46 protein-coding genes and 7 pseudogenes (2 of these 53 cut by a window edge) are annotated in these 57,671 nt (G+C 56.1%); 23 read left to right on the plus strand and 30 right to left on the minus strand.

Features of this window, described 5'->3' with window-relative positions; translation table 11 throughout:
• The 6 genes from FHX05_RS26255 to FHX05_RS26280 all read right to left on the minus strand — a co-directional run.
• Positions 1 to 852, minus strand: partial view of a site-specific integrase gene (locus FHX05_RS26255; protein ID WP_183875532.1) — the 5' portion only. It extends 324 nt beyond the left edge of the window; only the first 852 of its 1,176 coding nucleotides appear in the window; its start codon is at positions 850 to 852; its stop codon lies beyond the left edge, outside the window.
• Entirely contained in the window at positions 849 to 1,253 is a 405-nt protein-coding gene (locus FHX05_RS26260; protein WP_183875534.1) for a type II toxin-antitoxin system VapC family toxin, read from the minus strand. The genes FHX05_RS26255 and FHX05_RS26260 overlap by 4 nt, the downstream gene beginning before the upstream one ends.
• A complete protein-coding gene (locus FHX05_RS26265) occupies positions 1,250 to 1,507 on the minus strand; it encodes a type II toxin-antitoxin system VapB family antitoxin (protein ID WP_112611358.1) in 258 nt (85 codons plus the stop codon). Before FHX05_RS26265 ends, FHX05_RS26260 begins: the two co-directional genes overlap by 4 nt.
• Positions 1,508 to 1,607: 100 nt before the next feature.
• Positions 1,608 to 2,807 carry an MFS transporter gene (locus tag FHX05_RS26270; protein ID WP_183875536.1) on the minus strand — a complete coding sequence of 400 codons (1,200 nt, stop codon included), beginning with the start codon at positions 2,805 to 2,807 and terminating at the stop codon, positions 1,608 to 1,610.
• Positions 2,808 to 2,932: 125 nt separating this feature from the next.
• Positions 2,933 to 4,063, minus strand: a complete 1,131-nt coding sequence (locus FHX05_RS26275; RefSeq protein ID WP_183875538.1) for a glycosyltransferase family 4 protein — start codon at positions 4,061 to 4,063, stop codon at positions 2,933 to 2,935.
• Positions 4,064 to 4,189: 126 nt separating this feature from the next.
• Complete coding sequence (locus FHX05_RS26280) at positions 4,190 to 5,287, minus strand: class II D-tagatose-bisphosphate aldolase, non-catalytic subunit (protein ID WP_183875540.1); 1,098 nt, start codon at positions 5,285 to 5,287, stop codon at positions 4,190 to 4,192.
• Between the two features lie 434 nt (positions 5,288 to 5,721).
• Between FHX05_RS26280 and FHX05_RS26285 the strand changes: the two genes are divergently transcribed.
• The 3 genes from FHX05_RS26285 to FHX05_RS26295 all read left to right on the plus strand — a co-directional run bounded on the left by FHX05_RS26285 (position 5,722) and on the right by FHX05_RS26295 (position 8,343).
• Positions 5,722 to 6,324, plus strand: coding sequence for an NUDIX hydrolase (locus tag FHX05_RS26285; RefSeq protein WP_183875542.1), 603 nt, complete (start codon positions 5,722 to 5,724; stop codon positions 6,322 to 6,324).
• Between the two features lie 162 nt (positions 6,325 to 6,486).
• Entirely contained in the window at positions 6,487 to 7,686 is a 1,200-nt protein-coding gene (locus FHX05_RS26290) for a hypothetical protein (RefSeq protein ID WP_183875544.1), read from the plus strand.
• Positions 7,687 to 8,343, plus strand: coding sequence for an HAD family phosphatase (locus FHX05_RS26295; protein WP_183875546.1), 657 nt, complete (start codon positions 7,687 to 7,689; stop codon positions 8,341 to 8,343).
• Between the two features lie 137 nt (positions 8,344 to 8,480).
• Here the strand turns inward: FHX05_RS26295 and FHX05_RS26300 are convergent.
• Positions 8,481 to 8,597, minus strand: a pseudogene (locus FHX05_RS26300) (IS110 family transposase); the annotation flags it as partial.
• A 426-nt stretch (positions 8,598 to 9,023) separates the two neighbouring features.
• Here FHX05_RS26300 and FHX05_RS26305 point away from each other — a divergent pair.
• Positions 9,024 to 9,492 (plus strand): annotated as a pseudogene (locus FHX05_RS26305) (integrase core domain-containing protein); the annotation flags it as partial.
• Between the two features lie 94 nt (positions 9,493 to 9,586).
• On the opposite strand, the gene FHX05_RS26310 reads toward FHX05_RS26305, so the two are convergent.
• The 7 genes and pseudogenes from FHX05_RS26310 to FHX05_RS26335 form a co-directional block, all read right to left on the minus strand.
• The gene (locus tag FHX05_RS26310; protein ID WP_183875548.1) at positions 9,587 to 11,383 is read right to left on the minus strand and encodes a peptidase G2 autoproteolytic cleavage domain-containing protein; all 1,797 of its coding nucleotides are present in this window, start codon (positions 11,381 to 11,383) and stop codon (positions 9,587 to 9,589) included.
• A gap of 467 nt (positions 11,384 to 11,850) precedes the next feature.
• Positions 11,851 to 13,386: a right-handed parallel beta-helix repeat-containing protein gene (locus FHX05_RS26315; RefSeq protein WP_112420535.1), complete on the minus strand. Its 1,536-nt coding sequence runs from the start codon at positions 13,384 to 13,386 to the stop codon at positions 11,851 to 11,853.
• A gap of 555 nt (positions 13,387 to 13,941) precedes the next feature.
• Positions 13,942 to 15,390, minus strand: a complete 1,449-nt coding sequence (locus tag FHX05_RS26320; RefSeq protein ID WP_112420534.1) for a hypothetical protein — start codon at positions 15,388 to 15,390, stop codon at positions 13,942 to 13,944.
• Between the two features lie 585 nt (positions 15,391 to 15,975).
• Positions 15,976 to 16,284 (minus strand): annotated as a pseudogene (locus FHX05_RS30880) (DDE-type integrase/transposase/recombinase).
• Positions 16,197 to 16,394, minus strand: coding sequence for a hypothetical protein (locus FHX05_RS30530; RefSeq protein ID WP_246699121.1), 198 nt, complete (start codon positions 16,392 to 16,394; stop codon positions 16,197 to 16,199). Before FHX05_RS30530 ends, FHX05_RS30880 begins: the two are co-directional and overlap by 88 nt.
• Before the next feature lie 52 nt (positions 16,395 to 16,446).
• Entirely contained in the window at positions 16,447 to 16,971 is a 525-nt protein-coding gene (locus tag FHX05_RS30535) for a hypothetical protein (protein WP_246699111.1), read from the minus strand.
• Between the two features lie 514 nt (positions 16,972 to 17,485).
• Positions 17,486 to 18,142, minus strand: coding sequence for a hypothetical protein (locus tag FHX05_RS26335; protein WP_246699112.1), 657 nt, complete (start codon positions 18,140 to 18,142; stop codon positions 17,486 to 17,488).
• 253 nt (positions 18,143 to 18,395) lie between these two features.
• On the opposite strand from FHX05_RS26335, the gene FHX05_RS26340 reads away from it, so the two are divergent.
• Both FHX05_RS26340 and FHX05_RS26345 read left to right on the plus strand, forming a co-directional pair.
• Positions 18,396 to 18,665: a hypothetical protein gene (locus FHX05_RS26340; protein WP_183875550.1), complete on the plus strand. Its 270-nt coding sequence runs from the start codon at positions 18,396 to 18,398 to the stop codon at positions 18,663 to 18,665.
• Positions 18,666 to 18,722: 57 nt separating this feature from the next.
• Positions 18,723 to 19,492, plus strand: a pseudogene (locus tag FHX05_RS26345) (IS5 family transposase).
• 477 nt (positions 19,493 to 19,969) lie between these two features.
• On the opposite strand, the gene FHX05_RS26350 reads toward FHX05_RS26345, so the two are convergent.
• Complete coding sequence (locus tag FHX05_RS26350; RefSeq protein WP_183875554.1) at positions 19,970 to 21,100, minus strand: hypothetical protein; 1,131 nt, start codon at positions 21,098 to 21,100, stop codon at positions 19,970 to 19,972.
• 758 nt (positions 21,101 to 21,858) lie between these two features.
• Positions 21,859 to 21,988 (minus strand): annotated as a pseudogene (locus tag FHX05_RS30885) (IS3 family transposase); the annotation flags it as partial.
• 541 nt (positions 21,989 to 22,529) lie between these two features.
• On the opposite strand from FHX05_RS30885, the gene FHX05_RS26360 reads away from it, so the two are divergent.
• From FHX05_RS26360 to FHX05_RS26405, 10 genes are all read left to right on the plus strand, one after another.
• Entirely contained in the window at positions 22,530 to 28,901 is a 6,372-nt protein-coding gene (locus tag FHX05_RS26360; RefSeq protein WP_183875556.1) for an RHS repeat-associated core domain-containing protein, read from the plus strand.
• A gap of 910 nt (positions 28,902 to 29,811) precedes the next feature.
• Entirely contained in the window at positions 29,812 to 30,840 is a 1,029-nt protein-coding gene (locus tag FHX05_RS26365; RefSeq protein ID WP_183875558.1) for a PilN domain-containing protein, read from the plus strand.
• Positions 30,837 to 31,451 (plus strand): type II secretion system protein GspM, encoded by a 615-nt coding sequence (gene gspM / locus FHX05_RS26370; RefSeq protein WP_183875560.1) that lies wholly within the window; start codon positions 30,837 to 30,839, stop codon positions 31,449 to 31,451. The genes FHX05_RS26365 and gspM overlap by 4 nt, the downstream gene beginning before the upstream one ends.
• Positions 31,448 to 31,978, plus strand: coding sequence for a hypothetical protein (locus FHX05_RS26375; protein WP_183875562.1), 531 nt, complete (start codon positions 31,448 to 31,450; stop codon positions 31,976 to 31,978). Before gspM ends, FHX05_RS26375 begins: the two co-directional genes overlap by 4 nt.
• The gene (locus FHX05_RS26380) at positions 31,920 to 32,897 is read left to right on the plus strand and encodes a hypothetical protein (RefSeq protein ID WP_183875564.1); all 978 of its coding nucleotides are present in this window, start codon (positions 31,920 to 31,922) and stop codon (positions 32,895 to 32,897) included. Before FHX05_RS26375 ends, FHX05_RS26380 begins: the two co-directional genes overlap by 59 nt.
• 74 nt (positions 32,898 to 32,971) lie before the next feature.
• The gene (locus tag FHX05_RS26385; RefSeq protein ID WP_246699113.1) at positions 32,972 to 34,525 is read left to right on the plus strand and encodes a GspE/PulE family protein; all 1,554 of its coding nucleotides are present in this window, start codon (positions 32,972 to 32,974) and stop codon (positions 34,523 to 34,525) included.
• Position 34,526: 1 nt separating this feature from the next.
• Positions 34,527 to 35,741, plus strand: coding sequence for a type II secretion system F family protein (locus FHX05_RS26390; RefSeq protein WP_112420522.1), 1,215 nt, complete (start codon positions 34,527 to 34,529; stop codon positions 35,739 to 35,741).
• A complete protein-coding gene (locus tag FHX05_RS26395) occupies positions 35,738 to 36,205 on the plus strand; it encodes a prepilin-type N-terminal cleavage/methylation domain-containing protein (RefSeq protein ID WP_183875566.1) in 468 nt (155 codons plus the stop codon). The genes FHX05_RS26390 and FHX05_RS26395 overlap by 4 nt, the downstream gene beginning before the upstream one ends.
• Positions 36,195 to 36,593 carry a type II secretion system protein gene (locus FHX05_RS26400; RefSeq protein WP_112420520.1) on the plus strand — a complete coding sequence of 133 codons (399 nt, stop codon included), beginning with the start codon at positions 36,195 to 36,197 and terminating at the stop codon, positions 36,591 to 36,593. Before FHX05_RS26395 ends, FHX05_RS26400 begins: the two co-directional genes overlap by 11 nt.
• Positions 36,590 to 37,234 (plus strand): type II secretion system protein GspJ, encoded by a 645-nt coding sequence (locus tag FHX05_RS26405; RefSeq protein WP_281411895.1) that lies wholly within the window; start codon positions 36,590 to 36,592, stop codon positions 37,232 to 37,234. Before FHX05_RS26400 ends, FHX05_RS26405 begins: the two co-directional genes overlap by 4 nt.
• 15 nt (positions 37,235 to 37,249) lie before the next feature.
• Here the strand turns inward: FHX05_RS26405 and gspG are convergent, their stop codons facing one another.
• The 6 genes and pseudogenes from gspG to FHX05_RS26435 all read right to left on the minus strand — a co-directional run bounded on the left by gspG (position 37,250) and on the right by FHX05_RS26435 (position 42,617).
• Positions 37,250 to 37,708, minus strand: coding sequence for a type II secretion system major pseudopilin GspG (gene gspG / locus FHX05_RS26410; RefSeq protein ID WP_183875569.1), 459 nt, complete (start codon positions 37,706 to 37,708; stop codon positions 37,250 to 37,252).
• A 14-nt stretch (positions 37,709 to 37,722) separates the two neighbouring features.
• The gene (locus FHX05_RS26415; RefSeq protein ID WP_183875571.1) at positions 37,723 to 38,202 is read right to left on the minus strand and encodes an A24 family peptidase; all 480 of its coding nucleotides are present in this window, start codon (positions 38,200 to 38,202) and stop codon (positions 37,723 to 37,725) included.
• Positions 38,202 to 40,364, minus strand: coding sequence for a type II secretion system secretin GspD (gene gspD / locus FHX05_RS26420; RefSeq protein ID WP_183875573.1), 2,163 nt, complete (start codon positions 40,362 to 40,364; stop codon positions 38,202 to 38,204). Before gspD ends, FHX05_RS26415 begins: the two co-directional genes overlap by 1 nt.
• A gap of 365 nt (positions 40,365 to 40,729) precedes the next feature.
• Positions 40,730 to 41,057: pseudogene (locus FHX05_RS26425) on the minus strand (transposase); the annotation flags it as partial.
• Positions 41,058 to 41,217: 160 nt separating this feature from the next.
• Positions 41,218 to 41,853, minus strand: a complete 636-nt coding sequence (locus FHX05_RS26430) for a hypothetical protein (RefSeq protein WP_183875575.1) — start codon at positions 41,851 to 41,853, stop codon at positions 41,218 to 41,220.
• A 3-nt stretch (positions 41,854 to 41,856) separates the two neighbouring features.
• Positions 41,857 to 42,617, minus strand: a protein-coding gene (locus tag FHX05_RS26435) for an IS5 family transposase (RefSeq protein WP_183875577.1) whose coding sequence is annotated in 2 segments (ribosomal slippage) — positions 41,857 to 42,293 and positions 42,293 to 42,617 — 762 coding nt in all. Because the reading frame shifts where the segments join, the coding sequence is not laid out codon by codon here.
• Positions 42,618 to 42,667: 50 nt separating this feature from the next.
• Here FHX05_RS26435 and FHX05_RS26440 point away from each other — a divergent pair.
• The gene (locus tag FHX05_RS26440; RefSeq protein WP_246699114.1) at positions 42,668 to 46,291 is read left to right on the plus strand and encodes an MBG domain-containing protein; all 3,624 of its coding nucleotides are present in this window, start codon (positions 42,668 to 42,670) and stop codon (positions 46,289 to 46,291) included.
• A gap of 93 nt (positions 46,292 to 46,384) precedes the next feature.
• Complete coding sequence (locus FHX05_RS26445; protein WP_183875579.1) at positions 46,385 to 46,918, plus strand: invasion associated locus B family protein; 534 nt, start codon at positions 46,385 to 46,387, stop codon at positions 46,916 to 46,918.
• Positions 46,919 to 47,253: 335 nt separating this feature from the next.
• Here FHX05_RS26445 and FHX05_RS26450 read toward each other — a convergent pair whose 3' ends face one another.
• The gene (locus tag FHX05_RS26450) at positions 47,254 to 48,222 is read right to left on the minus strand and encodes an AraC family transcriptional regulator (protein ID WP_183875581.1); all 969 of its coding nucleotides are present in this window, start codon (positions 48,220 to 48,222) and stop codon (positions 47,254 to 47,256) included.
• 138 nt (positions 48,223 to 48,360) lie between these two features.
• On the opposite strand from FHX05_RS26450, the gene FHX05_RS26455 reads away from it, so the two are divergent.
• Both FHX05_RS26455 and FHX05_RS26460 read left to right on the plus strand, forming a co-directional pair.
• Positions 48,361 to 49,323: an NAD(P)-dependent alcohol dehydrogenase gene (locus tag FHX05_RS26455; protein ID WP_246699115.1), complete on the plus strand. Its 963-nt coding sequence runs from the start codon at positions 48,361 to 48,363 to the stop codon at positions 49,321 to 49,323.
• A 30-nt stretch (positions 49,324 to 49,353) separates the two neighbouring features.
• Positions 49,354 to 49,644 carry a DUF1330 domain-containing protein gene (locus FHX05_RS26460; RefSeq protein ID WP_183875585.1) on the plus strand — a complete coding sequence of 97 codons (291 nt, stop codon included), beginning with the start codon at positions 49,354 to 49,356 and terminating at the stop codon, positions 49,642 to 49,644.
• Between the two features lie 108 nt (positions 49,645 to 49,752).
• Here FHX05_RS26460 and FHX05_RS26465 read toward each other — a convergent pair whose 3' ends face one another.
• The 4 genes and pseudogenes from FHX05_RS26465 to FHX05_RS26480 all read right to left on the minus strand — a co-directional run bounded on the left by FHX05_RS26465 (position 49,753) and on the right by FHX05_RS26480 (position 52,663).
• On the minus strand, positions 49,753 to 50,190 hold the full coding sequence (locus FHX05_RS26465; RefSeq protein WP_183875587.1) for a lipocalin-like domain-containing protein: 438 nt from the start codon (positions 50,188 to 50,190) through the stop codon (positions 49,753 to 49,755).
• 39 nt (positions 50,191 to 50,229) lie between these two features.
• Positions 50,230 to 50,692 (minus strand): annotated as a pseudogene (locus FHX05_RS26470) (cyclophilin-like fold protein).
• Positions 50,693 to 50,702: 10 nt separating this feature from the next.
• Complete coding sequence (locus tag FHX05_RS26475) at positions 50,703 to 51,449, minus strand: SDR family oxidoreductase (protein ID WP_183875589.1); 747 nt, start codon at positions 51,447 to 51,449, stop codon at positions 50,703 to 50,705.
• A 29-nt stretch (positions 51,450 to 51,478) separates the two neighbouring features.
• Positions 51,479 to 52,663, minus strand: a complete 1,185-nt coding sequence (locus FHX05_RS26480; RefSeq protein ID WP_183875591.1) for an MFS transporter — start codon at positions 52,661 to 52,663, stop codon at positions 51,479 to 51,481.
• 94 nt (positions 52,664 to 52,757) lie between these two features.
• Between FHX05_RS26480 and FHX05_RS26485 the strand changes: the two genes are divergently transcribed.
• Positions 52,758 to 53,663 carry a LysR family transcriptional regulator gene (locus FHX05_RS26485; protein ID WP_183875593.1) on the plus strand — a complete coding sequence of 302 codons (906 nt, stop codon included), beginning with the start codon at positions 52,758 to 52,760 and terminating at the stop codon, positions 53,661 to 53,663.
• A gap of 125 nt (positions 53,664 to 53,788) precedes the next feature.
• On the opposite strand, the gene FHX05_RS26490 is transcribed toward FHX05_RS26485, so the two are convergent.
• Positions 53,789 to 54,682, minus strand: a complete 894-nt coding sequence (locus FHX05_RS26490) for a LysR family transcriptional regulator (RefSeq protein ID WP_183875595.1) — start codon at positions 54,680 to 54,682, stop codon at positions 53,789 to 53,791.
• Between the two features lie 113 nt (positions 54,683 to 54,795).
• Between FHX05_RS26490 and FHX05_RS26495 the strand changes: the two genes are divergently transcribed.
• Entirely contained in the window at positions 54,796 to 55,398 is a 603-nt protein-coding gene (locus FHX05_RS26495) for a flavodoxin family protein (RefSeq protein WP_183875596.1), read from the plus strand.
• A 34-nt stretch (positions 55,399 to 55,432) separates the two neighbouring features.
• A complete protein-coding gene (locus FHX05_RS26500) occupies positions 55,433 to 56,152 on the plus strand; it encodes a carboxymuconolactone decarboxylase family protein (protein WP_183875598.1) in 720 nt (239 codons plus the stop codon).
• A 222-nt stretch (positions 56,153 to 56,374) separates the two neighbouring features.
• Here the strand turns inward: FHX05_RS26500 and FHX05_RS26505 are convergent, their stop codons facing one another.
• Together FHX05_RS26505 and FHX05_RS26510 are read right to left on the minus strand one after the other, a co-directional pair.
• Entirely contained in the window at positions 56,375 to 57,358 is a 984-nt protein-coding gene (locus tag FHX05_RS26505) for an aldo/keto reductase (protein WP_183875600.1), read from the minus strand.
• Between the two features lie 21 nt (positions 57,359 to 57,379).
• Positions 57,380 to 57,671, minus strand: the 3' portion of a protein-coding gene (locus FHX05_RS26510; protein WP_183875602.1) for a DUF2255 family protein. It continues 80 nt past the right edge of the window; only the last 292 of its 372 coding nucleotides appear in the window; its start codon lies off the right edge, out of view — the gene reads right to left on this strand; the stop codon is at positions 57,380 to 57,382.

A 57,671-nucleotide genomic window follows, 5' to 3' on the forward strand; every position in this document is an offset into this window, starting at 1 on the left:
CGCGACAACCGGCCGGCCGATCAGAACGGCATGCGCCTGGTCTTCAGTCGTCGTCGTCTTCGTGCGGCCGAGATGGACGGTGAGACACGGCAGGAGGGGGGAGGCGGGGTTTCGTGGATCGGCATGGACCTGGTCTTCATCGACCAGATCCTCGACCCGCAGGTCGGCAACTTCGGAGCGCCGGCGGCCGCCGGAGGCAAAGGCGGTCAGCAGCAAGGCGCGATCGCGAAGATCGACCAGGCGCTCGCCGTTACAGGTGGCCAGCAGCTTTGTCAGAACGTCGGCGGTGATCGCTCGTCTGCTTTTACGTCGACGCTGCCGGGGTGCGGCGCGGACTGCCAGTCGCAATGCGGCCTTCAGCGAGGGAGCGGTAAAGGATCCCGCTAGGCCACGCCAGCGGGAGAGGATCGACCAGGAGGTCAGTCGCCGGCGGACGGTATCGGGCGCATGCGGTCCATCGACACGCAGCAGGCCTTTGGCGCGCAACCCGATCTCGACGTCATCAGGCATGCCGTGGGAAGAATCCTCGGCCCGTTCGACCGGGTCCCAGAGATGATGGGCGACGAATTTCAGGAGCAGGCTCTCCGGCGCCGGCCAGGGGAGGGGAGCGCCGGTCGCCAACTCGCACCAGGCTTCGAGATAGCCCAGATCGGAGGCAAGTGCGCGCAGCGTGTTGGCCCCCATGCCCTCCTTGGCCAGATGCTTGAGGGTGGCGACATCCCCGTCGGTCAGCAGCGTTGCCAGCTGATCGCGGCGGGCGAAGGGCAGGATGGCGTCGAGCGCATCGAGCTCTTCGGCGCGCGCCAGCAACGGATCGGCGGGGGAGGTGCGGACGATCGTTTTCCTTGTCATTGGGTAGCCGATGCGGGATGACATCTCACGTCCGTCCGCCCGAAATCATTCCCCTTGAATAGCAAGGGCGCCTTGGCGATCACGGCAACGGCGTACGAATAGCAGTCGCCCATGTTAAGGCTGGCCGGATGGCGACCTTTGCCAAACAGGTCGAAGGCCTTCTCGGCAGCATAGTAATGCCGCTCGCCGAAGGCCACAGCGGTCACATTTGGCAAAGCGACGAGCTGAGAAATGATGGCTGCGGCGTTAGGAAAGCTCTTGCCGGTGAGCACCATTCGTGCCTCAAGCAAGGTCGGCCAGCCAATGACGACCTCCTCACGGGTGACGAGCGCATGAAACCGTTCAGCTTCGGGCTCTCCCAGCGACGTGGCCACAATCACCGACGTATCGACGGCAATCATTTCGGCAAACCGTTTTCGTCGTAAAGATCGTCATGGGCGGAGGTGGTGCCGGGTGGCACGGACCGGCGGCCCTCGGCCATCAGCTCCCAAAGCGTGTCGGCTGGCGTCTGTGCCGACTTTTGCCGCAGTTCTTGGTCGTAGTGCTCGAGCGCAATTTCGACGAGCTTGTTGATTGGTTGGCCGGTGCGTCTGGCCAGCGCATGTGCCAGATCGCGTGCCTTGCTGCTGCGGATGGAAAGCTGCGGTTCGGACATTTGGGCACTCCTGACGCGGATATTATGCCGCAAAGATAGTGCTTTGGGCCGAAGATAGCAAGGAAGGGCCGTCAGATGGCTCACTATCGATACTTGAATACTAAGTCGAGCTTCGGACGGCCCCGAGCACAAGGAGCCCACCGATGCCAGCAGCTGCCATCGTGACTCCCAACCAGGCCGTGCCCGAGTAGCCGAAAAAGGGTGCACCAAAGGCAAACATAATTGCCATCAGACCGTTTGCCAAGCAGGAGTTTATTGGATTAAAGGCCGTGCCCAACCCAGGTCGATCGGGAAAAAGCTGTTGGAAATAGGTCAACGGCATTGAAAGCAGTGCCGCCGCGCCTGCCGCAGCTGGAAGCGCCAGCAGATAAAACTGCCACGGTGCCGTCGTAAAGGACAGCAAAGCCATATAACCTCCATAGATAACGCCCCCCATTACTAGGATAGCAAGAAGGCTAATACGTGTGAGAAGCGCAGCCCAGATTAACATGAACGGAATTTCGAGCAACGCAATTAAGCCCGCGACCATTCCGACGTCTGCGCTCTTGCCTCCTAGTTTGATCATAAGGATAAGCGGCCAAAGAGTGCTCGCCAAACGAGTTGTGCCTGTTAAAGATGCCATAGAGATCATACGTGCCAGCATCAAGGGAGCCGCAATTTCCTTAAGCGCGGAAAAAAATGCACCGCCTGACATTCCCGCCCGTTGATCTCGCGATTTTCGTAAGAGGAAAGCAGAACAGAACAGGATGGCAAGCGCGCATAACCCAGCCACCCCCCATGCCCCCCGCATGCTTCCGGAACCGGCGAAAGCAAAGCCTACGGTACCTGGCATAACGACCCACGAAGCGGACATAAAGGCACGCATCGTCGTGTTAACGGCCGCAGAATCCTGACTGGTCAGATCTGCAGTTTCTGCGCGTACACTAATAAAAATGAACGAACTCACGGACTGGAAGAACGGTATCGCAAGCGCTGTGGCGCAGACGAATACATAACGGGAAGGAAAAATGAAAATGGCGCCGTAAGCAATGACGCCGATCGACGCCAACGCTACCATGATCTTCCGCCGATCTCCTGTGAAATCCGAAATGACACCCAGCGAAACGCTGATCAAAACGGTTGATAACGATGTTACGAACATCAGAACCGAATACGCCTGATCACTTATGCCGAGTTCATTAATCGCCGTTATAGAGAGATATGGAAGCGTTGAGCCGTATGCTGAGCCATGTATGAAAGTCATAACTGCCAACAACAGAAGCGAAGGACGGCGAAGTATCAGGCGAATAGGATGAAACATCGAGCTCTTTCGTTTCGGACAATATCTCGTCGGGAGCGGATGAGGAGTCATCCAGACGAAGGGTCAACAGCCTGGCCGTGATTGATTGCCGCAATTTGTGTAAGACGGACGCCGATGCCAGGAAGTTAGCCGGCCAACGGTCTCGGTTGACCAAGCCGCATTCGACCGACCTTTCGTCTGCTGGCCAAGGATCGTTCGACGATCTTGACAATTTCCTTGTAGACGACCGTAGGTTCATGTATGCGGCAGGCTCTCAGCCTTGCTTCGCGCCCCATATCTCTAAGTTTATTGCGATCTTTGAAAAGGTTTTCCACTGAGCTGATAAAGCGTTGCCGATCACCGATTTGGCAGAGGTAACCGGTGACACCGTCCTCAATAAGTTCGGATATTCCCCCGACCCGCGAAGCGACTGACGGGACGCCTGCCATGGCCGCCTCGGCAACGACTATCGCGCTGCAGTCGCGATGGGTCGGGTGGATCAAGACGTGCGTATTCGGTAGAAGCTCACGTATCACCTTTTCATTGGGCACTGGTCCGTGCCAGGTCGTGTTTGGAACCTCGCTCCTCTGCGCTGAGCGCTCCGTTACCAAATGCAAATTCATAAACCGATGCAGGTGAGATGTCTGCCATTCCAGGAGATCCGTGCCGCCCTTGCGTTCAAAGTCGCCTCCAACAAACAGCACGTTTAATCTCCCTTCTGGTTGAAAAGCTGTGACCGGATAGCTCGACGGCTGCGATGCGACCGGAACTACACTTACCCTGTCGGGCGATATGCCATAGTGATTCACAACATCGTTAGCGGCCCATTTCGATATCGATATTATGTGCTCGGAATCTTGAAAGAGCGTCCCCTCCCGCGCAATCGCGGCGTCGCGGATGTGACTACCCCCGAACTCCGTCTTATAAAGACGGCGTGTGGAGTCGATCACCGTGAATATCGGAACACCGTGGGGATTCCGGACAAAGGGCGCTGCTTGCGCTTGCGTTGCCGCCACGATCGCATCGAACTCTCGGATTCGCGATCGGAACTTGTTCGCCTGCCATGAGACAACGGTATAGGGATCGAATATTGGAATGTGCAGACCGTCGTCCGTGTGATAGCCGGTGTGCCAAATCAAACGGCGCCCAAGCCTGGACGCAGAGAAAGAAACAAACTCGTGCTGATTGTCCCCCTGAAGCTGAATTGCATCACGGATTCTCTGACCGACGGTTCTCCAACCGAGCCCCGTAGAAATGAAAAATAATATCTTAGGCATTGACGTTCTTTTCGTTGACCATTGCCGGCGGCTAGTCCGAACACCCTGAAGCTGAGGAGGGTGACTGACCACACTTAGAGAAACGGCAGAACCACTTAATAAATCCTGACGATCTACTGCGCGACTTCACGCGAAATTGTCGAAATAGCGAGTGATATGTCTCGATATCATCCCTTGAATGTGAGCGTCTAAATCAAAGGACTTCGCTGTGCACAAGGCTCTTAGTTTATCTCTAATTCTGCGAAAAGGTTCAGTTCCAAAAGTGTAGTGGCCCGCTATCTCGGCTCGGTCATCATCTGTTGCCTTAGTGTCCTCCCGCATCCATTTGACCCAAAGTCCGGAACTTATTGAAAGACTCTTAAACTCGATCAGCTCACGATGTAGCCCGAAATCGCGGAGGACGTTGCAGATTGTACGGGTTTCTACAACACCAAACTCCGGTGCAACGTTGAGGGCAGCGATGCCTGAACGCTGGAGGTGCCGTATCCTGTCAGCCGGAAGATAGTCAGCGTTATGTGCTTTTAGTCCAACGCCTTTTTCACGACAAACCGCCGACATGCCTTCATTAGCACACTGAACGGCAACGGACGCGAACATGATCGCGCCGACATTTTGGGTTTCTTCAACCTTCGTCCCCGTTTGCGCTACGACGAACAGGGGGCGGGGCAGGCCCAACCGTGAAAGGCGCTCCAAAACGACTTCAAGCTTTTCAGCAAATTTCCGCGGATGATCTGTATCTATGCCTTGAGCCTCGAAGCCGATTTCGAATTCGACCGTTCGCTCCTGTGATTGGGCTATCGTATGGCATTGTCGGTAAAGTTCGACCAGACGGTCGATGGCAATAGCCTCATCAGCCAACCCCTTACCTTCGGCGCTTGTGTCGATATGAAGCAGGTCAAACCCACAAAGAATGTCGTCCCGAAATGATCTCAGACATGAAGCCATTGCTTCGTCTGGAGAGAAATCTCGCTCTGCAGGATGCTGCCAAGGCCCCCCATGATCGCGGCAAAGCGCAAGTCTATCAGCAGAAACGCGGGCCCTGACGTATCTTGCAAATTCCTGGGTTGTCCAGCTCTCAACGTAACCGCCGCCAGTCTCCTTTGAATCAACTTGCCGGCGGCTTGCGATTACCATGCACGACTTGCCGCCGTTAGCAAGTCCAATGCAAGCATCAATAGTATTTTTTGACATCGGACCGACGCCGACTCGAGCATCAAAAAGCATAGAGCACTTATCTCCCTTTATCGTTGAAGTATAGAACTCTGTTGGCACGCCGTCTTACTATAATCAAAGGCATCCCAATGTGATATCGCTGGTGGAGACGATGCTCCTGTAAATTGCATTAATCAAGCGCCTTTCCATAACCGAGTAATATTTTTTTCGCGTTCGCCCTTCCTGCGGGTCACTAAATTTATCAGCCATGCGGCGTAACATACTGATTTAAGCGCAATAAAATTTTTTTGAAGTCGACACTTTCGCATTTATGACATTTTTATGACAGTCGCATTGACAACCACCTGTTTTATGTGTGATATGAATTGCAATCTAAAAGCAGCGGAAAATACCCGCATAACGCGACCGCGTTTATACTATACATTTCCTTTTCTTAACCACGTCAGACATGTGCCACGTAGGTTTGAGCGCTTCTGAGGAATAAGATGATCGAAAAAAACTGGCGCGTAGTTTCGTCAAAAATAACGTATCAGGATCGATGGATAAAGCTGCGCAGTGACGACTGCATAACTTCTGCGGGCGGCAGGGTCGCGCCTTACCATGTGCTCGAATATCCAAATTGGGTCAACATCGTTCCGGTCACATCAGACGGGATGATTACAATGGTCGAAGAGTACAGGCACGGCCATCAAAGTGTCATGCTCGGCCTTGTCGGTGGTGCGGTGGATACCAATGACTCCGTTGAAGGGTCCGCGGATCTCGCTGCTGCGCGACGCGAGATGGAAGAGGAAATTGGGACGAGTCCCACTTGTCTCGTTGAGATGCTGAGGTCCTCTCCGAACTCCGCGAGCCACACAAATATTGTGACGAGCTTCCTGGCATACGGTCTCAAACCATATTCTGGGAGGAAACCAGACGATAGTGAGAGTATTACTCCATGCGAGAGAAATATAACTGATATACTGGACGATCTTCAGTCTGGACAGTTGTTGATGCAGGCATTGCATATAGTTTCTATATACGCGGCAGCGCAGTTTATATTGGCGAACGACTTCACAGATTCTGGCGTCAGTAAAGTAAAGTTATAACTTATTTCTTATTTTACAGAAAAGATGAATATCAAACTGCCGTAAAGTAAGAAGAGGTGGGGTTATACAACCCTATCACACGATTTCTAAATTCGCATCCGAGCGTGTGGGTGCAAGCCCGATCTTAATGACACGCTCGAAATTATCTGCGGAGCTTTCATTATGGCGATTGAACAGGGCGGTGCCGAAGAGGTAGCGTTGGTATCAGACCGCGTCCTCGGTAGGCTGATTAGTCAAACGGACCACGCTAAGGTTGAATTGTTCGATGCGGATGGAACCGCATATGTCAGGAAAACTGCGTTAGGCGATGTTGATGCCTTCCGTTCTGAAGTCTCGTCGCATTCCCGCGCTCACATTGGTGGTCAGCCTCTAGCGCCTGTGACGCAAGTTGGAGTTTCTGGAAGATATCCGTTCTATCAGACGCCGTTCTATGGCGGTGGAACCCTCAGAGATCGGCTGGTCGGCGCAAATTACAATGAAGCCATCGCCCGCCCGTTGATTTCGGAACTGCTCGCGAAGCTCGCAGAAGGGTTCCTTTCCAAGTCTGCAACCGCGAGCGGGGTAGCTTTTGCCGACTATGCCTTGGTTTCTCGGCCGCGTTCTCGCTTAGAGAGGTTTTGCTGGCAACGAGAACAGACACATAGTGGTATTATTCCGACTGGCGTCAAGGCATCCGAGTGGACTGCTATGGGGATTGGCGATGCATTTTGTCAGGTCGCTCGTTCAGGAACCATCGAGATCAATGGTGCTACATACCCCGGCGCTCTGAGGATGTGCAATATCATTGCAGATAACATCGCGTTGTTTGTAGCAGACAAGGACGATATTTGCTTGATCCATGGTGACCCGCATTTCGGGAACATTTTATTCGACAGCCATCTGAATGCGGTGTTTGTCGACTCAGGAGGATTTGTCGATGGAGGCGATATCGCTTACGACCTGGGCAAAGTCATGTGTTCGTTGAGATGGCACGATCTTTATATTGCTGACCTCTGCGTACCCTTTGGATATCAAATCTCCTCTAAAGGAATTGTATCGTTTGAGGATCTTTTCACAGCTAAGTCACCGGTTCATGCAGCTAACCTACGATGGCTATTCGCTTGGTTCTTGGATCGGATAATAGAGGGAAATTTTCTTTCACAGCGGACGAACGCGGAAAGGTTGATGATGAGATCTCTTTTGTACTCCGGCGTCCATTGCGTAGCTATGGCATCCACCCTTGTGAGGAGATGTGGATGGAGGGCGATAGGACTGTTGATTGACGGGATAAGGACTTCCGCGATAGCTGTTAGGGCTATCACCGAAGGAAAATCTCTAGCCGAGACTACGGCGGACCTGACCTCCTCACAGTTTGGATTATAAATGCTTAAATGGATGATCTTTGATGCCGATGGCGTGCTAGTTGATTCCGAACTCGTTGCGGCTGTTGTCTTGACAGAGCAACTTACAAAGGCAGGCGTGGCGATCTCCGGACAATTCGTTCGTAGTTGTCTGATGGGTCGAACGAGAACAGGGGTCGAGCGTATCCTACGTCGCTATTTCCAATTCATTGTTCCTTCGACGTTTTGGGAATCATATTACATCGAGAGAGCATGTCGGTTTGAAAAAGAGCTGGCCATCGTACCGGAGGCAGCCAATTGCATCCAGGCATTTCGGGACAAAGGGATTAAAACGGTGGTTGCGACGGACGCATCACAAAGCAAAGTCTCCAGGAATTTCGAAATTGTCGGCTTAACAGCGATGTTCGACTTCCCCATAATTTCGGGGGCTGCACTTGCGACGTCCAAACGGTCGAAGACATATTTTGCTCGCGTTTTAGAATTACTGAATGTCGACGCAGAAGAGTGTGCATTTATTGACGATCGATGTTTCTCCGCACGCAATGCCATGCATATGGGTATTCGATCTTACGGGTACGTGGGTCCAGGGGCCCATGGCGATTCTCTAAGGTTTTCGAAGGCGAACATCCCTATGATCCTAAATCTTGGAGATCTGGTTCAGATCGCGTCATGCGACTAAAGGTGGCAATCCTGCAGCGGTGATTGCTGAGGAGTGGCCGCCGTATAGACTATTCTTTCGCTCAAGTACATCGGGTTATCGTGTTCGCTGGTCGAATGTTACTGTGGATATGTGGTTGGGCTGCAGCCCATGTCGTTCCGCGAAATGACGCGAGGATCTGATGCGCTTTTCCCGCGCCAAACACGCACGCCACTCCGACGGATTGCGACGGCAGTCTCTTTCATTGAAACGTCGAGGCCGATATATTCTTCCATGGCTGTTCTCCTTTGATGCTAGGCCCGGCGTCCAGTCGAGAGCCCGTACCTCATCTTATCGGGGAACAGCCACCTTCCAAATCATGTCCGAATCCGAAGGGGTATGGCTCCCGCGATTACCCCATGTGGATGCCCCCTCCGTCCGGCATCGGCGTATGATGCCTGCTCAGCGCCATGGTGGCGCTTGCGGAGGAGAGGCAGATGACAACAGTCCACATTCTGGCGATCGACCTTGCGAAGCGGAGCTTTCAGGTCTGCGCAACGGATCGCGGCGGTGCGTGTGTGGATGCCCCCGGTTTGGCAAGAAGATTTTTGACGGTCGTCCGCGAATAAGGAATTCTATCGGTCGTGTGTCAGGCCTCTTGGTGTGGCCTGGTTAGCCACGGGCCGGGATGCAGTTCGAAGAACAGGAACCACATCGGTTCAGATACCTCGATCTCCGGTCGTCGTGTTGCTCGCGAGCTGACGACGTTGATCGAACGGCGCGGCAAGCCGGGAATGATCGTCTCCGACAACGGCACGGAGTTCACCTCGAACGCCATCCTCGCGTGGTCGACGGAGCACAAGGTCGAATGGCACTACATCGCGCCGGGAAAGCCGATGCAGAACGGTTACGTCGAATCCTTCAACAGCCGCATGTGCGACGAGCTGCTGAACGAGCCTGTTCTTCGGTCTCGGCCGCGCCCGTAGCGCTATTTCCGAATGGGCGCAGGATTATGACCATTTCCGGCCGCACTCATCGCTTGGATATCAGACCCCGGCAAGCTATGCCGGGTCCGTCGCCGCAACCGGCTCCAACGCTACGCAAGATGAAAGCTTCGCGTTTCCGCCGGTTGCTCACACCGCGCCACTTGGCGTATTCAAAACCGCCGAGGCTCTAATTGCCGCTGGATGAAAGTTCAGTGGCAGGTCACTCCTCTTCTTTCCAACAGGGACTATAAGTGGAAATTCCAATTCCGGATGGTCTGATTTATTGCGGACAGGTCAGCTCACTTCACCATCCATTCTTCGACGGTGGCCGACACGTCACGCATCTTGATCCAGCGTGCGCCTGTCGGCTGGCCTTTAAGCAACCGCAGTTTCCCAAGCAGACCAATCGGCGACCATTCTCCGCGAACTTCTCTCGACTTGTACGAAGCAGTCGCATCGAAAGCAGGATTCAACTTTCGTCGTTGGATGTTCTTACACTCAACGTCCGACGGAGCCACGACGCCCTGAGGAATCTCGTTGATCGGATAGCTGTGTTCGACTGTACGAGCGGCTGAGAGTAATCTGCTGGCTTCTTCTTTCCACTTATGGGTGACTGGTTTGCCATCCTCGCCAGCGTCAACGTGCTCCCTTTCAATGGTTTCATCCACCCGCTCTTCCGGTACATTCTCGCTCCAGCACAGAACTTCAACACTTTCAGTGATGTACCTGCCGAGATCATCCCGAAGATATTTTCCTTTCCAGAAATCAGTATCGCTGTCACCCACTACAAAGGCAGTCGCGGAAACGACACCGAGGGGCTCTTCATTGGCGGCGGCGATCCTGATCTTTGAGCCTTCCAAAACCACACTTTGCCCTGTGCGGTCCTCGTTGTTCGGATTGCCATCAGCCCATTCGAAATACTCCGCATAGTCGGCGCCCCCACCATTCCACGTTCCGTCGGCAAACGCGGAGCCGTCACCACGCAAATTGAACGTCAGATCGCCTAGGGCTCGGGCCGTCATAAAGGAAAAAGCGGAATTTTTCGTGCGAGACACATTAATGCGTATGCACTCGCCAGAGTATCCGGCATTTGACAGCGTTGTCGCAAATGCGGTTTGTGTAACGTTTTCCGTGGCGGCTTCAAGTCGATGCGCCGTTGTACCCAGTCCAGCCGTGCCGATGACTACCCCGAAACCACCAAAACGCGCCTCGACTTGCTCTACGCCGCCGTCGTAAGAAATAATGCCGGTCGAACCGTTCGCGCGGGCCGCAAGACGGATCCCGTTGGTTTTTGGCGGGTTTTGAACATTAACGACTGTGTTACCTTTGCTGCTTCTTCCAAGTTTGTCGGAGTTCCAAAAATTAACGGTGCCGTTCTCTGCGAGTTTTAGTAACGTGCTAGCACCCATATTCAGGAAAAGCGGGTGCAACTGGCCGTTAAATGTGTTGATGACGGAAATATCGTAGTGTCGCAGATTCTCTCCGCCCGTCTTAAATTTGTTTACGAAAACAAGGCGCTCTTCGGAATTATCACCTTTAATCCCAGCCGAACCGAGGCCAATAGAGCAAAGGTCTTCCCCGTTGCCCTTGCTTACAAGCGTGGTTTCCGGCCTATCACCTGCCGTATAGTCGCCAAAATATGGTTCCACCGCGAGTTGAGTGGGTGAGATGGCCGAGTTCGGAAATAGGCGGAGAGTTGCCAACGGGCCGGGGTCGTCTTGATTGAAGGCAACCCAATCACCGATTATGAGGCCGGTACCTTGACCGCTAGCCATGCGCCAATCGAGATCGCGGCTGATCTCCATACCGAATGGGCGGAATTTGATGACATTGCCCTTTACGTTGCCGCCGCCAATAAGCGCAACCTCACCCAGGAAAACCCACATCCGATCGGCACTGCCGATCTGTTCGGACCCTATATTGTAGGTGCCAGCGGGTACCCAAATCTGACCGCTGGGACCTGCCTGTGTGTCTGCCTCAATGAAGGCAGAAGCGCTCGGCGTAGCACCTGTGCGATCAGCTCCGTGGCTGACCACGTTTATGGGGAGGTTCTCAGCGGTAGTGCCGAACTGACCTGTAGGAACTTCAGTGTACATTAGGTAAGCCTCCGTTAAGTTATATATCGTTGATTGTGGCTTTGGTGCTCCCTCAGTTCAGGGGTGCACGCAGCCGTCATGGTTTGACCCGAATAGAAAAAGCCCGGCGCGAAGCCGGATTGAAATGTTCGCTTATGGAGATGTAGGCTAGGTTTTTCAGAGATGATTATTGCGCAATATAGCGACTAGCGGTTCGATACCTTCGGAGCCGCACCAAATCTATATCCACGGCATTAACTGGAAGCATGGTCGGCAACTGAGCCTCGAAGAGCCGCAGCCAAGCGGCCATCATTTAACTTCCAGTCCCAACGAAACACTAGCGCTGGATGGATTTATCTGTCTGCGGCCAAAATTGACGTTCAGCTCTAAGATGCGCTCAGCTTCGATATCATCTTACGGCTTTATGCGCATCTTGCAGCTGCTCGAAACGCTCTTCAACGAGTCTCGGTCCACTCAGCGGCCGAGATTTAGATATTTGTTCCTGCCGGAATTGTAATGGACCCCGAAGATGTATTCAGCATGCCAACACCGGAGTTTCCAAGCGTATTGTTGCCTACGGCTACAAAGCCCCCAGCGTTTCCCTCGAAACGAATCCCATGAGTGCAGTTCGTTACGCGATTATTACTCACCACGCCCCTATTGCTGTTGCCTGAAACGACGATACCGGAGTCGGTATATCCTTCGCCATCGATTACATTGCCTGTAATCACTACATCAGAACCAGCAACGATGGCGATACCTTCGCCTCCGGCCTGATTATCGATATCTGCAAGGCGGATTTTGTTGTTCGCAATAACTATGGAACCCTGAGTCGTGTTAATTCTGATATTGTCTCCACTAACCCAAGAAAGTTCACAACCGACGATCTCAATGCCTCTAGGATTTCCCTCGGCGAAGAAGTTATAATTAGCAGAAGTCCCACCAACAAAATTGCAGCCGATCCATGCTCCGCCCGAGAAATTCGCGTTCGCTCCGCCAGAAACAAACACGCCGTTGCCCATCTGATGGTCAAACCAACAGTTCGAAAACTTAACACCGGCTACAAAGCCGCCGCTGTTAAGCAGAGCTACTGCAGCTGTCTCATAATATCCAAAATAGGAGTTTGAGACAAAAAGCCCATCAACTGCTCGGACTTGCATGCCATATTGTGCTCCTGGGGTTCCCGATTGTCCATAGGCCGTTTGGAAATCACAGTTGTTGATAAATATATTCCCCCCGTAAATCCCGCCCCATGAAGGGTTCGCTGTTCCAATCATGATGTTGGAACGTGTGCTCGGGCTTTTATATCCGTTCGCCGCCCGGCAATTATCTATTTGAACGCCGAAGCATCCTGCGAGGTAAATTTCGTAATAGCCTCCGCCCATATCAAGATCTTCGAGACGGATCCCGTTTCCTTTTTCCACGTAGATAAGCGCGCCGGCAGTACTGACGATGGACGAAGCCGTATTGATGTTGATCCCAGCGATGGTGATGCCATGGATGCTATTCGGAGCAGCCACGGCGCAGTAGAATGTTGTTACCGCAGGGTTGAACTGGCGGACGGTCGTTGTACCTGCACCGGCCCCCCGAAGCGTGAAGTACTCACGTCCAATCGTGATTTGGTCATTCACGCGAATAACCCCTGCTGGGAGAAGAAGAGCCACCGGCACAGGGGGTAATGCAGTAATGGCGGCTTGGAGCATAGCTGTGTTGTCCGTTGCATCATCGCCCCGGACTCCCCACCATGTTGCGTGATAGATGTCGTCTTCAACCACACGCTCCCAGTAACAGCCCGGAGTGTTCGAAACAATAATGCGGCCCTCTTGAGGATCGGGGAACGGTGTTCCACTCTTTCGCGCGAATATTCCTTCTCTTCCGGCTTCGCCGAGATAGGCGGTATTGTATCTCCCGGTTGCATTCAGCGCCTTCAGGGCGGCACGGCTCGCAACAACGGTCGGCATAGTTATCGTCAATGACGGGTTCAGGTTGTTCTCACTCACTGCGTTATCTGCGATATCAGGCATTTCTTACCTCTGGTTTAGTTACAGCTATCCCGGATGATCGGAATTTTTGCCGGAATCTAGCAGCAGATGGGTATATATTGCTGCTTGTGCTTTCATTCTTGTTGCAAAGCAAATAACAAGAGCCGTCCAACGCCTAGCCGAACTGCTAAAGCATTGCTCTTTGCAGCTGAACATCAAAAAACGTTGGTTGCTGCCGCTCCCGTGGTGAATTTGAAATCTACGCCCGCTCATTAGCCATTTTAACGTTACGCTTCTGCAGATCTCCGGGTTCAAGGGGTGTCACTTTCGGAGATGTGAGCTCGCCGCCATTGCGGAAAATCCAATGTCGCGGCATTCGACCATCTCTCCGGTCAGTGATCCCGAAAGATCAGCACCGCTTGCAATTTCGTGCTGCACCCCTGCGCCAGCGCACTTGGTGTGTTAGAAAGGACGTGATGGCCAGCGGGTTTCCAGGTTCACACCTAACATAACATTCTCGAATGAAAAGGCGCTCCGAGGGACGCCTCAGTGATCGGCGCGATTGCCTAAGTGAGCGGTACCGTAGCTACTTTGCCATCATGGAATACTGACCCACGTGCCATATGTTGCGGGAACAAGATCATTGGGATTGTAGTAAACAAACCCACCACTTTGCGGTCGAACAAAACCGGATGCACGTGCCTTGACGCCGTAAATCTCGCCCCAGAATGACGACAGCTGAGCAAAGCCGTGACTGGCCGCACCGCTTACGCGGATGGTTCCAGTAAAATACAGTAGCTGCGCATTATTTCTGTTGAAGATCGCTGCTGCGGTACCAGCATCACTTACGACAACTTCACAGCCATACCAGAAAACTCCTGCGGCAGGATTACCTGTCGTTATGAACATGTTGCCCGTAGCGAACAAATAGTACTCTTTGAAAACACAATGCCGGAAGAAAATGTTGCCGCCTGCTGTGCCGAGCAAACACCAGTATATCAGATTCGTAGCCTCGAAGTGGATGTCGAACACGCACTGGCTCCACGTTCCGGGTGAGAAATATATTCCGGAAGCGTGCTCGTTCTGGCCGTAGCAGTTGATGAAATGGTGGGAATTGCCGCTTCCGGACTCAACAAGAGCGAATGTATTTGTTGCTCCGCTTATCTGTTCAAAATTACAGCTGGTGTATATTTGGTCGTTGAAGCTTATGTATGTATTTTTCGGAAGAGTGACAGTAAAGAACTGTGACGTTATGCCTGCGCTATTATTGCCGTCCATAAACACGCAGCTACCAGTTGCTGAGCTATTCCAGAATTTGCATTTATCCGCTCTAAAAATCTCCGCGGCCCCATTATAGAACGCCGTGACGGTATAGGCGCCGATCAAATCAACGTTGAATATGCCATTATTCTCGGCTGAACCGGTGGTCAGGTCGCCTGTACCTCTTCCAATTTGCAGTCCGATATTCGGGGCGGAAGATGCATCGCCGTAGAGCGTGCCGTTCATGAACTGGATACCAGTAGACCAGAGAGCATCGATCATTGGCTTGCCAGCCGTTTTGCCGATCAGCAAAGCTCCTTCGAAGTCAACGATCAATTTGACCATTCTCAGCTGCGTCATGTTGATAGTGGCCGTCAGCAAAAAATTATTCATCTTGCCGCCACCGAAACTCAATCGTGGCTTTACGTTTGGGCTGCCAAATAGCTTGATATAATCGACTGCAAGCTGGATCGCTGCACTGTCTGACGTCGCGCCGTCGCCCTTGGCGCCGAACATGAAGACGTTGATATCGTGCTCTGCCAGCTCATACCAGACATTGGCACCGCCGGAGAGAGTGATAGACAACTTGCCGCCGTGCGTCGGTTGCGTCGCAACCTGCTTATAAGTGGCGGCGCCGCCATCTCCGGCGGCAGCATAGCCCGCCGTCATAATGAAGCCCGGCGCCGTTGTCGGATGATAGCTTGCAATAGCGTCTGCGCGCGAATTGATGAGAGCCCCATCAGCCTCGGATAGGATGGCGGTCGCGACGTTCTTATTAGTCGGCATTGTGTTCTCCTGAACTTTTGCGTTGAAAGATAATCGAGCAGCCTGCCCCAGGCAGTTGCGGATAGAAGCTGCAGCTAAGTGCGAAATCAGGATGAGCGGAGAAACCTCGCAAATCATCCCGCTCTACGGCAGCATGGTATTTCCGACTTTGCGAGAGCAAGCCCGGCTTACTGGCGCTTTCGGAGCACTAATTACCTCTTCGAAATCAAAAACCTAACCTTGCAAGACGGAGGCCAGTCATGTTGATTGAATTCGTCTCTATGAGGTTGTCGCGGCTAGGGCCAAAACTTTGATTTGGCGAGCAGGTACAAACTGCCGATGGCCTTGATGGGCTGCCGCCAACTAAGCGGGCTGCATCATCGGCAGTTACGCAGTTTCCATCGCTCCATTTGAAGACCCCACATGTTATATGTCGCAGGACAATGTCACCTTAACTTGAATTCGGATGAACTGAAGCGTCTGCCTTCGGGGATATTGATCTCAGGCCATGGGTCTGGCCGCAGCTTTCCACTCTGCGATCGCATAGATGCGGTGAATGCGGTTTTGGGATACGGTGTGTTGTGAGCGGGTGGGACGAAGAGGTTACTAACAGCGCAGAAGACAAAGACTAAGCGCTGAAGACCTCTCGGTGATCGGAAGCCTTGCATCATCCGCTCCCGCTTTCGCGGCGACACATGAGAGTTCTCAGCCCGGTTGTTCAGACCCTTGTGGGATCGATGTTCGACGTGCGGCATGACCTGTCGCCGGACGGGCCAGCAATCGCCTGGCAGCCTTGGTGTTGCTTCTGTTCTGGACGATTTCGTCAATCATATGCCCGTCCTGATCGACGGCACGCCATAGCCAGTGTTTCCTGCCGGCAATGGAGATGACGACCTCGTCCAGAACAGAAGCAATTCCTCGACAACGCGCAGGCTCAGCGGAAACCAAAAGTAGAGCCAGACCGCATGGGCAATGATCTGGGGCGGGAAGCGATGGTGCTTGTCGCTGACTGGCGAGGTGTACATACATGTGTGTCTATTTAGCCGCTCCTCACAAGGCGTTATCGTGACATCGCCATCACTGGGCCTTGTCGGCCGGCGGCTGTGGCTTGGTGAGGCCAGCAAGACCGTCGCGAGAGATGTTGATCAACATCTTCAGCACACCGAGAAGCGCGATCAGCGCGCCAGAATACTGAGGCGGGATCGTTGATGCCGAGCAGTCGATCGCGCCTGTCGGGAGTGATGTGCATCCCCAAGCGGAAAGGCCTGCGGTGATCGCTGACACCAGGATGATGACCACGTTGATCAGATTGTGGACCAAGTTCGAATTGAACATGGAGAATACTCCTTGAAGATTGGCGAGGCCGGTCGTCAGCCGACCGATGACAAAAGGGGGTGCGGTCGCCGGATCGGGATGACTGGCCAGGTAGGCCGTGATGGCATCATCGAAATCCGCGTCCATCTTCGCATCCAGCACCTTGAGCGCGGCGAGCTGGGTTGCCGTCGTGGCTGGATTAGCTGCGAATGCGGCGACGATATTCAAGAGGATCGGCTTCGGCTGTTCGAGAACGGCATCAGCGTCGGCTCGATCGAGAGCAGCCATCCAACGGTCTAACCGATGACCTTAAAATCAGTAATGTTGGGGATCAATGCAGGGAGGATATTGAGTATTTCCCAAGATGGATTGAAGCATGGTAATGGCTCATAAGGACGTCACGTTATCGTTGGAGAGAATAGTCTGAAGCGCGCCGACGGCCTTAGTGAGAGCATCGACCAGCGTGCTCGGACCGAACTTGGAATCGGGGTTGTCGAGAGCGAACCGTCGACCGCATTACGCCCCTTTTATCGTGGGACCGCCGGCACGATCTTGTACTTGATCACGCTGTCATTGCAGCCGGCCGGTGCCGGGTTCGGTGTGCAGAACCGTACATAGGGCAGTTGCAGCGGTCTCGGCAGCATCCACGCCGTTGCCGGCGACAACGATGGCTGTCATGGGCACTTCGGTTCTAGCAAGCTTCTGCAGGGCTGCACAAGAGCCGAGTGGGATCATCATGGCGGCGATTGCCACCAAGCTAGAATACGCATGGGAGATGTCCTTCGATGTTGATGGGAGGATTTTATGCAGCGAGAGCCGAGAAGAACTTCTTGGCATAGCCCGCTATCAAAGCAGCCTTGTCGGTGCCATTGATGATTTTCCGAGCATTCACGTAGTCGGTGATCTTGGCATTGAAATAATCGGAAAGCTTCTTTCCGGTGTACCAGCCTTCTTTCATGCCTTCGACTGCCGCACGAGCAGCGATCTCAATATCGGTGAGCAACAGGTCATAATCGGTGATCAGCCGGCCATCTAGTGCTAGCTCCCGATCTGTCCGTTCGTAGTTGGTGTCCCCTGTGGTCTGGACAAAACCGCGCCCGTAGGGGATCTGGCCGCCATTGTGCCCAGGCTTGCCGTAGGGGCGTCCCTTCCCCTTTCCGTACTCTGCGATCGGCTGCATCGTCTGCGCCGTTTCGTGGAACGCCGTGGCTAGAACATAGGCCGTCATAGAAGGTGTAAGCGTTTGCGCATCGCATTCCGAGAGCAACGCGTTCATGCCATTGACTTGGGCTTGCGAGAGCTTGCCATTGAACACGGTGGATCGCACCGCGTCGAAGAATTTCGATGGGTCCATTGATTGCTCCAAAAGAAAGGATGGGCGCTGAATAGCGGAGGCCTTTGAACAGGCTGCACTCCTCTCCAAATAGAGGTTTAAAATCCGCACTTGCAGATTGATCATTGGGATTGTTTCGCAGCGGCGCTAAACGGTCCCGAGTATTTCGGGCATCGAGATGATACGGAATTTGGTAGCGCGCTTAACCAAGCGTTCAGAACAGAGCCACGACAACGGTCGCGCTCATGAATTGGATGAGCGTTCTGCGGCGATCATGGCCGAGCGCCCCGGGAAAATGGCAAAACTAAAGCCGTTTCTTCGTAGGGACATGCCGTTCACTCTAAATGACGCTGGCGTTTACAACCACCTCTAGCAGGAGGTGAGAGAGCTTTCCGGTATCTCGGACACCGATGCAGTCTCCGCCCATGGCTATGATCGACACGGCCTGGACATCGTAGCGAAATATAAGGACGGACTCGTTTTAGACTGCGGTGCAGGCCGGCGTGACGTCTATTTCGACAACGTCGTGAATTTCGAGATCGTGCCTTACGATTCCACCGATATCGGTGGCGTTAGAGAAGAGTTGCCCTTTAAAGACAATACCTTCGACGCTATTCTTTCGATCGCCGTGCTAGTCACATACCCATAAAATAGTTTTAGATTTGAATGGTTTGTGATTCACTGTCTCTGATGGCTGGAGGTAGTAATGGCGCGCTTTGATTTGACGGATTTCGAATGGTCGGTAATTGAGCCTCTCCTGCCGACCAAGGTTCGTGGCAAGGCGCGCGTTGATGACCGGCGGGTACTGAATGGTATCTTCTGGCGACTGAGAACGGGTGCGCCTTGGGCGGACATTCCTGCTCGGTATGGACCCTATACGACCTGTGTAAACCGCTTCAACCGATGGCGCCATGCGGGGCATTGGGCACGTATTCTCAACGCAATATCAGAAGCTTACGATGGCGATATCCAGATGATCGACAGCTCTTCGATCCGCGTTCACCAGCATGCGGCCAACGGTCAAAAAAAGACGAGAGATCCGGTTGCATGGGTCGCTCGCGTGGTGGACTGACAACCAAAATCCATGCCCTCGTCGATGCCGATGGCCGCCCAATCCGACTGAAGCTTACAGCCGGGCAAGCTCATGACGGGCGTTCGGCCGCCGATATGTTTGAAACTGTCAGGCCTGGTCAGATACTGCTGGCAGATCGCGCGTACGACAGCGACGGTTTGCGTAAAAACCTCAAGGCACGAGGAGTATGGGGTTGCATCCGCCCCATGCCAAACAGGGTTCACATTCCCGTCTTCAGCCCTTGGCTCTACAAGCAACGCAACGCCGTCGAAAGATACTTCAACAAACTCAAACACTTCCGCGCCGTCGCAACCCGATATGACAAACGCGACGACAACTTCCTCGCGTCAATCCAACTCGCATCAATTCGAATTTGGCTCAGGAGTTATGAGTCGGTGACCTAGTGGGAGATGCCGAGCCCGGCTTCAGGAAATCCGCAACAGGCTCACGACCGACACGATTGCTTCCATCGTGTCCGATCACATGAGACGGTGGGCGGATCGGAAGTTGCTCGATCGCGCCTGTAGTCGATCGCGCTTGCGCTCCAGTAAAGAGGGCGCACGCCATGGAGACCGCAAGCAGTAGCTTGTTCAAATTCATCGGGATATCCTGTGATTAGGCCTAAGGTGTTGCCAAACGCATTGAGATGCCGGATTGGGCCATGCGACTTTTGCTGCGGCGTTTGCAGCATCGACTGTGGTCGCGCGTGTTTCAGCCTTTAATTGCGGGACTTGGTTAAGCCTGCTTTGTCCGTGCCAGAGTAATGGTCCTTTTCGAGGTCATGGCCTTTGAAGGAGCTCAACGGCGGAGCAGGGATCTTTGCCCCACCGTTGAGCTCAATGAAGTCTTTCAACGTAAGTCGGGTTCTAAATCGAAGGGGATCAGGTAATCTGGATTGTACCAATTTTGTATCGAACACCTTCATCAGCCGTGATCACGACTGCGCTGTTACCCAGGATAGTCTGATAGTTCTGATCCTGGGAATTTGGATCGAATACCCCTGTGAAATGATTGTTGTGATATTCGTTCATCGTGCCACCGCCAGCGAGGCTGACCATGCGGCGCCCGTTGACCTCGAATTGTGGATTAGCCAGGGTATCCGATACACAGTAGCAGAAACCGTTCGCCTCCAGACCGGTATAGCCAAATAGAACCCATTTCTGCGTGGGAACGTGATATCGGACGGTCTGCGCCATGCGCCCGTTCTGATCATACATGGTGTAGGGATTATAGCCTGCTACCTTGAAGAAGATCTTCGGCTGCTGGGGCGCAAGGTTTCCTTGATAATATTGGTGATTTACCATCTCCCACTGATTCGAATTGTTGTAAAATTGCCAACCTACCGAAGCGTCGAGATTTGACGTGCGGATCATTGCGAAGCCGTTGTCGAGCAATGTGGTATTGCCCGGCAAGTTGCGAACCTCCACAAAAGCGTAGTAATAATTTCCTTCCTGCACGATGTTCGAAGGATGCAGGAATCCATAGAGCGTGTTGAGAGATTGGTTAGACCACGGCTCTGGGATCAGCACGCAGCGGACATTGTGATGATTTTGGCCGTAATCTCCGGGCTGCGGGATTGTCCAGGCCTGCCCATCATTTATCGAGCGGACATAGCCGATTGTGTTGACCCAGCGTGTGTTGAACCCGTAGGCGTTAGAATTGAAGCCCGCGACCCCGCCGATCGTAACAGACGATTGATAGAATTCGTGATGCGTCAGGGCTACTACTAGAGAGCCGCGGGCAAAGGGAGACATAATCCAGTGACGATTGGCATAATGCCCTTCATAGGTGTCTCGGGGAGAATTCCACTGCCTACCTGCATTCCAGTTGGTCCAGGTCTGGCCGTTATGCCAGTCATAGACGACGTTATAACGATATCCTTCGGAGTGAGCGGTGATAAACGTCGGTGTCCCGTTTGCATCGCGCCACGGATGCAAGGGGCCATCCACCCATAAGCCATACGGCGTGCTCCCGCCAACATAACCGTGCCATTGATTCGTGCTGAAATCCATGCAAGTCACGTTTCCAGACGTCGTAACTACATTGCTAACCAATTGATTTGTCCTTCTGTTACTGCTGGGCTGCATAAGCTCCCGTCATTTCAAGGAGCCAATAGTTTGATTGGTGGCGATGCCAGGGCCCGAGACGCCATTGTGCATTTCGCGAAAGTGGCGATGAATATGTGATCGGTCGGATAATCGGCGTGAATTGATAGGGATGTAGAGCCTGACAGAGCTATGTCGGACTGAGAAATCGCCGTACCTGAATATTGCGCTCGAAGGCATGGCGCTGGTATTCCGACCAAGAATGGGTCACGAACGGAGCTCCTACGTCGAATGCGTCGACGGTCTCGGAAGAGATGTCGTCATTGCGGCCGTGAGAAGTTGATGATCTATGCACTTCGCGGCAAATCGACTGATGCGATCACGAATGCAACTGGCGCGGCGGCGCAGTCGTATCGATCAGAGATGCTCGGTGATTGTCGATGGAACTTTGGGAAGACACGCCAAACACGCGCGTCAACGACGCGTTGTCATATTCGTTCTCATCGTGCCTGAATTGATACCGGAAACTGCCGTCATTGGCGGCAGCCCCATCGCGCGGATTGCTTGTAACAATGGCGCTCTGTTGAGGGATTGCCGAGCAACTAGCTGAATCGCGCTAAAATATCACCTTCCATCCATCCGACGCGCTGAACGAGGATCCGCGCCTTTTGTCTTCCGCCGATATTCTTTTCTTGCGGATTAGGTGCTAGGGAAGCGCCCTTCAGTACCTTGCCGGCCGGAATCTGGAATTCGGTGATATCAGCCAGCCACTTCTCGTTCGGGGCCTCCCTGGAAGTCGCGATCAATGAGGTTCTCAGGCGCTGGACTGATCTCCCCGAGATAGGACCCGTACCGAGGCACGCGGCTTTCGCGGCGCAACGGGCTTGTCGGCTGTGGACATGCTATATGATTTCCGACGGAGCGTTGGAAGGAACAAGCGGCTGAAAGTGATCCGCTTGCGGTCAACAGTGCGTCGCTGCAACTGTTCTCATCATGCATAAATGAGTACCCCAATTCGGCGCTGTTGGCGACACCCTTGATCGGGAAACTGGCTGCAAGGATTGGGGAATCTTAAGGGACTTCATAGATAATTATTTGAAATCACACGAAAATATTGCATTCTATCGTCCGACAATCAGAGTAAGATTAGGCGCTCTCTCCTTTAAACGGTGACACTGCCAGACAAGCGAATACCCAAAAGACAGGGACGACGCGAGTCCAAATCTTTCTGAGATGAAAGATGGTGGTCATTCGGTTCCTAATCGGCCGACAAGCTACCCGCTTGGGTCGCCTTAAAATTTTACGTCTTATGAGCGCAAATTCCTATTGCGTTTATCTTTGGCGTGTGCGCAATTTGGTTGCATTAGCATTTCATAGATTCGCGTGTGGGGGTTTCATGCAAATCGATCGCTTGGGCGTGGCCGTTGTTGCGGCCGCCGTAGGTATTGTCGTGCTTACGGGCGGTGCGCCACAACTGATGCGGGAGCTGGTGATAGGACCGGCAGCGGCCTCGGAGCAGGCGCCGGTGTCGCCGGCCACGTCCAAGAGCGGTTTCGGCAATGGTGGCGGCGGCTTGGGATCGACATCACCGTCCTCGACTGTCACGCCATCCTCGCCGACCGCGAAGGGCACGGCAGCGGGACAGCCCAATACCGATCTTGCCCCGCCGATCGATACGGCTGTGGATCGCACGCCGCTCGGCAAATCGACAGAGCAGACAAGCCAAGGTGCCCTGGGCAACGGTGGGACTGGTTCGGATGCGTCCGCAGCCGGGGATACTTCTTCTGATGACGAGGCAGGCAGTAAGTCTGCTCTCGGTAAATCAACCCAATCGGAGCAGAGTGCGTCGACCTTGGCCGCAACAGCTGCGGCAGTCACGTCGGCGGACGCGCCTCCGGTCAGCGCGATCCAGAAGGCCTCGGTCCCCGAGATCTCCGGCAACGGCAGCATGACACAAGATATCGACATCGATGTCCCGGGTTTCCGCGGGCTGGAGCCGAAACTGTCGCTGCACTACGATTCCTCGCGCAAGACGAAGATCGGCGGTCTTTATCAAGGCTGGCTCGGCTATGGCTGGGGCCTGGAGGGCATCCATGTCATCGAGCGGGCAAGTCCAGGTTATGGTGCTCCCAACTATGATGCTGCTGACGGGTTTCTGCTAAACGGCCAGCAGCTCGTATCCTGCGTTTCCGGGATGAGCTCCCCCTCCTGCTCAACCGGAGGCACGCACGCAACCGAGAATGAGAGCTATCGCCGCATCAGCTTCAACGGCAACAATAACGAATGGACGGTTTGGGAACGGGACGGCACCTATTCGACCTTCCGATCGGTGCAAGCCATATCCGGGACCAATCCCGTTCCCGGCACGCAAGAGTATAATCTGCAACACAACTATCGTTGGATGCGGACATCCGTCACCGACACCAACGGCAACACGGTCCAATATAATTATAATTGTCCTGGCGGGCCGGTCTGCTATCCGACCAACATCACTTACAACGGATCGACGATCTATTTCCACTTCGAGACGCGGCCGGACTACATACTGACCGCCAACGGTCACACGATCTCCTATACGACAGCCCGGATCAAATCGATCACGGTATGGACATCGGGCAATCTGCGCCGGGGCTATGCGCTGTATTATGACCAGGCGCCGTTCTCCAATGCCTCGCGCCTGGTGTGGGTCGATGCCTATGGCAGGAACTCCGGGGTCGATCTCTCCACCGGCGCGCTGTGGGGTTCTTCCATCAAGCGCATTCGTCAGATGAACTATGACGGCGTGAATTACGGTTATGTCGGTTATGGCGGCCAGTTCCCGGGCGTGGCAAGCGGAACGACGGAGAGTTTTCTGGCGCGCCAGGCCGGCGATCTGAACTTCGACGGCCGCGATGAACTGTTCGGCACGCAGTTGAAGCAACAAATGGTCCAAAGTGGCGGCGGCAGTTCTGGCACAAAGACGTATACCGGCACGCTGCAGTGGTTGCTGACGACATTCACGGGCGATGGCCATGTTTCCCGCACGCAAAGCCTTTACTCTTCGCCGATCGCAGTCAATCTTGAAGTACTGCCGATGCCTTTTGCCCGCTACTTTTCCGGCCGTTATGTCGCGGGCAAGAATACGAAGGATATTGGCTTCAGCGTCACCGTTGCCAGCCTGCAGAACCAGGGCAACGGCGGCACGACGACGAACTATAAGACTACCAGCGGGGTCATGGTCACGGACAGCAGTCTGACTATGACCGGGCGTGATTGCCCGGCCGCCGGTTTCGAGGGCGCCTGCGCCGGTCTTCCGGCTGCCCAGACGACGCAGACCCCGCCCACCGCACTTGGCACGGGATATGCGTCCCTCGACATCGAGAGCGATGGCGTCGATGGAATGGCGGTGCTTCCGGGCAACCTGATTGGCCAGAACGGTTATGTTCTTGGCGTTGGCGATCTTGCTGGTAATGGACGGCAGAGCATCGTGACCGCGGACACCCGCAGTTCCCAAATCAAGGTCTTCCGGTGGCTTAACAATGCCTGGACGGTCACCTCAAGCCAGGCCATCGGCTGCAACGGGGATCTCAACCGAGGTGCCTATCCGCCGGTCTGTGTGCTCGGCGACATCAATGGCGACGGGACGACGGATCTTGTCAAGGCGGTCTATAGTAGTAGTGCGAATGGGTATTACGTCGATGTTTGGCTATCGACAGGTTACAGCTTCCAACAAGTCGCCAGCGGCATGTGGATTTCCGGTACACCGATCCTGCGCGATCTCGACAATGACGGCAAAGTTGACGTGTTCTCGGCCGCCGGCCGCTCCGACACCGAGCCGTTCAAGACCTTGCAGGCTTACGGGTTCTGGAGCGGTCCGTCGGGCAACAGTCTAGCCCAATCACCCTTTGCGGTGCGCGGTTCGTCGCTGATGGGCGACTTCAATGGCGACGGCATGCCGGACATGGTGGATTCGCCGACCAGTCTTGCCGTGTCCAATCCCGGGTCCGGCAATCCGAACCTGCTGCGCAGCGTCACCCTGGAGACCGGTGGTACGATCGCGATCGACTACGCACCCTCATCGCGCTGGTCGAATACATTCATGCCGCAGGTCATGCATGCCGTCTCGAAGATCACCACCAACGATGGCCGCGGTGTCGTCGCGGCTACGGACTATTCCTATTGGGGTGGCGTCTACGATCCTGTCTCGCGCAAGTTTCTCGGCTATCGCAGCGTGACAGCGGTCAAGCCGCTGGCCGGAGGAGAGGTCACGCGACCAAGCGTCGAGACGATCTATCGTCAGGACGTCGCGAGCTACGGCTTGCCGGAAAGCGTTATCTGGCGAGATGGAAATGGAACAGTACGCAAACAAATATACCAAGAGTATGCTGTCAATATCTCCGCCAAGCCTTATACAGCGTTGAATACCGCAACGACAACGGTACTCACCGAAAATCTCAGAGCCGAACTAAAAGTCGCACGTACGTTCGACGCCTATGCGAACATCAGGCTAATCACGGACTATGGTCGCGTCGACGTGTCCGGTGACGAGTTGATCACCGAGCGATTCTTTTCGCCAAATACAAGCTCATACATTGTATCAAGGCTCATCGCTGAACGAAGTCAGGCCGTTGGTGATGGCCCCTATATAAAGTATGACCATTTCTACTACGACGGGTCGACGGACGTCTGGCAGGTGCCATCCAAGGGCAATTTGACGTGGAAGCTGAGCTTCATGACGAAGACGCCGGATCGATTGTCCAACACCTATTACACCTATGACAGCTACGGCAATCGCATTTCCAAAGTCGATCCGATGGGACAGCGAACCGAATGGGATTACGAGGCGACTTATCATCTCTATCCGGTCACTGAACGCTCTCCCCGCTATTTTGCCAGTGGCGGGCAACCGGCGGATACACGTTTTGTCTCGACCATCGCCTATGACACGGTCTGCGGCTTGCCGAGTTTGAAGACTGATCCGAACAAGATCACCGAGAGCTTCGAATATGATCCCTTCTGCCGCCCGTCCAATTATTCCCATGGTGGCTTCGGCCGATATGAGCGCACCGTCTATGAGAATGAAGGCAATCCCAGCAACCAGGCGATCTTGACGCTTACCCAGCAGTCAAATGGCAACGGCGAGGTCTATAAGCGGATCTGGTATGACGGACTTGGTCGGCCATGGCTACAGGAGGCGTCCGCCTATGCCGCTGGAGAATATGCGCCCATCGTCGAAACGGCCTATGACGGGCGAGGAAACGCTTGGAGAACTGCCGTTCCTCGTTTCGGCAATGATCCCACACCCGTGTGGACCACCAACTCATATGACTGGGACGACAAGGTCGTCAAAACGGTCAATGCGGATGGGTCCTCCCGTACATATACGCGTCAACTTTATCTCGACGCGATCGGCAATACGTCGAATGTGCCGCTGTGGGTTACGTTTCAAGTCGATGAAGAGCTGCAGGATCTACGCACCTTCACCAGCACCAGAGGCGAGGTCATCGATATCCAGAGGGTAGCGCCTGAGGGCACCTTCGCGGACTATCGCTCATTCAATGCATTGGGTCAGTTGACCCGGGTCGTCGATCAGGGGGGAGCCAACTGGACCTATACTTATGATCTGGTTGGCAACCGACTGACGGCGAGTGACCCGGATTTTGGTACCTGGATCTATGAATACGACACGTCGAGCCGCCTGACCAAGCAGACGGACGCCCGCGGTTATGTTACGACGATGCAGTATGATCAACTAGATCGACTATTGCTGCAACAGACGACGGCGCCCGGCCAGACTACGCCGGTCGTGGTGGCCAAGAACACCTACGACGTCAACACAGACCCGAGCTACCACAATATCGGCCTGCTGACGAAGTCGGAGAATGCAACGGCCAGCGTTGTCTTTTACAACGTCTTCCATGGCTCGGGACGGTTTGTTCGCACCGACGCGACGATCGACGGCCTGACGAACGTCTATAATGAGGTGCGCGGCCGCCAGGACGAGAAGATCTGGCTGGATTATACCCCGATCAGCATCGGCAACACCAATAGCCGTTGGGGCTATAACACCAGCAACTTGTTGTCCTCGATCCCCGGCTATATCACCTCGATCCTCTATGAGGCGGACGGGCAGACCCGGTCGATCACCTATGCCAATGGCGTGACCACCAGCTTTACCTACTCCCCAACCCGACGCTGGCTGACGCGGGTGACGACGGTCAAGGGTGCGACGGTGCTGATGGACAATCAGTATACCCGTGACAAGCTCGGCCGCATCAAGACGATCACCGGGCTGACGTTAGCCGATAGCTGGGCTTACACCTATGACGGCTTCGGCCGGCTTAAGACGGCCGACAATCTCGGCAACAATGCGCTCGACGAGACCTACAGCTATTCGCTGACCGGCAATCTGCTGTCACGCACGCGGGTAGCCGGCGCCTATGTCTATCCGGCCGGCAACGCGGTGCGTCCGCACGCGGCAACCCAAATCGGTACAGCGACGCTCACTTATGACGCCAACGGCAACATGCTGAGCGACGGCAAGCGGACGCTCACCTGGGATGGCAGCAACCGGCTGTCGACGGTCGCGCAGAGCGGCTCGACGGTGACCTTGTCCTATGGTCCGGACGGGGCACGGGCGAAGAAGGTCTGGGCCTTCGGCAAGATAGTGTATCCGAGCGCCGATATCGAGATCGACCGCACGACGCCGGGCACGGACGTCTTCACCTTCTATCCGCATCCGGATCTGAAGATCGTCGTCAACAATGCGACGCATGCGGTGACCAACCAGTTCCTGCACCGCGATCATCTGAACTCGGTGCGGCAAGTGACCGGCAGTGCCGGCACCATCGTCGAGCAGACCGGCTATGCCGTCTTCGGCGAGCGCACCAACACGACGATGCAGACGCAGAAGGGCTATATCGGCGAGCGCTTCGATCCGGAGACCGGACTGATGTATCTCAATGCGCGTTACTACGATCCCGTCTTCGGCCGCTTCATCTCGCCAGACGACTGGGATCCCACAAAGGAAGGCGTGGGCACCAACCGATATGCCTATGCCGATAATGATCCCGTCAATAAATCTGATCCCAATGGGCATAACTATGGGGCAAATGCACAGGGTCCTAATGATGGTTCAACCGATAGAAGTGGGCCTGTGGACGGCATCGGCGGCAGCGAAGTTACCGCTGCCCAGATATCGCGCTCCGAGGAAGCTGCCACCAAGCACGAAATCGATGCTATGGACAGCCGTATGAAACGGGGAGAAATGGGTCTCCCAGGATCGGGACCTGTTTCTTTGAGTGACTTTTATGCCGCCGCTCCGGCCGGAGCTTGGAATGGCTTTGCGACCTTCGCTAATTTTATCACATCAGCTGGCAAAAGCGGTTTACCCACGATCGATCCTGCTACCCCTAGTGCCGCCCTCGGTCAGAAAAATGGCGCAAACACAGTTGGTGCATTAGCATTGCGCGGCGCGAAGGTCGAGCCGACAACCAAAGCAGCGGCGAAACCAACTTTTCCGGATCAGGTTTTCAATACGGGTAAAGCTCCAAATCTTGGTGCTCCGTTTCAAGTGAAGGGTGGCGTATACTTCAACGATCGGGGGATTGCGCAACCTTGGACCGCTCATTATGACGCTTTTGGGAGAAATATCGCTCGCACAGATTTCAACGCCGGAAATAAAGCGGCTGGAATACCTGACACCCATTATAGTACATATCGATGGGCAAAAGGGATCGATCACCAGATGATACAAAATCACGTTCCCGGCGAATACCCCGGAAATTAAGGAGAAAGCAATGTTGATTCTCGATGATCCGGAGCAATATCTTCTGCTAACGCCTTATAAATTTAATCAGGTCGCGGATTTCAGATTTACCCGGGGTTACAATCGTGACGATTACAGCATGACGAGTATATATATGGAGATGCGAACATCGAATATGGACGCCAGAGACTCGCTCAAGCTATACTTTGATGATTGCAGGGACATCCAAATGTTGAACGTGGGAACCATGTCGGGAATATGTCTTCAGACTATTCCTTTTCGTTCTGAGTTCTTCGAGAAAGCTCGTTTTCAAATACAAGATATAGAGAACGAGCAAATCAAATTCCTATGCGCAAGCTTTTCTGCAGAAAGTATAGGGTAGATACATTTGCAGTTTTCTGATGGATAGCCGCGGTAACTTCATCATTTGTGCATGTGGACTGATTTTTTTGGGATAATTTTGCGAGCTTCCCCAATTAGGCCGCATCCGCTGGTACAAGCAGTGCCGATAGCGAGGTGGCAATATGCTTCGACACAGAGGAGCTATCGCTGCTCTTGAGGAAGCTCAATTGTCTCGCCAGTCACAGAGAAGCATCTTCATTCATGACAGAAACGGGCGGAGGGGATCAGCTTACTGAGGTTATCCAGGTAGGCGATGACTATCGGCTTGTTCGTAGTTTGAGATTGGTCCGCGTCTGACCATTAGCTTTGCTCGCCTCCGCATGTGAGTATCTAATCATGGGGCTAACCTAAGAGCGCTGATGCACCTAGGGCCGAAAGGTTGGCAGTTCAACCTCTTCTGGTAGTGCAGTTTCCTGTGGAGATCTCTCAACTACCTTCGCCGAGTGCGGGGCTCCTCTCGAAAAACGCATTTCAAGCTGCCATTATTCAACCATCAGTGGCGCGGGTCGATTGTTTTTGAGAAGGCCTGATGGCGGCTTCCATTATTTCGGACTTTTGGGCTTGGTGGATCGGCGAACTGACCTCGCTGTTTCCACGCCATTCAGCCATGGTTACAAGGGACGATCGTGTCGTCGTCCAAGTAGCGCAGAGAAGTTGCAATATCGAACTACGAGATCGAAACGGCGACCACTTCACGGAAGGCGTCGCCGACGACCGAGTTGGAGAACACATAGCCGAACTCACCAACAATCGAAGATGTGAACTGGTGCTGCGTGAAGGACGGTATCTCGCTCGGTTCCTGTCCGCAAATCGACTGCCATTCAGCCGCGCCTATGAGATGGCTCTGATCGATCTTTCGGAAGACACGCCATTTTCGTCGTCGGATATGTATATCGGCTTCGCTGCCACGGATGCGAAGACGGCTGGAACTGAATACTTCGCGATCAAAAGGGACAGACTAGATCCCATTTTGGAGAGCCTTCGGCGCGCCAAACTGACGCCGACCGACATTCGACTTGAGCGAGCCGCCGGGCTGACAAGCCTGTCCGCCAAAAGCCTGGTCAATATGCACCCCGCGTTTCGCCATAGAAACCGGGTCGCGTTTGGGTTCGCCGCAGCCGCCGTCATGCTGTTGCTGCTTTCATTTGCAACCCTCGTGCATGCCTATTACCGCTTCCACGACGCATCCCAGCAGTTGGCATCCGAAATTGCTCAAAAGCAAAAGTCGGCTCTCGAGGTGAGACGGCAGCTGGACAACCAAGCAAAGGATGTGGCGGCGCTCGCAATCGTGGACAAGCAGAAAGCGCAAGCCGTGCCTGTCGTCCTGATATGGGAGGAGTTGACCCGATTATTGCCGGACACTGCCTGGATTACGGATCTATCCTTTGGCCGCGACGGGCTCACCTTCTCCGGCTCGTCTGTCGCGGCGGCGAGCCTCATTCCCATATTGGATGCGTCCCCACTTTTTCAGGACGCAACCTTTGTTTCTCCCGTCGTCAGAATGCCGGGCGAGAAAGGGGAGAGATTCGCCATCAGGCTCAAGGTTGGGCGGGAATGACGGATCTACTCATCCGCATCATGAACCTCCCGACCGTGGTCCAAAAGGCATTGGCACTCCTAGTGCTTCTCGTCGTCTTCTTGATTCCGGTGTGCCTGGCAGTGATCGGCATAGGGATGATCGCCGACGTCAGGGTCGACATCGATGACGGCAAGATTACCCTTGCCCGCGTTGAAAGGCTGCTTGCAGTCAAGCAGTCTGCAAACATCGATGAGCCCAATCAGCAGAAAATGCGTGCCGAGCTGTCGGCGTCATTCCTGCAAGGGACAGGTCTATCCGCTATTCAGGCGGAGCTTCAAGCGCGCGTGAATGCGATTGCAGGAGCAAACATCGTCGACGTGCCGTCGATCGGCGGAACGACCACTGTTTCCGTCGATGGCGTCCAGTTAGTCGGTGTTCGCGCCACTTTGCAGGGAGCGCTTCCGGCAATCCAGGCAACTCTGCTTGCACTGGAGACGTCGTCTCCGCCACTGATCATCCGCGAGGCATCAATGCGCAGCATGACACCCATTCAGGAAAACGGTCTCACAGCCCCGATTAGCCTTGCAGCCGATATCGCCGTCTATGGAGTGGCCGATCCGAAGCTGGAATTGAAGGATTCCGGTCAATGAAAACTAGAGCAAATGTCGGCCGGGTAGCAGCGTTCGGTATAGGAACGGCTGTGATCGCCCTCCTGGCTGCCAATCTGATGATCGCCCGGATGACGATCGATATTTCACCTGACATATCGGGGCCGGCCGCTTCAGGCGACAGTTCGAAGCTGAGATCGGTAACGCAAGCCGCGCCTGCGATCGGATCGGAATTTTCAGAGACTATCGCCCGTCCCATCTTCAGTCCCACCAGACGGGAATTTGCGGCTGCACAGCAATTGGAAACGCCGCCGCCACCCGCCGAAACCATAGCTCCGCCCGTGATCAAGAAGCCGGTTCTCGTTCTGCAGGGCACGCGGTGGATCGACGGAAAAACGACGGCCTTGATCAAGTTGGAATCTTCACCCAATCCCGATTGGTATTCGGTTGGCCAGGTAATAGACGCCTGGCAGATCAGCCTGATCGATACCAATCGCCTGGTGCTCTCCCATGGAGAAGAACGCGCCGAATATGCTCTCTACAGCGGAGAGATACTTGGCCAACGATAGGCACACCCATCCGTCCATAGAGAGAGATGCTGGCGCTGCAGATGGCTTTGCGCTGCTTGTCGTTCTCGGTTTTCTTATGCTTGTTTCTTCTTTGCTCATCATGTTCACGACATCGACGCGCGTGAAACTGCTGACGTCGAACACGCGCTACAACGAAGCGCGGCTCGGATACGCTGCCGAGGCAATAAATGCCGTTATTGCCAGGAGGATTGCAGCAGATGTGGCCGCGGCACATGGCGACGGCGCCTGGGTGTCGGGTCTCTCTGTCAGATGCAGCATCGGTAAGGCCGAGCTTCATACCCAAGTCCAACCTCATTCGGGCCTAATCGATCTCAATACCGCTAGCCGGGATCTCCTGCAGGTGGGCTTCGCAGCGCTCCAATTTGATGCAGCGGACTCGTCCTCATTGGCAAGGGCCGTAACGCAATACCGGCTCGCCGGCTCAGGCAGCGGTCCCACCGATCAGCCGGCCGTGTCGGTCGAGGCAGGATTGAAGCATGGGCCCTATGAGGATGTTTCCGAGTTGAATGATTTCGCGGTCATGCGTCGTCTTTCGCTTCATGACCTCGCAGGCGTGTTTACGGTTCATGGGAAACGCTCGACATTGGACATGAGGGCAGCACCCGTGGCGATCACAGATATTGTCGCTGGCATGTCGCCGGATAGTTCCCAGCATACATCGCAATCCGGCGCTGCGAGCGACGTCTTTACGATCGAAACGACCATACGCTCCGGTGGCTTCTCTCAATATCAGGGAGACATTTATGGCGTCGGATCCGCGGATTTTCCCTTTGCCAAGAGACTGTCGCTCCTTCCCTCGGACGGGATTGTGCGACCAAATGCTGCCGCAGGAGGCACTAGCTGTAACGCGCTCCTTGACCCACAAATCGTCGGCCTCTTTCGCGCGGTGTTTCAATGAGACCTCTGGACTCCAGATCGATCAACCAATTCCTGGAATTTCTTGTTGGGAAAGATCTGATAAGCCAGGAGGCGATGACGCGGATCTGGGCCGCGCACGCCCACACCAAGCAGCCGCTTGATGTCATTGTCCGGGAATTGGGGCTACTGGCCGAGGGGCGCTTCTCATCGGAACTGGCTGATTTTCTCGACGCCAAGTCCTTTTCCGACTTCTCAGCGATAGAGGACGAGCAGCTTCTGGAGCGCATCGGGCACGCTTTTGCCGCCGACAAGGCGATTGTGCCGTTACGACTGGGTGGTGCGACAACGGAACTCGTGGTCGCGGATCCCTTTGATTTCAACGCCCTGACCGCCGTTTCCTATCTTTTTGAGACAGAGCTGGAGCTGTTGATCTCTCCGCGTAATGCTATCGAAGAGTATCTTCGCGGCAAGCACAAAGAGACGACCGATACAGCCGCAACATCCGTCGATGACGACCAGATCGACAATGGCGATGTCGACCGTCTGCTGGATGTGGCGCGACAGGCTCCGGTGATCAAGTTCGTCTCTAAAATCGTTCAGAAGGCAGTCGATGCCAAGGTGACGGATATTCACATCGAGCCCCAGGCCGATCTCGTGCAAGTCCGTTTTCGTCAGGACGGCGTACTGGCCATTGTCGAGACGGTGGGCAAGTCGTTGCAGGCCGGCATAATCAGCCGGATCAAGATCCTTGCCAAGCTCAACATTGCGGAGCGACGCCTTGCCCAGGATGGGCGGTTGCGAATGGCGGTTCGAGGCCAGGAAGTTGATTGCCGCGTGTCCGTGATGCCGAGCATACACGGTGAGACCATTGTCCTACGCATCCTCGACCGCTCCAATGTTCGTCTGGATTTGCGTGATCTCGGCTATGATTTGCCAGCGGCCGCGAAACTTGTCGACATGGTGAACCGCCCGAACGGAATCGTTCTCATTACCGGGCCTACCGGATCCGGGAAGACGACAACGCTTTACTCGCTCCTTCATGAGATCGATCGCGTGAACCTGAAGATATTCACGATTGAAGATCCGGTCGAATACCGGATTGCCGGTGTCACACAGCTGCAGATCGATCCCAGCATCGGGCTCACATTCGCCTCTGCTTTGCGATCCGTTCTAAGGCAAGACCCGGATATCATTCTCGTCGGCGAGATCCGCGACCGCGAGACTGCCCAAATCGCTATTCAGTCGGCTCTTACCGGACATCTGGTGCTGTCGACCCTTCATACCAACAGTGCCATCGGCGCCATCAGCCGGCTGCAGGACATGGGGATCGAAGGCTATCTGCTCGAAGCGACATTGCGAGGTGTGGTCAGCCAGCGTCTTCTCCGACGTGCGTGCTCCAGCTGTCATGGATCCAAGGTGACCGACACTGTTGCTTGCCCGTCTTGTCGGGGGACCGGCTTCCGCGGCCGTCAGGTAACGTACGAAATTCTTGAAATCACCGATGACATCAGACGGGCCATCGTCTCCTCGACGCTACAAAAGGACATTGAGCTCATAGCGCGCGAAAGCGGCATGCTTCCAATCAGAGATCATGCGGATCGTTTGGTGCGCGATGGTGTGACGACGAAGGCCGAGATCGCGCGCGTCGTTGACCTTAGCGGAGATTAGAATGAGTACATTTGCCTATCGCGCTTTTTCAGATCGAGGTCAGCAGCAGAAAGGTGAGATAGATGCCGCAGACGAGGCAGAGGCTACACGTTTGTTGCGGAACAAGGGGTTGAAGGTCGCCCATATTGCCTTGCGCAACAACAGTCCAAGCAGAGAAGAGCGAACATCTTTTTTATTTTCATCAATCGCTAAGCCGAGCCATGAGCGCCTGTTCTCCGATCTAGCCATCTTGATGAATGCGGGTCTGCGTTTCGACCAAGCTTTGCTCGCCATATCCAGCGATACATCCAACAGAGCCAATCAGCAGCTCGCAGCGAATCTTCTGGAGCATATTTCCGCAGGACGCTCCGCGTCCACAGCCTTTCAACATGCAAAGGAGTTACGTGCCGATGTTGTCGCGCTGGTTTCAAGCGGCGAGCACAGCGGGCGGCTGCCGCATGTATTTTCCGTGTTGGCATCAGAGCTGGAGAAACAAGCTGCGCAACGGAAAGCCTTTATCGATGCCAGCATCTATCCTCTCTTTTTGTTGTTTATGATGTTCTGCGCTTTGCTCGTTGTGACATTCGTCCTGGTGCCGGCGCTTGAACCTATATTTGAAGGCGCGGGCAAGCCGGCACCAGTGATGATCGGGCTTTTTTCAGCCATCGGGAATGCGATTACGGCGCCGGGATCGCTGCTTTTCATAGCTCTGTTCGTCGTGACGGTGATGTTCCTGGCCATTACAAAGAGGGGAGTGTTGAGGGAGCTATCTTCGCGACTCCTGTCGAACTTACCCCTGGTCGGAGCAGTAGTTCGAAAGGCCGGGCTAGCACGGTATCTACAAAGCCTTTCCGTCCTGTTGGAAAATGGCGTGGCCACCCCAACAGCACTTTTGCTCGCTGCGCAAAGTTGTCCAGTCAGTGCCTTTCACCAGCCACTTCTCGGTGTTCGCGATCATGTTACGTCAGGCGAAAGATTGCCGGACGCTCTATCGAGAATTGCGCTATTTCCACCCGGCATCGTATCGCTTGCTGCTGTGGGTGACGAAGTCAATAATTTGCCCGTCGTGCTGGCCAAGGCGGCGAACATCCTTCAGGGGGAATCGCAACGGCTGCTGGACCGAATGTTGGCTATGTTGACCCCTTTGATCACGATCGTCTTGGGGGTGCTGATTGGCGGCCTCGTCATTTCGGTCATGCTTGCCTTGCTCAGCATCAACGAATTGAGTGTTCAATGACAACGGCTCCCTCTGAACGCGCTGACGATGGCTTTACGCTTGTCGAAATGCTCGTGGTGCTGGCCATTCTCGGGATCCTTGCGCTTTTTGCTTTCCCGTATGCACATTCAAGAAAGCCATCAATATCCGCCGATATCGCCCCCGCTTTGGTTCATCTGGCAGCGCTTACTCGATTGAACGCGATATCGACGCATGAGTCCCGTGCGTTGACGGTTGATGTCCGCCAGAGGCGGGTTACATCGACGGGATCCGGACGTATCGTGCCGGTTCCACCGGACGTCAAACTCACTGTGCTAAGCGGCCGAGAACTCGTAGCAACCGACAAGGCGGACATCGTATTTTTACCCGATGGCAGCTCAACCGGCGGCATGATCGAACTATCGGATATTGGAGGTAGAGATATCAAAATTGCGATTAATTGGGCGACAGGCATCCCGACACTTGAAGCCCGCAATGATGACTAGAGAGCATCCAATTGCGGAGGCGGACGGCTTCACATTGGTGGAAACCGTTGTAGCTTTTATGATCTTGTCGATTTCGATGGCTGTCGCGCTGCAAGTTGTGAGTATTGCATCTCAGAGCATCAATCGGTCGCAAGAGCGAGATGCTGTCGTTGATCTGGTCGATCGTTTGCGCGCCGAGGAAATACCGATTGTCCTGGCGAACGGACAGTCGGCTTCTCAGGGAAAATTCGCCGGCATGCGCTGGGAGATAAAGCTTTCGCCGCTAGAGGGAAGGGATCGTTCCGAACCGTTCGTAGGACTGGCGACCATCAGCATCTATCCCTCCGCATCTCAAACACGGCATGACGACTTTATCATCTTCACATCATCGGAGGCCCCCCGACGTTGAGGACCGCCCCTGTCACCTGTGAGGCAAATGCAGAGTCGGGATTTACCTTGATTGAAGTGCTGGTCTCGCTTGCACTGGTCTCGCTTCTAACCTTGATAATGGTCGGCGCCATTGGTCAGATGCGATCGATTTCGGCAATTTCAAAGTCTAGCGATGCGGATGTTGAGCTGCAGGCCTTCGGAAACTATCTAGCGCAACTGATTGCCGGCGCCAAACCATTGGCATTGATCGGCGACAATCCAGATCGTCGGATTGTGTTTGCTGGCAACGCCGAGCAGCTTCGCTTTTCGTCTGTTGTGAGAGTTGGGAGCAACCAACTAGCCCTTCGCGACGTCGAAATCGGGACCGCATCGACCAATGGAAAGCTGGCTCTCATCGAGATCAATCATGCACGTCGCGTCGCTGGGGCGTATCCAAATGCGGATGTGGCGTCAGCTCCCATAACCCTCATTGATGATTTGAAGAGCGTTCATTTCGAATACGTCGAAGACAGCCCCGCATCTTCTACGGCACAGAAATGGCTCAAGGATTGGGACATGCCGGGCAAGATGCCCCGTGCTGTTAGGTTCACAATTGAAGCCGAGCGCTTTTCGCGATTGGTCCGGGTCGAGCGGATAGTCAATCTCCGCTTCGGTTTGTGACGTATTTGTCTTGCATCATTGGCTGGCGATGTCTGCGTCTAATCCTTCACCACCGGTTTTCTTATCGCGTCCGAGCGAAATAATTTCGTAGGGCTTGCCCTCGACCGGGCTTTGATAACGGTAAGGCGTTCCCCAGGCATCATTGAACGCCCCACTCTGTTTGATGTAAGGTCCGTTCCACCGTGCCTCGCTTGCAGGGGCGGTCCGAAGCACGGCAAGCCCTTCTTCTGTGGAAGGGTAGCGACCCGTATCGATATAGAATAGCTCGAGTGCGCTTTCAAAGTTGCGGATCTGCGCTTTGGTCGTGTCGACGCGCGCTGAGGAAAGATATTTCAATACCTGAGGAGTGGCGATTGCCGCAATCAATCCTATGATGGCCAAAACCACCAAGAGTTCCACCAGTGTGAATCCGTCCTCGTTCATTTGTTCGCGTCTGGAATGACGATCCTGAGCAGTTTGATCGAATGAGAACATGAGTGGTTCCCTCATTACACCAAAGCAATCCAATTCAAGCGCTCACCGTTCCAGGTCAGAACGAGCGCCAGGGCTAGAAACGGTCCGAAGGGAATTTTTTGCGATCGCAATGCTTTGCCCTGCATACTATGTGTGGCTATGAAAAATATCAGTGCCGAACCACTGGCAAAGAAAAGAAAGACCGGAAAATTCCATGGGCTGAGCCAGACGGCGGCTGCAGCGCTGAGTTTGACATCGCCCATCCCGAGGCCTACTCGACCCGTTAAACGCATGTGAATGTGGCGCATTGTATAGATCACGATGCCAACTATGGCGGCAAACAAGCTGGCCTGCAGGACATTATGCAACCCCGATGCGCAGTTATAAATCAGGCCCAGAGCAAAGACGGAAGCATTCAACGCATCGGGAATAACATACCATCGAAAATCGACGTAGCTGATTAGGGAGGTGAGCCCAACGAGACCGAATAGGACAATCATGGTGAAAATGCTCATCAATAGGCCAGACGTTTCGCGTTCTGTTGAAATTCGTTTGCGCCGCCGCGCCGTTGCTGAATAGCTGATCCGAAATTCATCTGCCTGCGGAATTCAGCCGTGACATCACGCGCTTCGTAGACGTCTCTCACAATGCGTGGCCTGATGAAGATGATCAGCTCCGTCTTCCCGATCGAGTCTTCCTTTTGCTTGAAGGCGTTGCCAAAAATCGGAATATCGCCGAGCAACGGAACCTGGCTACGTGTCAGGCTGTTGCGTCGCTGAATAAGGCCGCCCAGTGCAAGGCTCTCATTGTCGTTGACCATCACGCGGGTCGAGAGTTTTCGCTGTTGGATGGTGGGTGAATCAATGCCGGAGGTGGTCGTTTTTACCACATTGCTGACCTCCTGTTGGATATCGAGCATGATGCGCCCAGAACTATTCACATGTGGAACCACCGAGAGGATGACGCCGGTGTCCTTGAGCTCGACGGAATTGACGACCGGGGCATCGGTACTGTTCACGCCCGTCGCCTGCTGTGTGACGATCGGAACTTGGTCGCCGACCTGCAACGTAGCCTTCTGATTGTTAAGTGCCATCAAAGTGGGCGCCGAGACAACATTCACATTTGTTATACTGGATAGCGCGCTCAGCGTGACGTTAATGTCGTTTGTTGCATAGCTCCATGCAAAGCCAGGGAATCTTGCCGCGGCGCTGCCACTAGCCAAATCGGATAATCCGACTCCAAAACGGCCATTCTCGAAAAACCATCTCAGCCCGAATTTTAGCTGATCATTGAGCGTTACCTCGGCGATCACGGCCTCAAGCATCACTTGCGTCGGCACAACGTCCAGCTGTCGTAGAATCTGCTGAACGCGCTCGTATTCGCGCGCGGTTGTCGATATCAGCAACGCATTGTTTTCGATGTCGGCGACTACCGATGTGCGGGTCTTACCGGGCTCAGCCGTGTAGCCGTCCGCTTCGCTCGTTGATAAACCAGCGTCCGTAGCCGCAGCTTGCCCCTCCGCTGCATTGGAACTGGATACGGAGGCAGCTTCTAGGTTAGGCGCCACTGGATTCGCTGAATTTGCCGAAGCACTCCGGCTGCTGCCACCACCATCTTGCGCCTTCAAGACACTTTGTAGAACTTGAGCGAGTTCCTTGGCGGGTCGGTTCTGAATTGAGTACACGAAGAGTTGTTGATCATTCGCACTTGCAATCCTGTCGAGTTTTTCAATCCATGTATTAGCGCGAGAAAGATAAGCAGGGCGAGACGTGATCACCAAGACAGCGTTAAGGCGCTGATTGGGAATGAAGCGGATCAGCTTGTTTCCCGGTCCGTCATCCGTTGCGAAGATCGTATTCAATTCCTTCGCGATGGCCGCCGGTTGCGATGCCTTCAAGGGATGCAGCGCGACCGACATACCCTTCATCCAATCGACGTCGAAAACCGAGATAGCCTCCCTCATCGCGGAAAGATCAGTGCTGTTGCCAGCCAGGATGATCAGGTTACGGGTGGAATCTGTTCGCAGGATCGAGCCCTGTCTGCTGACGGGTTCCAGGATTTGCTTCATCTCGTCCGCGGCGATGTACTTAAGCTCCACCACCTGAACTTTGATCCCAGGCCCTGTGGGGGACGCCGATGGCGCGCGAAAGGCTGGGGTCGACGAAAACGCCTCCGACGACGGAACGATCTGATAACTGTCGCCGCGCTTGGTGATCACCGCTCCATTGACAGCAAGGGCGGACTCGAGAATGTCGACCAGCGCATCCTTGGACACGGGAGCATCCGTTTGCAGGGTAACTGTTCCCGTTATCCGTGGATCAACGACATAGTTAACCTTGAGAACATCCCCGAGCACGCTTTTAGCGGCTACAGGAACAGAGACGTTAATCAGATTAAGGCGATAGCCTTCCCCGCCATTTGTTAACGGCTGAGCGGAAATCGGCGGTCCGTTGTAGGAGACAAAATTGCCGGAACCTTGCTGCATCGCGCCATTAAACACGGAGGCTGGAGTATTTTTGCCTGCGACGTTTTGGTAGGCTGTCGACATTCGGATCGGTTTACCGTTTGAATCCAGGTCCCCCAACTTTGTGGTGAGCACGTCGTCGATGGAATCGGTAGACGTGCACGATGCCAGCATCAGCAAAGTAGCCATACCTAGCGGCGCTATCGATTTCATGCGTTTTCCCTGAATCTACCATTCGTAGAATGGTCAGAAGACTCAGGCACGCGATAGTAGCCAAGTTGGTTGGGACGGACGTATCCACAGTATTTAAGTCTGAGGTGCTGAATCGACTTGAGAGACCTACTCCAAAATGCAAATCACTCGCCAATAACGGTCTGCATTAGATCAACTCGACCGAACTTGGCCCATGCCTACGGAGACGCTTTGGCGACTAATTAAGTGAGCAACTGACAAGGAGCGCCTTGGTGATGCGGCAGGTCTCCGCTCAAAACTGGACCATGTTGGGCTGGAGTTCTCGAGCGGCCCGAATCCTGAAAATTGTGCCGAACAACATTTTGACCGCCAGGGGTTCATCCGACGCGACGGCTCAACGTCGTGTGATCGGGGACGGCTACACCCAGACCCATCAATTGCAACACCCATCCAGGCAAGCCTTCCGTCTGACGCAGGCGCAAGCCGAACAGCAGGCTCAGCGAAGGCGGTTTCGATCGCCAGATTGGAATAGCGAGGCCGGCCACCACGCCTCGTTCGCCGTGGTGCAATCCACATGGCGATCGCGTCCGAAGTCAGCCACATGGTCAAGCTGCCGCCTCGCCGAAGTCCTGCCTGATACTCCTGCCAGTCTGTCACCTCGTATTTCATCTTGCCGACGTAATGACGGCAAGTGGCGTTGTGCTTGAAGGGCATTATGACGACTCGGTTATCCCGGTCGCGGCTCGCCTACGCCAGTTCGATTAGATGATCCGCGCATCAATGCCCTTTTGCTCCCCGATCTGACGATTCGCTTGCTTCTCTGCCAACAACCGCTGCTAGATCTGGCACTGGCGCTCAATTTCAGGCGGCTGATTTACGTCAGCCGGGATGGGTCTTGACAGGCTCTGATCCACTGCGCGTTCGGCCGAATGGCAGCACTCGCCTCGGCTTGGCTCCGATATGCATGATCGTCCCCGCTGCCGTCGATGGGCGGCCCATTCGTGGTCGCACTGCGTTCGGACTGGCGAACCTCGCGCTGCCCCTCGGCGTTCGTCCGTTCGCGAACGATTTCAAGCGCGATCGCAACGTCGGCATTGCTTCTGCTCAGCATGAAGCCGTGTGTCCTTGGCAGATGGGGTGGCGACCCCTTTTGGGCGTCACCCCAGCTTAAATTGTTGCTCACAATCTTGTTCACACCGGTACCGTTGTCGACCACACCGCCGCTCGAATTTCCGTGAACGCGATTATTTGTAATAATGTATCGATCGGAAGCCCCGGAACTGACAACGATACCGTAGGTGTTTGATGGCGTCGTTGGGTCATATGACCCGGCACTTACGCCAGAAATTGTAAAATCCGAGACGCCCGGGCCTGCGGCGACGCCATAGACATATCCGGCGCACATGCCATTGGAAACGGTGACATTGCGGACGTTCGCTCCTTGAAAGAGAATACCTGAATTCGCTGGCCCAAAATCATTATGGCAAACAAAATTAGGCTCAGGACTCATTGCTCATAGCCAGAAGATGACGGTTGCGGCGAGAGCGATAGCGGAGAAGAAGGCCATCGGGCATCTGTCATAGCGCGTAGCGACACGACGCCAGTCTTTGAGACGCCCGAACATGATCTCGATCCGGTTGCGCCGTTTGTAGCGGCGTTTGTCGTATTTGATGGTCTTGTTGCGGGATTTCCGACCCGGAATGCAGGGCGTTATCCCCTTTGCTTGTAAAGCGTCACGATACCAGTCGGCATCATAGCCACGGTCGGCCAACAGCCATTTGGCCTTGGGAAGCTCATCAAGCAAGGCGGCAGCACCGGTGTAATCGCTGACCTGACCGGCCGTTATGAAGAAACTGATCGGGCGACCACTCGCATCCGTTACGGCATGAAGCTTGGTGTTCATGCCGCCTTTCGTGCGCCCAATTAGGCGGCCCGCGCCCCCTTTTTTACCCGCAGGCTGGAAGCCGTGCGGTGGGCCTTGAGATAGGTCGCATCGATCATAATGGTCTTGCGCTCTGCAGCTTCAGGCACAGCCAGGCCTTCCATTATCTGAATAAAGATGCCCTTGTCGCCCCAGCGTTTCCACCGGTTATAAAGCGTCTTGGAGGGACCGTATTCCTTCGGCGCATCGCACCACCGCAGACCGTTGCGGTTTACGAAGATGATGCCGCTCAGAACGCGTCGATCATCAACGCGCTGGCGACCATGGCTCTTGGGAAAATAAGGCTGAAGACGGGCCATCTGCTCGTCCGTCAGCCAAAACAAATTACTCATTAGTCGGGCTCCTATACGCCCGTCTGAATCACAGCCGTCAGTTCAAATCAATGGGTCCTGACCCTAGGGCGGCGATCTCTGGCATTACCGGCATCACCGCCGGCAACAAGACCTATGACGGCACGACGGCCGCGACGCTGAACACCTCGGCCGCAGGCTTTACCGGCCTGATCGGGAGCGATGTCCTGACGGTGGCAACCGCCACCGGAGCCTTCACCGACAAGAATGCCGGCACCGGCAAGACGGTTGGCATCACCGGGCTCTCGCTCGGCGGCGCGGATGCGGGCAATTATGCGCTCGCTTCAAGCAGTGCGACGACGCTTGCCGATATCGCCAAGGCCTATGTGTTCTTCGGTGGCATCAGCGCCAGCACCAAGGTCTATGACGGCACGACGACGGCCACCGTCAATATCTCCACAGTGCCGGTCATCGGCACCGATGACATGCATGTTGCCTATACGAGCGCGAACTTCTCCGACAAGAGTGCCGGCAGCTTCAAGGCGGTTGCCGTCGATGGCCTTTACATAACCGGCGCAGATGCAAACAATTACCAACTTGGCATCACCAGCTACACCAGTCATGCCACGATAACTCCCGCCAGCATCACCTCGATCGGTGGCATCACCGCCGGCAACAAGACCTATGACGGCACGACCGACGCGACGCTGAACACCAACAACGCCATCTTCCACGGCTTGGTATCCGGCGATAATCTGACAGTCAGCACCGCGCTTGGCTCCTTCTCCGACCAAAAGGCCGGTATGGGCAAGACCGTCAACATCTCAGGCCTGACGCTTGGCGGCGCGGATGCGCTGAACTACAGGCTGGATATAAACACGGCCACAGCGCTTGCCGATATCGGCCAACGGATCATCAACCTTTCGGGCAGCCGCACCTATAACGGCTCGGCGGATCTCGATGCCTCGATCTTCACGCTGTCGAATCTGGTCGGCGGCGAAACGCTGACACTATCCGGCACCGGCACCATGTCCGACAAGAATGCCGGCTCGGGCAAGGGCGTGACGCTTGCGTCGCTGGCTCTGGGCGATGGCACGAATGGCGGCCTTGCCTCGAACTACACGCTGGCGGGCGGCACGGACACGGTCGATATCGCCAGGGCTGTGGTCTCATCGATCGGCGGGATCACCGCCAACGGCAAGATCTATGACGGTACGACGGATGCGACGCTGAACACTGCGGGCGCTGTCTTCAACGGCATGGTGTCGGGCGACACGCTTTCGCTGGGCAACGGCTTCAGCGGCGCCTTTTCCGACAAGAATGCCGGCACGGGCAAGACGGTCACCATCTCCGGCCTGTCGCTCGCCGGCGCGGATGCCGGCAACTATACGCTTGCTTACAACACGGCCACGACACTTGCCGACATCGCTAAGCGCGCCATCACGGTCACGGCCGACGGCGCACACCGTACCTATGGCGATGCCAATCCGGGCTTCACCTATACCGTCGGCGGGAGCGGCCTCGTCAATGGCGATGCGCTTTCAGGGGCGCTGGCCACCTCCGCGACGACGGCGTCAGGGATCGGCAACTACGGCATCACGCTCGGCACGCTTACTAACTCGAACTACGACATCAGCTTTACCGGTGCCGCCCTGGCAATCAGCCCTCGGGCGCTGACGGTGACGGCGGACGCGAAATCGAAGACCTACGGCGATGCCAACCCGGCGCTGACCTATACAACCTCAGGCTTGGTCAACAACGACACGCTCTCCGGATCGCTTGTGACTTCAGCAGGACAATATTCCGGCGTGGGCGGCTACGGGATCACTCTCGGCAGCCTCGGCAACGCCAATTACGCGATCACCTATAATGCGGCCAATCTGACGGTCACTCCGCGGGCGATGACGGTAGCGGCGGATGCGAAGTCGAAGATCTATGGCGACGCAAACCCGGCGCTGAGCTACGCGACCTCGGGCCTCGTGAATAGCGACACGCTCTCCGGTTCGCTATCGACTTCGGCGGGGCAGTATTCGAATGTTGGCAGCTACGGGATCACTCTCGGCAGCCTTGGTAACGCCAATTACGCGATCACCTACAATGCGGCTAATCTGACGGTCACTCCGCGTGCGCTGACGGTAACGGCGGATGCGAAGTCGAAGACCTATGGCAATGCAAACCCAGCGCTGACTTATACAACCTCGAGCCTTGTCAATGGCGACATGCTCTCCGGATCGCTTTCGACGGCGGCTGGGCAATATTCGAATGTGGGCGGCTACGGGATCACTCTCGGTGGCCTCGGCAATGCCAATTACGCGATCACCTACAATGCCGCCAACCTGACAATCACCCCGCGCGCGCTAACCGTTACGGCGGATGCGCTGTCGAGAGCCTATGGTGATGCCAATCCGGCGCTGACCTACACGACCTCGGGCCTGGTCAACAACGACACGCTCTCGGGGTCGCTTTCGACGTCAGCAGGGCAATATTCCGATGTCGGCGCCTATGCGATTGCTCAGGGTACTCTGGCCAATGCAAACTACGCCATCAGCTATACGGGTGCCAATCTCACCGTAAACCCACGGGCACTGACAGTGACGGCGGGCGCGCTGTCGAAGATCTATGGCGATGCCAATCCGACGTTGACCTATACCGCGACCGGCCTGGTCAATGGTGACACGCTGTCCGGATCACTCGCGACCACGGCGGGGCAATATGCCAATGTTGGCAGCTATGCCATCACCGGCTCGTTCTCGGCCTCAAACAATTACGCCCTGTCTTATGTTGGAGCCGACCTGAGTGTGAACCGACGCGCGATCACGGTGACGGCGGAGACGCTGTCGAAGACCTATGGCGATGCAAACCCGGCGCTGACCTACACGGTCGGAGGAGCGGGCCTGGTCAATGGCGACACTCTCTCCGGATCGCTTTCGACCATGGCGGGGCAGTATTCCAACGTCGGTAGCTATGCCATCACCGGCTTGTTCTCGGCGTCAAACAATTACGCCCTGACTTATGTCGGAGCCAATCTCAGCGTGAACCAACGCGCGCTCACGGTGACGGCGGAAGCGGAGTCGAAGACCTATGGCGATGTCAATCCGACACTGACCTATGCCGCGACAGGCCTGCTGAATGGCGACACGCTCTCCGGTTCGCTCTCGACCACGGCGGGGCAATATTCCGATGTCGGTGCCTACGCGATCACGCAAGGGTCGCTAGCCAACGCCAATTACACAATCAGCTACATGGGCTCAGACCTCACGGTGAACCAGCGTGCCATTACGGTTGCCGCCGACTCACTTAGCCGCCGCTATGGCCTCGCCAATCCGGCACTGACCTATACCGTCGGAGGTGCGGGTCTGGTCAACGGCGACAGGCTTTCGGGAGGGCTCGCCACGTCCGCAACCAGCCTTGGCGAGCCGGGTGCCTATGCGATCACCCAGGGCACGCTACTGGCGTCCGCCAATTATCGCATGAACTTCGTTCCAGGCGTGCTGACCGTGGGAAAGGCCGCCAACCCCGAACCAGGCACACAGGCAAGCTCCGTGATGCCGAGCTTCGATGCCGGCCGCTTTGCGCCGATCCGGCCGGTTTCCGATAGCGCCGAAACCGCGGATGGCAGCCACGACGTGATCACCGATCCACGCTTCGAGGGCACGTTCGTCTGCCTCGACAATGGCAACGGCTGCGTTTCGCTTGCGGGCCAGGCGACGCCGTAGCTACGACACACAGTCCGCCGGACGCTGGCCGTCCGGCGGACTGAGCCGTCACGCGCGGTCGGAACCCCAACCATATGAAAGGAACCCATTCTAATGACGTCATCCCGCTATTTGCCGAAGGCTTCAGTGCTGGCGGCAATGCTCGCTCTCGTCGGCGGCACCGCGACCGCCGCCCCGCTGCCGGGCGGGGCCAGCTCACTGGTCGAGACATACGACGATTGGGGCGTTGTGTGCCAGATGCAGGCCAACGCTCCATCCTGCCTCGCCCGACAGGTCCAAACCAGCAATCAGACGAAGCAGACCGTCCTGGCTGTCGAGATCGGCAAGGCAGCTGACGGCAAGTTCCGGGGCACGCTGGTGCTACCGCTCGGACTGGCACTACCCCAGGGCGCTCAGTTGAAGGTCGACGATGCCCTTCTCGGCAACACTCTGTCGTTCTCGACCTGCCTGCCACAAGGCTGCCTCGTGCCGCTGACCTTCGAAGCAGACACGATTGCGAAGCTCAGAACCGGCAAGGCCCTCAACGTTACCGTTTCCGCTGCCAGCCCGGTCCAACCGCTGACCCTGGCTGTCTCCCTGAAGGGTCTTGCCGGCGCGCTCAATCGTATTGCCGACCTCACCAAATAGCGCTGTCAACCCCGATGGCTGAAAGCATCCGGAAGTCCGCAGGCATAGGAAGTCTGCTACTGCTGCCCGTGATAATCTCTAAAACGCCATCATGGATGTTGGTGCATGGAGATAAGGTTAGTCCAAATAGTATTGGCTTTCAATTGCTTGATTGAGGATCAGTGGTGCGGAGAATGTATGTCCTTGGTTCATACCCCTTCAAGGCGAAGCCTAGGGATATTTGAATACAATGCTCCTTTCTCCATGCGTCAGACGCTGTGACAGGGTCAATCTACCAACTTGCCTGGCAAATCCTTCAGACCTCCAGTGAAATATCCCGGTGCAACGTAATGAGATCACGCAACTTCTAATTCTGCATCGACCGGGACACGTTCCAGACGAACCGTGCCCTTGTATTTCATCACCTGCCGCCATCTGCCCGGCGCAACCCCGGTTCTGCGCTTGAACACCCGGCTTAGCGACAAGTCGCTGTCGTAGCCGACCAGGTTGGCGATGCGCAGGAGGCTTTCGTCCGTTCCGGTCAGCAGCATCTTGACCCGGTAGACACGCCATCCCGTGAGGTAATCCAGCGGCGCTTCACCGACCACCGATTTGAATAGCGCCGCAAAGCTCGAACGCGAAAGCCCCGCCTCCTGTGCCATGTCTTCGACGGTCCACCGGCGGGCGAGATCAGAGTGGACAGCGTGGATCGTGCGCGCCAGCCGCCGGTCGCCGAGGCCTGCTAGCCAACAACTCGTCTTGCCCGTGTCGTTGCTGCACAGCGCACGCAGCGCCTGCACGAACAGTGTGTTGACCAGGCGATCGACCACAAACCCTGAACCATGCTCACCGGCATTGGTCTCCAATCCAATGAGATCGAGGGTCGCCTTGATCAAAGCGGAATGCGTTTCGTTCAGCGGGAAATGAACCAGAGCCGGTATGGAGCGAAACAGAGGCTCGGCCGCGACCGCATCAAACGAAAAGCGAGCTGAGACGATCTCGGTTTGCAAGCCGCTTCCGCCGTATGTCACCGCGCCGTGCGTTTCCGACGCCACCAGTGTTTCACAGGCGATCACACGCTGATCAGGCACATCCGACAGATCGAAGGTGACCTGTGGCTGCACAATCATGCAGGTGCTAGGGGTCAGCCTGACGGGATCGGTTATCCCCTCCCAGCGCAGAAAGCAGTCGCTTCCGGATATGACGACCAGTCGGGCGTGCTCGCCAGTGTGGAACCGGATGCCCCAAGGCGCGCCGAGATGCAGACGAGCGTATAGCGATGTCTCGACCTGTATCTGGTGGATGATTTCATCGAACGGGTTCATGACAGCTCCAGATTTGGACGATCGGATATAAATAGCAGACTGCGCGGCATTATTCATCCGAAATCTCAGTGCTACGTTGGCTCACAGTCAAACATGGAGTTGAAGATGAAAGTTTACCGCCACACAAAAGTAGGTGACATGAGCACTCTGAAGGTCCGAGAAGAAGCTCTTCCGGAGGTCGGTTCCGGTCAGGTTCTGGTTCGTGTCCAGGCCAGTTCGCTGAACTACCGCGACATTATCATTACGCAGGGGCACTATCCCTTCGGCATCGTGCAGAACCATGTGCCACTGTCGGATGGGGCAGGTATCATCGAAGCTGTCGGCGACGGGGTCCGGCGGTTTGCCGTTGGCGACCGCGTGATGAGCAGCTTCTTCACGAACTGGTTCGGGGGGCGCATCCCACCCCACCGCGAGCAGTACCAGATGGAGCAGGATGGCTGGTTGACGGAATACCTTTTGATCAGCGCGGAAGCTTTGACCTCCGTTCCCGATCATCTGACCTTCGAGGAAGCATCCGCGTTACCTTGCGCCGCCCTGACCGGATGGTCGGCCGTATCGAGTGTCGGGCCTGGCGACACGGTTCTGACGCTTGGGACGGGCGGCGTTTCCATCTCCGCGATCCAGTTTGCAAAGGCATTGGGTGCGCGCGTCATCGCTACCACGTCGTCCAGCGACAAGTTCGAGAAGCTCACGGCACTCGGTGCGGACGCGCTCATCAACTACCGCGAGACACCGGACTGGCACCAAGCGGTGCGTGATTTGACGGGTGGCCTGGGGGCCGACCGTATCGTCGAGGTGGGCGGACCGGCAACCATTGCCCAGTCCGTTCGCTCGATCCGCGAAGGCGGCCAGGTCTCGATCGTCGGCGCGCTCGGCATGGAAGGGGAAGCGATCGACGTCATGAAACTATTCTTCAGCCAAGCGACCTACAAGGTTATCAGTGTCGGCAATCGCAGCGACCTGGAGGAGATGAACCGTGCCGTTGCCGCCCACCAGATCCGTCCGGTGATCGACAGCGTCTTTGCGTTCGAGGACGCCCACTCGGCCTATGAGCGCCTTGGAAGCCGAAATGTCTTCGGTAAGGTCGTCATTCGCAACTGATCGTGGCGCCACTCTCAAGGAGATTTTAGTATGACCGCCTATGCAATTTTCATTCGGGAGCGCAGTCGGAACGCCGCTGAACTGCAGATTTATGCCGAACTGGTGACGCCACTGCTCGGTGAATCGGGAGCGACCGTGCTCGCCGCCTACGGCGCTCTGGATCCACTCGAGGGCGCTGCTCCCGAAGGTGTCGTCATGGCCAGCTTCCCGACCATGGATGCCGCTCGCGCCTTCTATGACAACCCCGAATACCAGGCGGCCGTGAAGCACAGGTTCCTGGGCGCAGACTATCGCTCCTTCATCATCGACGGGGTCAGCTAGGCCTGCAAGGTTAAGGGACTTCAATATGAATTGCCCGCCACATCAGGGCGGGCAATTCAGTCGATTAGACACGGTGGTTCCTGAAGAACGTCTGCAGGGCTCGAGCTTTCAGAAGCGGTCGTAGCTGACGCGCCAACCTTCTGCAGCATCGACCGGGGAAATCACCAGCTTGTCACCTGTGACCTCGAACTTGCGCTCAAGTCTCTGACCGATCAGGTTGCGGACCAGAGAGGACTCCACGGTGATCGCGAATATGTTCTTGGCATCGTCGATCTCAACCGGGCCGTAATAGGCCTCGTATGCTTTCGTGGTGTAGGGCGTGTCCGCGGCATTCGCATCGGGATTCATCGCCTGCACCGACAAGGTGCCCCCTTGGGTGAACACGAGCTGGCCTGAATATGGAATGGCCTGAAGATTGCCCGCAGCGCCGACCTCCAGTGCGGTCATGCGCCAGGCGCCGATGATCGGAGACTTTGAATCGCTGGCGAACGTGGGGGAGGTGAACACCAGAGTCATTACTGCAGCCAAGATCTTGAAACGGTTCATCGAGATGTCCTTTGTTGAGTGTCAGGAAGAAGTGGGGTGTTAAATTCGTTCAATACGGACGGGGTACTCGCCGCGTACCAGCAGCGCGTCGAAACTGTTGTCAAACCGGCCGAGACGGATCAGCCCGTCCCAGCGATAGTCCGCATAGAAAAGAGCCAGGTTGCCCCAGGGCTTGAAGTAGCAGAGGTCGCCGGGCCCTCTCGTTGGTGAAGGGGCCGCTCGCTTCCTCGGTAAGTTTGCGAGGTAGGCGAACGATCTTCTCGTTGCCTCCGAAGTCCTCGATCCTCAGATCGAACGGAAGCATCGACGCAAGGTCGCGCGCCGAGGGGTTGTCGAAGAGCGTCGCTGTCAGCACCAATCCTTTGAACGTCAACCTGATGCGTACGTCGCTTGGCTCCCGGTTGTTTGGGTCGCGTCCTTGCTGTGCAATGGCGACACGTGGAATTGCCGCGGCAGCCCGCGCGGTGCCCAGAACTTGTCGTCGGCTGATCGGACGAGACATGGCGGTTCCGTCAGACCGGCTGCGCTGTGGGCCGGAAGAGGATTTCGTTGATATCGACGTCGTCCGGCTCGCTGATAGCGAACGCGACGCTCCGGGCGAATGTACCTGGTCCGATGGCGATCTTGCTGACGAAATCTCTGGTGCCCGTCTGGATATCCTTTTCGCTGATATGATCGAGGAGTTCGGTGCTGACCGCGCCGGGCGAGATGATCGTCGTCCGGATGTTGTAGGGCTTCACCTCCTTGCGCAGGCCCTCGGACAAGGCGCGGACGGCATGTTTTGTGGCGCAATAGACAGTCGCACCCGGATCGACGACATGGCCGTAAACAGAGGAGACATTGATGATGTGTCCTGACTTCCGGGCCTTCATGTGAGGGAGGGCCGCAGCAATACCATAGAGCACGCCCTTGATGTTGACGTCGATCATGCGGTCCCATTCGTCGACTTTCAAACGCTCAAGCGGGGCAAGCGGCATGAGGCCGGCGTTGTTGAGCAGGACGTCAATCCGTCCGAACCGTTCGACAGCGGTATCGACGAGTGTCTTGACCTGATCCCGGTCGGTCACGTCAGTCTCCACCGCAACGACCTCGGAGCCCGTCGCAATAAGTTCTACAGCCAAGGCCTTGATACGGTCGACCCGCCGCGCGCCGATGACCACGGTCGCGCCGCGCTCGGCGAGATGGCGTGCGGTTGCCTCGCCGAGGCCGCTGCTGGCCCCGGTGATGACGACGACCTTGTCTTCGATTCCATGTGACATAACGGTCTCCAGTCTTTGAGTGTGAGAAGTCAGTTGCGAGGCCGGGCGAGGGCGGCCAGAACCGCCGACCCGACGAGCAGGATTGCGGAGAGGACAAAGGCGCTCCACCATCCGGCGGTATCGAACAGCACACCGCCTGCGGACGCGCCGCCTGCTATGGCGAGCTGGATCAGGGCAACCTGCAGGCCGCCGCCGGCTTCGAGATCGTCCGGGATGATACGTGCCATCCAGGTATTCCAGGCGACGGGCACCGGTGTCGAGACGATACCCCAGAGAACAAGCAAGGCTGCCGTCAGCCACTGGAATGGTCCGGCTGCGATCAGGAGGAGGGCGATGACGGCAAGGACAACGGGCATGCCGACAAGAGCGACGCCGAGATGCCGACGGAGCACAACTCCGATCGCGAACAGTCCGGCCAGTCCGCCCGCACCCAGGCCGAGCAGTGCCATGGACAGTATGTTGATATCGAGCCGGGTCACATGCTCGAGGAACGGCCTCAGGTAGATCGAGAGCGAATTCATGCCGATGAACGTCAGCGCAGTCGCCGCCATGCCGATCGCGAAGGTGCGGTTGCGGAGCAATCCGAACATTGTCCCAACGGACGCAGCTTTGGCAGACGGCATGTTCGGCAGGACAGCCTTTTGCCATACCAGCGCCGCGAGGCCGATAGGGACAGTGACGAGAAACGTATTGCGCCACCCAATGAGGCTGCCAAGAAAACTGCCCAACGGTGCGGCGGCCACGATTGCCGTTGCCGTTCCGCCCTGAAGCAGCGCAATCGCCCGGGGAAGATCGGGGCCGGATGCGAGACGCGCGAGAATGGCCGTCGACAATGACCAGAAGCCGCCGATAGCCATACCAACCATGGCTCTCCCTATCAGGAAGATGAGGTAGCTTGGAGCAAGGGCGACCGTGAGGCTGGAGAGCGTGAGGATGGATGTGTAGAAAAGGACGACCGTTTTCCGGTCCAGTTGGCCCAAAACCCTGTTTCCGAACAGGCTGGTCACAACCGCAAAGAAGCCCGAGACCGCGATTGCCAGTCCTGCCTGACCTTCCGTGATCGACAAGTCCTGCGCAATCGGCGTCAGAAGGCTGACAGGCATGAATTCCAGGCTCACCAGAAGGAATGTCAGGAGCGACAGGCAGGTGACGGCGCTCCATGGCGTTCTCTGATGCAGGCCCTCAAATCCATCTTCTACGGTCAGTTCAGTCATGTCGTACTCGCTCTCGTTGCGAGACTAGATAACGGTGTTGAAGTCGTGTCACTAGACGGCATAAACTGCATGTCGTGATGAGAGAGATTCAACAATGCGTCGAGATGAATTTACCGAGATGCGGGCCTTTCTTGAGGTGGCGAGAGAACGCAGCTTTACGCGCGCGGCAGTCAAGCTTGGGGTGACGCGATCTGCGCTTAGTCACACCATCCGAGCGCTTGAGGAGAGGCTCGGTGTGCGTCTACTGGCGCGCACGACCCGCGATGTCGCGCCGACTGCCATGGGGCAGAGGCTAGTGCAGAGTATCGAGCATCATTTCGAGGGGATCAATGCCGAGATTGCAGCGCTGAAGGCGCTCAGCGACAAGCCTTCTGGCCATGTCCGGATCGTCTGTCCCGATGATGCCATCGAGTTGGTGTTTCGAAAAAGGCTAAAGACGTTCCTGCGAGAATACGCGGGCATTCAGGTTGAACTCATCGTTGACAACGGGTTCACCAATATCGTTGAGCGCCAGTTCGACGCCGGGGTGCGGCTGGGCGAGGCAATCGCCCGAGATATGGTCGCGGTTCGTATTGGTCCTGATGTCAGCTATTCCGTAGTTGGGTCGCCAGAATATTTCGGTCGATATTCGGTACCGGAGAGCCCGCAGGATCTCACGGCGCACAATTGCGTCAACCTGCGGCTTCCCACATCGGGTGGCCTCTACGCCTGGGAATTCCAGGAGGACGGGCGTGGGTTCAGCGTCCGCGTCGATGGCCAGCTGGTTTATAGCAATATTGGCTCAGCAATCGATGCCGCTCTCGACGGGATGGGTATTGCTTACGCGCCGACCGATCTCATTCGCGGATATATCGACGACGGCCGTCTGCGAGAGGTCATCAAGGACTGGTGCCCGACCTTCCAAGGCTACCATCTCTACTATCCCAACAAGCGAAATCATTCCCCCGCGTTCTCGACATTTGTCGATGCATTCAGGTTTCGCCCTCGCATGGGCTATTGAAAAAATCGTGCTCCGGTGGGGCCCGCAGCTGAAGCGTTTTGAGACTGTAAGTTATGTATTGGTGGAACGTCGATTCGTGTCTGTTCTACGCGAGGGGCGGAAGCTAATTCGGTTTCCGGCCTTGGTCAGTCATAATGGCGTAGCGCGTCCACCAGCATGGTGAAGGCAGGCGAGGGGTGGCGCCGTGACGGGTAGTAGAGGTGGTACCCTGGGAACGGTGGGGTCCACTCCGCCAGCACCTGAACAAGCTGGCCATTGTCCAGATATTGCCGAACCGTGTCCTCATGGATAAACGCAAGCCCGAAACCGTCCAGGGTCGCCCGGACCAGCTGGGGCACCCCGTTGAAAGCAACCTGTCCATCTACCCTGACGCGCACGTCGTGCCCGTCGCGTGAGAATTCCCAGGCATAAAATCCGCCATAGCTCGGCAGACGCAGGTTGATGCAGCGATGTGCGGCCAGCTCCTGCGGCGTGGAAGGTCGCGGCTGGTCCTGGAAACACGACGGTGCGGCCACCACGATCATCCGGGCGGGCGGCCCGATCCGGACCGCAATCATATCCTTTTCCACCTGGTCACCCAGCCGCACCCCGGCGTCGAAACGCTCGGCCACGATATCGGTGAGGGCGGATTCCGCGTTGAGTTCGACTTTAATGTCCGGATACTCCACCAGCAGCTTCGACAGTTTCGGCCACAGGATCGTGTCGATGGCATGCTGCCCGGCTGTGATCCGGAAATTGCCCGCAGGCTTGTCCCGGAAGTCGCTCAGCCTTGAAAGCTGCGCATCAATCGCACCGAATGCCGGGCCTAGCGCGAATAGAAGCTGTTCGCCAGCATTGGTAGGCGCGACACTGCGTGTGGTCCGCGTGAGCAAACGAATGCCCAGCCGGCTTTCCAGACGCTTCATGATCAGGCTCAGCGACGACTGGGACATGCCCAGGCGGGCGGCGGCCTTGGTAAAGCTTTTCTCTTCCGCAACCACCATGAAGGCCAGCAGGTCGCCCAGTTCTTCTCGCTGCATTTATTGATCCTCAATATAAGTTCAATGACATATTACCGTCTAATCGAAACAAATGGCGAGGTTTATCTTCACCTCACAAAGGATCACCAGGTTGCGCGAAGAGGACAGCACACATGCGCGTATCGATTGTCTTTGACAGCGGCTTTGGCCATACCGCCAGGCTTGCTCAGGCAGTAGCTGAAGGCGTCGCCGAGGTGACCGGAGCCGAAGCGGTCCTGATAGCCCTGGGTGACGGGCCGGTCGCCTGGGACGTGCTGGAAGCGAGTGACGCCATCATTTTTGGGTCGCCCACCTACAACGGCCTGGTGAGCGCCCGGTTCAAGCAGTTCATGGAAGACGCGACCAAGACGGCCTGGACGCCCCAGACGTGGCGCGACAAGGTCGCAGCCGGCTTCACCAACTCCGGCGCTCACAGCGGCGACAAGCTCAATTCGCTGGTCTCGATGGCCCTGTTTGCGGCCCAGCACGGCATGATCTGGGTCGGCCTCGATCTCATGCCCGGCAACAGCCGCAGCACCGGCAGCGGGGATGAGCTGAACCGCCTCGGCAGCTGGCTCGGTGCCATGGCCCAGTCCAACATGGACGAGGGACCGGATGTCGCCCCGATCGGAAGCGATCTGCGCACCGCGGCCCACCTCGGCCGTCGTGTCGCCGAAATCGCGCATCGCCTCATGCCTACAGCCGCGCCGGAATCCCCGGATCTCGTCCCGGCTTAAGCGACAACAACGACGATAGAAGGAAAGCTCTGCCATGACAGCACCTGTTGCCGGCCATAGCGCCTTGAGCAACGACGACGTCCGCGCCGTCTCGCCCGCCCTTGCCAACTACACCCGCAACACCATCGTCGGCGATCTCTGGAATCGGCCGGGGCTCTCGCCGCGCGACCGCAGCGTCGTGACGGTTGCCGCGCTCATTGCGCGTGCTCAGACGATCGGTATGTCCCACTACTTCAACCTGGCGCTGGAAAATGGTGTAAAGCCCGCCGAAATTGCGGAAATCATCACCCATCTCGCTTTCTACAGCGGGTGGTCGAACGCCTTCTTTGCGGTTCAGGTCGTCAAGGACATCTTTGCGGAGCGGGACATCGGCGCCGAGCAGCTGCCGCAGGAGCCGGTCCAGCTGCTGCGGCTCGACGAGGCCTCGGAGAACCAGCGGGCCAGTGCGGTGCAGGCCAACTTCGGCGAGGTATCGCAGGGTGCCGTCGATTACACCCGTGACGTCTTGTTCTGCGACTTGTGGCTCCGGCCGGATCTCGCACCGCGTGACCGCAGTCTGATCACGGTGGCTGCCCTGGTGGCGTCGGGTCAGGTGGCCCAGATCACCTACCACCTCAACCGGGCGATGGATAATGGCCTTATGCAGGCTGAGGGCTCCGAGATGCTTGCGCACCTGGCCTTCTATACTGGCTGGCCCTGCGTGTTCTCAGCGATGCCAGTGGTCAAGGACGTCTTCGCCAACCGCAACAAGTGAGGCATGGGATCAAACTCAACACACTGTGCCTGGTGGCCGCAGCGGCGATAGCGACCCTTAGCGCTCCTGCAGTCCGGGCGCAGGACGCCACGGCCCGGGTCATCCGGACCGCCGAACTGGGTGAGGCCAATCCGCCACCAGACGGCGACGTCACGCGCCTACATCGTCGACGGCCTTCCGCTTTGACAGAAAAGCGAAGGGCCTCGAGCCCCCGCTTGTTTCTCAGAGGCCGACGCGCTTCATATGCTCGTCGGGGTAACGCGCACCCTGGATCGCGATATTGGCCTGCACGATCTCCTCAAGGTCTTCCGGCGTCAGGGCCACGTCCAGAGCCCAGATATTCTCCTCAAAGCGCTCCAGCTTGCGCGTACCGAACAGGGGCACGATCCAGGGCTTCTGCGCCAGCAGCCAGGCGAGCGCCACCTGTGCCGGCGTCGCGTCACGCCGCACGCCGATCCGCCGGATCAGGCCGATGAGCCGTTGGTTGGCTTCGCGGGCCTCCGGCGCAAAGCGCGGGATGCTGTTACGCATGTCAGAGGCATCCAGCTCAGTCGCCACATCGATCTTGCCCGTCAAGAAGCCCTTGCCGAGCGGGCTGAAGGGAACCAGGCCTATACCCAGTTCCTCCAGGGTCGGCAGGATCTCTGCCTCGGGTTCCCGTGTCCAAAGCGAGTATTCGCTTTGCAAGGCAGCGACGGGCTGGACGGCATGAGCCTTGCGAATGGAGCCGGCTCCCGCCTCCGACAGCCCAAACCAGCGCACCTTCCCCTCCGCAATCAGATCCTTCACCGTCCCGGCCACGTCTTCCATCGGCACCTCGGGGTCCACGCGGTGCTGGTAGTAGAGATCGATATGATCGGTGCGCAGGCGTTTCAGGCTGCCCTCGATCGAACGGCGGATCTGCGCCGGCCTGCTGTTGACGCCGCCGCGGTGTTCGCCGGTTTCCTGATCGATATCCCAGCCGAACTTGGTGGCGATCTTGACCTCGTCGCGGAGGGGTGCCAGCGCTTCGCCGACCATCTCTTCGTTGGTCCAGGGGCCGTACACCTCGGCCGTGTCGAAGAAGTCCATGCCGCGCTCGACGGCGGCGCGGATCAGCGCGATCATCTCGGCGCGATCGGGTAATTCCCGGGCCTTACCGTAGCCCATGGCGCCCAGCGAAAGCGCCGAGACCTCCAGGCCCTGTCCAAGCATACGTGTCTGCATTGCCTTGTCTCCTGTTGTCGCTCAGTCTTGCGGAAGGATGCGCACGATGGCGCTCCGGGCCCTGTCACCGATCATCGACGCCAGGTAGCGGCTGCTCGCGTATTTGGCGCGGTAGGCCGCATCGATCGCATCGTTGATGACGCCGTCCACCGGCTCGAAACGAACATTCTTGTTCATGCCGGCCACCTGGATGCGGCCCGCCTTCTGGCCCATGGCCGACTTATACCAGCGCGACGCCTGGCCATTGTAAGCGCGAACGTAAAGGTCGCCGTCGACGACGACTGACCAGATCCACGTGGGGGTGCCGTAGGTA

The organism is Rhizobium sp. BK491, from assembly GCF_014194925.1.
GTDB lineage: Bacteria > Pseudomonadota > Alphaproteobacteria > Rhizobiales > Rhizobiaceae > Rhizobium.

Excerpts from the sequence above, each read along its gene's own strand:
- FHX05_RS26260 (WP_183875534.1), bottom strand. The coding sequence starts at position 1,253 with ATGATTGCCGTCGATACGTCGGTGATTGTGGCCACGTCGCTGGGAGAG.
- FHX05_RS26265 (WP_112611358.1), bottom strand. The coding sequence starts at position 1,507 with ATGTCCGAACCGCAGCTTTCCATCCGCAGCAGCAAGGCACGCGATCTG.
- FHX05_RS26270 (WP_183875536.1), bottom strand. The coding sequence starts at position 2,807 with ATGTTTCATCCTATTCGCCTGATACTTCGCCGTCCTTCGCTTCTGTTG.
- FHX05_RS26275 (WP_183875538.1), bottom strand. The coding sequence starts at position 4,063 with ATGCCTAAGATATTATTTTTCATTTCTACGGGGCTCGGTTGGAGAACC.
- FHX05_RS26280 (WP_183875540.1), bottom strand. The coding sequence starts at position 5,287 with ATGCTTTTTGATGCTCGAGTCGGCGTCGGTCCGATGTCAAAAAATACT.
- FHX05_RS26285 (WP_183875542.1), top strand. The coding sequence starts at position 5,722 with ATGATCGAAAAAAACTGGCGCGTAGTTTCGTCAAAAATAACGTATCAG.
- FHX05_RS26290 (WP_183875544.1), top strand. The coding sequence starts at position 6,487 with ATGGCGATTGAACAGGGCGGTGCCGAAGAGGTAGCGTTGGTATCAGAC.
- FHX05_RS26295 (WP_183875546.1), top strand. The coding sequence starts at position 7,687 with ATGCTTAAATGGATGATCTTTGATGCCGATGGCGTGCTAGTTGATTCC.
- FHX05_RS26310 (WP_183875548.1), bottom strand. The coding sequence starts at position 11,383 with ATGTACACTGAAGTTCCTACAGGTCAGTTCGGCACTACCGCTGAGAAC.
- FHX05_RS26315 (WP_112420535.1), bottom strand. The coding sequence starts at position 13,386 with ATGCCTGATATCGCAGATAACGCAGTGAGTGAGAACAACCTGAACCCG.
- FHX05_RS26320 (WP_112420534.1), bottom strand. The coding sequence starts at position 15,390 with ATGCCGACTAATAAGAACGTCGCGACCGCCATCCTATCCGAGGCTGAT.
- FHX05_RS30530 (WP_246699121.1), bottom strand. The coding sequence starts at position 16,394 with ATGTACACCTCGCCAGTCAGCGACAAGCACCATCGCTTCCCGCCCCAG.
- FHX05_RS30535 (WP_246699111.1), bottom strand. The coding sequence starts at position 16,971 with ATGGCTGCTCTCGATCGAGCCGACGCTGATGCCGTTCTCGAACAGCCG.
- FHX05_RS26335 (WP_246699112.1), bottom strand. The coding sequence starts at position 18,142 with ATGATCAATCTGCAAGTGCGGATTTTAAACCTCTATTTGGAGAGGAGT.
- FHX05_RS26350 (WP_183875554.1), bottom strand. The coding sequence starts at position 21,100 with ATGGATTTCAGCACGAATCAATGGCACGGTTATGTTGGCGGGAGCACG.
- FHX05_RS26360 (WP_183875556.1), top strand. The coding sequence starts at position 22,530 with ATGCAAATCGATCGCTTGGGCGTGGCCGTTGTTGCGGCCGCCGTAGGT.
- FHX05_RS26365 (WP_183875558.1), top strand. The coding sequence starts at position 29,812 with ATGGCGGCTTCCATTATTTCGGACTTTTGGGCTTGGTGGATCGGCGAA.
- gspM (WP_183875560.1), top strand. The coding sequence starts at position 30,837 with ATGACGGATCTACTCATCCGCATCATGAACCTCCCGACCGTGGTCCAA.
- FHX05_RS26375 (WP_183875562.1), top strand. The coding sequence starts at position 31,448 with ATGAAAACTAGAGCAAATGTCGGCCGGGTAGCAGCGTTCGGTATAGGA.
- FHX05_RS26380 (WP_183875564.1), top strand. The coding sequence starts at position 31,920 with ATGGAGAAGAACGCGCCGAATATGCTCTCTACAGCGGAGAGATACTTG.
- FHX05_RS26385 (WP_246699113.1), top strand. The coding sequence starts at position 32,972 with ATGACGCGGATCTGGGCCGCGCACGCCCACACCAAGCAGCCGCTTGAT.
- FHX05_RS26390 (WP_112420522.1), top strand. The coding sequence starts at position 34,527 with ATGAGTACATTTGCCTATCGCGCTTTTTCAGATCGAGGTCAGCAGCAG.
- FHX05_RS26395 (WP_183875566.1), top strand. The coding sequence starts at position 35,738 with ATGACAACGGCTCCCTCTGAACGCGCTGACGATGGCTTTACGCTTGTC.
- FHX05_RS26400 (WP_112420520.1), top strand. The coding sequence starts at position 36,195 with ATGATGACTAGAGAGCATCCAATTGCGGAGGCGGACGGCTTCACATTG.
- gspG (WP_183875569.1), bottom strand. The coding sequence starts at position 37,708 with ATGTTCTCATTCGATCAAACTGCTCAGGATCGTCATTCCAGACGCGAA.
- FHX05_RS26415 (WP_183875571.1), bottom strand. The coding sequence starts at position 38,202 with ATGAGCATTTTCACCATGATTGTCCTATTCGGTCTCGTTGGGCTCACC.
- gspD (WP_183875573.1), bottom strand. The coding sequence starts at position 40,364 with ATGAAATCGATAGCGCCGCTAGGTATGGCTACTTTGCTGATGCTGGCA.
- FHX05_RS26430 (WP_183875575.1), bottom strand. The coding sequence starts at position 41,853 with ATGAGTCCTGAGCCTAATTTTGTTTGCCATAATGATTTTGGGCCAGCG.
- FHX05_RS26440 (WP_246699114.1), top strand. The coding sequence starts at position 42,668 with ATGGGTCCTGACCCTAGGGCGGCGATCTCTGGCATTACCGGCATCACC.
- FHX05_RS26445 (WP_183875579.1), top strand. The coding sequence starts at position 46,385 with ATGACGTCATCCCGCTATTTGCCGAAGGCTTCAGTGCTGGCGGCAATG.
- FHX05_RS26450 (WP_183875581.1), bottom strand. The coding sequence starts at position 48,222 with ATGAACCCGTTCGATGAAATCATCCACCAGATACAGGTCGAGACATCG.
- FHX05_RS26455 (WP_246699115.1), top strand. The coding sequence starts at position 48,361 with ATGAGCACTCTGAAGGTCCGAGAAGAAGCTCTTCCGGAGGTCGGTTCC.
- FHX05_RS26460 (WP_183875585.1), top strand. The coding sequence starts at position 49,354 with ATGACCGCCTATGCAATTTTCATTCGGGAGCGCAGTCGGAACGCCGCT.
- FHX05_RS26465 (WP_183875587.1), bottom strand. The coding sequence starts at position 50,190 with ATGAACCGTTTCAAGATCTTGGCTGCAGTAATGACTCTGGTGTTCACC.
- FHX05_RS26475 (WP_183875589.1), bottom strand. The coding sequence starts at position 51,449 with ATGTCACATGGAATCGAAGACAAGGTCGTCGTCATCACCGGGGCCAGC.
- FHX05_RS26480 (WP_183875591.1), bottom strand. The coding sequence starts at position 52,663 with ATGACTGAACTGACCGTAGAAGATGGATTTGAGGGCCTGCATCAGAGA.
- FHX05_RS26485 (WP_183875593.1), top strand. The coding sequence starts at position 52,758 with ATGCGTCGAGATGAATTTACCGAGATGCGGGCCTTTCTTGAGGTGGCG.
- FHX05_RS26490 (WP_183875595.1), bottom strand. The coding sequence starts at position 54,682 with ATGCAGCGAGAAGAACTGGGCGACCTGCTGGCCTTCATGGTGGTTGCG.
- FHX05_RS26495 (WP_183875596.1), top strand. The coding sequence starts at position 54,796 with ATGCGCGTATCGATTGTCTTTGACAGCGGCTTTGGCCATACCGCCAGG.
- FHX05_RS26500 (WP_183875598.1), top strand. The coding sequence starts at position 55,433 with ATGACAGCACCTGTTGCCGGCCATAGCGCCTTGAGCAACGACGACGTC.
- FHX05_RS26505 (WP_183875600.1), bottom strand. The coding sequence starts at position 57,358 with ATGCAGACACGTATGCTTGGACAGGGCCTGGAGGTCTCGGCGCTTTCG.